53 protein-coding genes and 1 pseudogene (2 of these 54 cut by a window edge) are annotated in these 56,741 nt (G+C 68.7%); 24 read left to right on the top strand and 30 right to left on the bottom strand.

Annotated elements, in window-relative coordinates:
- On the bottom strand, positions 1-505 hold the beginning of the coding sequence (locus tag MKK84_RS23645; protein WP_243924278.1) for a PAS domain-containing sensor histidine kinase. It extends 1,583 nt beyond the left edge of the window; the window shows 505 of its 2,088 coding nt (coding positions 1-505); the start codon lies at positions 503-505; the stop codon falls past the left edge of the window.
- A 480-nt stretch (positions 506-985) separates the two neighbouring features.
- On the opposite strand from MKK84_RS23645, the gene MKK84_RS23640 reads away from it, so the two are divergent.
- Positions 986-1,399 carry a response regulator gene (locus tag MKK84_RS23640; RefSeq protein ID WP_243924271.1) on the top strand — a complete coding sequence of 138 codons (414 nt, stop codon included), beginning with the start codon at positions 986-988 and terminating at the stop codon, positions 1,397-1,399.
- Between the two features lie 138 nt (positions 1,400-1,537).
- On the opposite strand, the gene polA is transcribed toward MKK84_RS23640, so the two are convergent.
- The 6 genes from polA to MKK84_RS23610 form a co-directional block, all read right to left on the bottom strand.
- Positions 1,538-4,696 (bottom strand): DNA polymerase I, encoded by a 3,159-nt coding sequence (gene polA, locus MKK84_RS23635; protein ID WP_243924269.1) that lies wholly within the window; start codon positions 4,694-4,696, stop codon positions 1,538-1,540.
- A 22-nt stretch (positions 4,697-4,718) separates the two neighbouring features.
- A complete protein-coding gene (locus tag MKK84_RS23630; RefSeq protein WP_243924263.1) occupies positions 4,719-5,078 on the bottom strand; it encodes a DUF86 domain-containing protein in 360 nt (119 codons plus the stop codon).
- Complete coding sequence (locus MKK84_RS23625; RefSeq protein WP_243924261.1) at positions 5,059-5,355, bottom strand: nucleotidyltransferase family protein; 297 nt, start codon at positions 5,353-5,355, stop codon at positions 5,059-5,061. The genes MKK84_RS23630 and MKK84_RS23625 overlap by 20 nt, the downstream gene beginning before the upstream one ends.
- A 54-nt stretch (positions 5,356-5,409) precedes the next feature.
- Complete coding sequence (locus MKK84_RS23620) at positions 5,410-6,882, bottom strand: UdgX family uracil-DNA binding protein (protein WP_243924335.1); 1,473 nt, start codon at positions 6,880-6,882, stop codon at positions 5,410-5,412.
- A gap of 155 nt (positions 6,883-7,037) precedes the next feature.
- Positions 7,038-8,249, bottom strand: a complete 1,212-nt coding sequence (locus MKK84_RS23615; protein WP_243924254.1) for a putative DNA modification/repair radical SAM protein — start codon at positions 8,247-8,249, stop codon at positions 7,038-7,040.
- Between the two features lie 76 nt (positions 8,250-8,325).
- A complete protein-coding gene (locus tag MKK84_RS23610) occupies positions 8,326-8,856 on the bottom strand; it encodes a regulatory protein RecX (protein ID WP_243924333.1) in 531 nt (176 codons plus the stop codon).
- Between the two features lie 224 nt (positions 8,857-9,080).
- Here MKK84_RS23610 and MKK84_RS23605 point away from each other — a divergent pair, with 224 nt between their 5' ends.
- The 3 genes from MKK84_RS23605 to grpE all read left to right on the top strand — a co-directional run bounded on the left by MKK84_RS23605 (position 9,081) and on the right by grpE (position 14,104).
- Positions 9,081-10,502, top strand: coding sequence for a TAXI family TRAP transporter solute-binding subunit (locus MKK84_RS23605; RefSeq protein ID WP_243924252.1), 1,422 nt, complete (start codon positions 9,081-9,083; stop codon positions 10,500-10,502).
- An 81-nt stretch (positions 10,503-10,583) separates the two neighbouring features.
- A complete protein-coding gene (locus MKK84_RS23600) occupies positions 10,584-13,391 on the top strand; it encodes a [protein-PII] uridylyltransferase (protein ID WP_267356114.1) in 2,808 nt (935 codons plus the stop codon).
- A 101-nt stretch (positions 13,392-13,492) separates the two neighbouring features.
- A complete protein-coding gene (grpE, locus tag MKK84_RS23595) occupies positions 13,493-14,104 on the top strand; it encodes a nucleotide exchange factor GrpE (protein ID WP_243924244.1) in 612 nt (203 codons plus the stop codon).
- A gap of 18 nt (positions 14,105-14,122) precedes the next feature.
- On the opposite strand, the gene MKK84_RS23590 is transcribed toward grpE, so the two are convergent.
- The 4 genes from MKK84_RS23590 to MKK84_RS23580 all read right to left on the bottom strand — a co-directional run bounded on the left by MKK84_RS23590 (position 14,123) and on the right by MKK84_RS23580 (position 15,946).
- Positions 14,123-14,488 carry a hypothetical protein gene (locus tag MKK84_RS23590; RefSeq protein WP_243924242.1) on the bottom strand — a complete coding sequence of 122 codons (366 nt, stop codon included), beginning with the start codon at positions 14,486-14,488 and terminating at the stop codon, positions 14,123-14,125.
- 180 nt (positions 14,489-14,668) lie between these two features.
- Complete coding sequence (locus MKK84_RS23585) at positions 14,669-15,406, bottom strand: outer membrane protein (RefSeq protein WP_243924238.1); 738 nt, start codon at positions 15,404-15,406, stop codon at positions 14,669-14,671.
- 79 nt (positions 15,407-15,485) lie between these two features.
- Positions 15,486-15,620, bottom strand: a complete 135-nt coding sequence (locus tag MKK84_RS35550; RefSeq protein ID WP_267356120.1) for a hypothetical protein — start codon at positions 15,618-15,620, stop codon at positions 15,486-15,488.
- Positions 15,617-15,946: a hypothetical protein gene (locus MKK84_RS23580; RefSeq protein WP_243924237.1), complete on the bottom strand. Its 330-nt coding sequence runs from the start codon at positions 15,944-15,946 to the stop codon at positions 15,617-15,619. Before MKK84_RS23580 ends, MKK84_RS35550 begins: the two co-directional genes overlap by 4 nt.
- A 151-nt stretch (positions 15,947-16,097) precedes the next feature.
- Here MKK84_RS23580 and MKK84_RS23575 point away from each other — a divergent pair, with 151 nt between their 5' ends.
- Both MKK84_RS23575 and MKK84_RS23570 read left to right on the top strand, forming a co-directional pair.
- Complete coding sequence (locus MKK84_RS23575) at positions 16,098-16,943, top strand: DUF6502 family protein (protein WP_243924236.1); 846 nt, start codon at positions 16,098-16,100, stop codon at positions 16,941-16,943.
- 11 nt (positions 16,944-16,954) lie between these two features.
- Positions 16,955-18,286, top strand: a complete 1,332-nt coding sequence (locus tag MKK84_RS23570) for a DUF5666 domain-containing protein (RefSeq protein WP_243924234.1) — start codon at positions 16,955-16,957, stop codon at positions 18,284-18,286.
- A gap of 107 nt (positions 18,287-18,393) precedes the next feature.
- On the opposite strand, the gene ada is transcribed toward MKK84_RS23570, so the two are convergent.
- Complete coding sequence (gene ada / locus MKK84_RS23565) at positions 18,394-19,455, bottom strand: bifunctional DNA-binding transcriptional regulator/O6-methylguanine-DNA methyltransferase Ada (RefSeq protein WP_243924328.1); 1,062 nt, start codon at positions 19,453-19,455, stop codon at positions 18,394-18,396.
- Between the two features lie 199 nt (positions 19,456-19,654).
- Here ada and MKK84_RS23560 point away from each other — a divergent pair, with 199 nt between their 5' ends.
- Both MKK84_RS23560 and MKK84_RS23555 read left to right on the top strand, forming a co-directional pair.
- Positions 19,655-20,641 (top strand): alginate O-acetyltransferase AlgX-related protein, encoded by a 987-nt coding sequence (locus MKK84_RS23560; protein ID WP_243924226.1) that lies wholly within the window; start codon positions 19,655-19,657, stop codon positions 20,639-20,641.
- Positions 20,642-20,815: 174 nt separating this feature from the next.
- Positions 20,816-21,433: a class I SAM-dependent methyltransferase gene (locus MKK84_RS23555; RefSeq protein ID WP_243924224.1), complete on the top strand. Its 618-nt coding sequence runs from the start codon at positions 20,816-20,818 to the stop codon at positions 21,431-21,433.
- Here the strand turns inward: MKK84_RS23555 and MKK84_RS23550 are convergent.
- The 3 genes from MKK84_RS23550 to MKK84_RS23540 all read right to left on the bottom strand — a co-directional run bounded on the left by MKK84_RS23550 (position 21,430) and on the right by MKK84_RS23540 (position 25,378).
- The gene (locus MKK84_RS23550; RefSeq protein ID WP_243924223.1) at positions 21,430-22,980 is read right to left on the bottom strand and encodes a hypothetical protein; all 1,551 of its coding nucleotides are present in this window, start codon (positions 22,978-22,980) and stop codon (positions 21,430-21,432) included. The two genes, MKK84_RS23555 and MKK84_RS23550, sit on opposite strands and share 4 nt — an antisense overlap.
- Before the next feature lie 179 nt (positions 22,981-23,159).
- On the bottom strand, positions 23,160-24,413 hold the full coding sequence (locus MKK84_RS23545; protein WP_243924220.1) for a glycosyltransferase family 2 protein: 1,254 nt from the start codon (positions 24,411-24,413) through the stop codon (positions 23,160-23,162).
- 218 nt (positions 24,414-24,631) lie between these two features.
- Positions 24,632-25,378 carry a YebC/PmpR family DNA-binding transcriptional regulator gene (locus MKK84_RS23540; RefSeq protein WP_243924218.1) on the bottom strand — a complete coding sequence of 249 codons (747 nt, stop codon included), beginning with the start codon at positions 25,376-25,378 and terminating at the stop codon, positions 24,632-24,634.
- A 210-nt stretch (positions 25,379-25,588) separates the two neighbouring features.
- On the opposite strand from MKK84_RS23540, the gene MKK84_RS23535 reads away from it, so the two are divergent.
- Positions 25,589-25,783, top strand: a complete 195-nt coding sequence (locus tag MKK84_RS23535) for a hypothetical protein (RefSeq protein ID WP_243924217.1) — start codon at positions 25,589-25,591, stop codon at positions 25,781-25,783.
- A gap of 103 nt (positions 25,784-25,886) precedes the next feature.
- Here the strand turns inward: MKK84_RS23535 and MKK84_RS23530 are convergent.
- The 5 genes and pseudogenes from MKK84_RS23530 to MKK84_RS23510 all read right to left on the bottom strand — a co-directional run.
- Positions 25,887-26,156, bottom strand: a pseudogene (locus tag MKK84_RS23530) (methyl-accepting chemotaxis protein); the annotation flags it as partial.
- Entirely contained in the window at positions 26,117-26,866 is a 750-nt protein-coding gene (locus tag MKK84_RS23525; protein WP_243924215.1) for an HAD-IA family hydrolase, read from the bottom strand. The gene MKK84_RS23525 and the pseudogene MKK84_RS23530, both read right to left, overlap by 40 nt.
- Positions 26,860-27,546, bottom strand: coding sequence for a ribulose-phosphate 3-epimerase (gene rpe / locus MKK84_RS23520; RefSeq protein ID WP_243924213.1), 687 nt, complete (start codon positions 27,544-27,546; stop codon positions 26,860-26,862). The genes MKK84_RS23525 and rpe overlap by 7 nt, the downstream gene beginning before the upstream one ends.
- Positions 27,547-27,566: 20 nt before the next feature.
- Positions 27,567-28,427 carry a phosphoribulokinase gene (locus MKK84_RS23515; protein WP_243924208.1) on the bottom strand — a complete coding sequence of 287 codons (861 nt, stop codon included), beginning with the start codon at positions 28,425-28,427 and terminating at the stop codon, positions 27,567-27,569.
- Between the two features lie 22 nt (positions 28,428-28,449).
- Positions 28,450-29,505, bottom strand: a complete 1,056-nt coding sequence (locus tag MKK84_RS23510; protein ID WP_243924207.1) for a class 1 fructose-bisphosphatase — start codon at positions 29,503-29,505, stop codon at positions 28,450-28,452.
- 182 nt (positions 29,506-29,687) lie between these two features.
- Between MKK84_RS23510 and MKK84_RS23505 the strand changes: the two genes are divergently transcribed.
- Both MKK84_RS23505 and MKK84_RS23500 read left to right on the top strand, forming a co-directional pair.
- Entirely contained in the window at positions 29,688-30,635 is a 948-nt protein-coding gene (locus MKK84_RS23505) for a LysR family transcriptional regulator (RefSeq protein ID WP_243924206.1), read from the top strand.
- A complete protein-coding gene (locus MKK84_RS23500) occupies positions 30,632-31,873 on the top strand; it encodes an NAD(P)/FAD-dependent oxidoreductase (protein ID WP_243924205.1) in 1,242 nt (413 codons plus the stop codon). The genes MKK84_RS23505 and MKK84_RS23500 overlap by 4 nt, the downstream gene beginning before the upstream one ends.
- Before the next feature lie 7 nt (positions 31,874-31,880).
- On the opposite strand, the gene MKK84_RS23495 is transcribed toward MKK84_RS23500, so the two are convergent.
- The 3 genes from MKK84_RS23495 to MKK84_RS23485 form a co-directional block, all read right to left on the bottom strand.
- Positions 31,881-33,122 (bottom strand): MFS transporter, encoded by a 1,242-nt coding sequence (locus MKK84_RS23495; protein ID WP_243924204.1) that lies wholly within the window; start codon positions 33,120-33,122, stop codon positions 31,881-31,883.
- An 83-nt stretch (positions 33,123-33,205) separates the two neighbouring features.
- Positions 33,206-34,117 carry an amino acid ABC transporter substrate-binding protein gene (locus MKK84_RS23490; protein WP_243924203.1) on the bottom strand — a complete coding sequence of 304 codons (912 nt, stop codon included), beginning with the start codon at positions 34,115-34,117 and terminating at the stop codon, positions 33,206-33,208.
- 283 nt (positions 34,118-34,400) lie between these two features.
- Positions 34,401-35,297, bottom strand: a complete 897-nt coding sequence (locus tag MKK84_RS23485; RefSeq protein WP_243924202.1) for a LysR family transcriptional regulator — start codon at positions 35,295-35,297, stop codon at positions 34,401-34,403.
- Between the two features lie 97 nt (positions 35,298-35,394).
- On the opposite strand from MKK84_RS23485, the gene MKK84_RS23480 reads away from it, so the two are divergent.
- Together MKK84_RS23480 and MKK84_RS23475 are read left to right on the top strand one after the other, a co-directional pair.
- The gene (locus tag MKK84_RS23480; protein ID WP_243924201.1) at positions 35,395-36,021 is read left to right on the top strand and encodes a glutathione S-transferase family protein; all 627 of its coding nucleotides are present in this window, start codon (positions 35,395-35,397) and stop codon (positions 36,019-36,021) included.
- Between the two features lie 8 nt (positions 36,022-36,029).
- A complete protein-coding gene (locus tag MKK84_RS23475) occupies positions 36,030-36,944 on the top strand; it encodes a pyridoxamine 5'-phosphate oxidase family protein (RefSeq protein WP_243924200.1) in 915 nt (304 codons plus the stop codon).
- A gap of 7 nt (positions 36,945-36,951) precedes the next feature.
- On the opposite strand, the gene MKK84_RS23470 is transcribed toward MKK84_RS23475, so the two are convergent.
- On the bottom strand, positions 36,952-37,605 hold the full coding sequence (locus MKK84_RS23470; protein WP_243924198.1) for a glutathione S-transferase family protein: 654 nt from the start codon (positions 37,603-37,605) through the stop codon (positions 36,952-36,954).
- 185 nt (positions 37,606-37,790) lie between these two features.
- On the opposite strand from MKK84_RS23470, the gene MKK84_RS23465 reads away from it, so the two are divergent.
- The 5 genes from MKK84_RS23465 to MKK84_RS23445 all read left to right on the top strand — a co-directional run bounded on the left by MKK84_RS23465 (position 37,791) and on the right by MKK84_RS23445 (position 43,404).
- Positions 37,791-38,171, top strand: a complete 381-nt coding sequence (locus tag MKK84_RS23465; protein ID WP_012320502.1) for a response regulator — start codon at positions 37,791-37,793, stop codon at positions 38,169-38,171.
- 68 nt (positions 38,172-38,239) lie between these two features.
- Positions 38,240-40,213, top strand: a complete 1,974-nt coding sequence (locus MKK84_RS23460) for an AI-2E family transporter (RefSeq protein ID WP_243924196.1) — start codon at positions 38,240-38,242, stop codon at positions 40,211-40,213.
- 122 nt (positions 40,214-40,335) lie between these two features.
- Positions 40,336-41,955 (top strand): hybrid sensor histidine kinase/response regulator, encoded by a 1,620-nt coding sequence (locus MKK84_RS23455; protein WP_243924195.1) that lies wholly within the window; start codon positions 40,336-40,338, stop codon positions 41,953-41,955.
- 18 nt (positions 41,956-41,973) lie between these two features.
- Complete coding sequence (locus MKK84_RS23450) at positions 41,974-42,285, top strand: plasmid stabilization protein (protein ID WP_243924194.1); 312 nt, start codon at positions 41,974-41,976, stop codon at positions 42,283-42,285.
- Between the two features lie 657 nt (positions 42,286-42,942).
- The gene (locus tag MKK84_RS23445) at positions 42,943-43,404 is read left to right on the top strand and encodes a hypothetical protein (RefSeq protein WP_243924193.1); all 462 of its coding nucleotides are present in this window, start codon (positions 42,943-42,945) and stop codon (positions 43,402-43,404) included.
- A 39-nt stretch (positions 43,405-43,443) separates the two neighbouring features.
- On the opposite strand, the gene MKK84_RS23440 is transcribed toward MKK84_RS23445, so the two are convergent.
- Together MKK84_RS23440 and MKK84_RS23435 are read right to left on the bottom strand one after the other, a co-directional pair.
- Positions 43,444-44,340: a ketopantoate reductase family protein gene (locus MKK84_RS23440; protein WP_243924327.1), complete on the bottom strand. Its 897-nt coding sequence runs from the start codon at positions 44,338-44,340 to the stop codon at positions 43,444-43,446.
- A gap of 11 nt (positions 44,341-44,351) precedes the next feature.
- On the bottom strand, positions 44,352-47,432 hold the full coding sequence (locus MKK84_RS23435; protein WP_243924192.1) for an FAD-binding and (Fe-S)-binding domain-containing protein: 3,081 nt from the start codon (positions 47,430-47,432) through the stop codon (positions 44,352-44,354).
- Between the two features lie 115 nt (positions 47,433-47,547).
- On the opposite strand from MKK84_RS23435, the gene MKK84_RS23430 reads away from it, so the two are divergent.
- From MKK84_RS23430 to rpmG, 6 genes are all read left to right on the top strand, one after another.
- Positions 47,548-47,886 carry a hypothetical protein gene (locus MKK84_RS23430; RefSeq protein ID WP_243924191.1) on the top strand — a complete coding sequence of 113 codons (339 nt, stop codon included), beginning with the start codon at positions 47,548-47,550 and terminating at the stop codon, positions 47,884-47,886.
- Positions 47,887-48,017: 131 nt separating this feature from the next.
- A complete protein-coding gene (gene rnr, locus MKK84_RS23425; protein ID WP_243924190.1) occupies positions 48,018-50,339 on the top strand; it encodes a ribonuclease R in 2,322 nt (773 codons plus the stop codon).
- A 23-nt stretch (positions 50,340-50,362) separates the two neighbouring features.
- The gene (locus MKK84_RS23420) at positions 50,363-50,827 is read left to right on the top strand and encodes a DUF983 domain-containing protein (RefSeq protein ID WP_243924188.1); all 465 of its coding nucleotides are present in this window, start codon (positions 50,363-50,365) and stop codon (positions 50,825-50,827) included.
- On the top strand, positions 50,784-51,527 hold the full coding sequence (locus MKK84_RS23415) for an NUDIX hydrolase (protein ID WP_243924187.1): 744 nt from the start codon (positions 50,784-50,786) through the stop codon (positions 51,525-51,527). Before MKK84_RS23420 ends, MKK84_RS23415 begins: the two co-directional genes overlap by 44 nt.
- Entirely contained in the window at positions 51,524-52,708 is a 1,185-nt protein-coding gene (locus MKK84_RS23410; protein ID WP_243924186.1) for an MFS transporter, read from the top strand. Before MKK84_RS23415 ends, MKK84_RS23410 begins: the two co-directional genes overlap by 4 nt.
- A 106-nt stretch (positions 52,709-52,814) precedes the next feature.
- Entirely contained in the window at positions 52,815-52,982 is a 168-nt protein-coding gene (rpmG, locus tag MKK84_RS23405) for a 50S ribosomal protein L33 (RefSeq protein WP_160532473.1), read from the top strand.
- A gap of 98 nt (positions 52,983-53,080) precedes the next feature.
- Here rpmG and MKK84_RS23400 read toward each other — a convergent pair whose 3' ends face one another.
- The 4 genes from MKK84_RS23400 to fdhF form a co-directional block, all read right to left on the bottom strand.
- Positions 53,081-53,998, bottom strand: a complete 918-nt coding sequence (locus tag MKK84_RS23400) for a LysR family transcriptional regulator (protein WP_243924184.1) — start codon at positions 53,996-53,998, stop codon at positions 53,081-53,083.
- 79 nt (positions 53,999-54,077) lie between these two features.
- Positions 54,078-55,739 (bottom strand): OFA family MFS transporter, encoded by a 1,662-nt coding sequence (locus MKK84_RS23395; protein ID WP_243924182.1) that lies wholly within the window; start codon positions 55,737-55,739, stop codon positions 54,078-54,080.
- A gap of 342 nt (positions 55,740-56,081) precedes the next feature.
- Positions 56,082-56,375, bottom strand: a complete 294-nt coding sequence (locus MKK84_RS23390) for a formate dehydrogenase subunit delta (protein WP_243924180.1) — start codon at positions 56,373-56,375, stop codon at positions 56,082-56,084.
- A gap of 4 nt (positions 56,376-56,379) precedes the next feature.
- Positions 56,380-56,741, bottom strand: the final stretch of a protein-coding gene (gene fdhF, locus MKK84_RS23385) for a formate dehydrogenase subunit alpha (RefSeq protein ID WP_243924178.1). Its footprint extends 2,500 nt past the window's final position; only the last 362 of its 2,862 coding nucleotides appear in the window; its start codon lies beyond the right edge, outside the window — the gene reads right to left on this strand; the stop codon is at positions 56,380-56,382.

The following is a 56,741-nucleotide window of genomic DNA, read 5'->3' as shown; positions in this document are numbered from 1 at the left end:
GCTGCGCGCGGCTCTCGGTGAGGGCGGTATCGGCCAGCACCCGCCCGGTGGTCTCACTGGTGAGGATGAACAGCCCGACCACGTCGCCCGCGGCATCGAGGACGCGGGAGTACGAAAAACTCCACCACGTCTCCCGGGCGCCGCGGTCGGTGTCGAGCTGCCAGGGCAGATCGACGAAGCGCTCCGGCCGGCCCGCCAGGGCGGCCTCGATGATCGGCTTGGCCTGATCCCAGGCATCGGCCCAGACAGCATCGAACCGCGCCCCCATGGCCCAGGGCAGGCGGGGCCCGAGCAGCGGAAAGTAGGTGTCGTTGAAGAAGAAGTGGAGATCGGGCCCCCAGGCCAGGATCATCGATTCCGGCGAGTTGAGCACGAGGGAGAGCGCCGCGCGGAACTCCGGCTGCCAGGAATCCGGCGGGCCGAGGGGGTGGCCGGACCAGTCGCGCGCGCGGATCATGCGCGCGGCTTCGCCGCCGCCGGCGAGGAAGGCGAGAGGGTCGGTCACTGGATCAGAACGATATACGTCATGAGCGTACGGCGTATGACTGCCTTTGGCGGCATCTCCAAGATGCCGCGCGCGGTTCAATGACGTCGTTACAAAGCACCGACTTTGCGAGCGGAGCGAGGCAGCCCAGGGCGGTGGGGCAGTCGTGAGCGTGGCGCCAAGTGAAGGGCTTCGCTCCGCTCGCAAGGACGGTTGGGCCCAACTTCGATCCGGCCAGCTTCCCTAGGCCTGAACCCAATGAGTTAAAGCGTGCGATGACTGCTCGCGACCCAATCCAGCCGCCTGGACCGCCGTTGGCGCTTCTCCAAAGCGGCCGTTCGTCAAACATCCGGCAACTTCTGCTCGGGGTGGTTTGCAGCCGCTTCGACCCGCTTAGGGATTGATCCTATGCTTGATCCGTCCAGGCGTGTCGGTGGCGGTATACCCACCCGCATGCCCATGCTGATCTGAACCTTCGCACGCCCCCTCGGCTTAATGGGCATGTCCCAGCCGCCAAACTCACCGTATGCCCTCGTCGCGGACGACGATTTTCTCGTCCGGATGGATGCAGAAATGATTTTGGAGGAGGCAGGCTTCCACGCCCTGTCGGCAGCAAACGGCGTCGAGGCGATCAAGCTGCTTGAGGATCACGCCGGTTCGATAGTTCTATTGTTCACCGACGTTGAAATGCCCGGCGGTCCCGATGGCTTCGAGGTGGCGCGGACGACCGCGCGTCGATGGCCTGACATCTCGATTGTAGTGGCATCAGGCGGGGTGAAGCCCGGTGCGGGTGATCTCCCGGAAGGTGCCGTTTTCCTCGACAAGCCCTTCAGTGCTCAGATGGTCCACGACCACATCGACAAAATTCTACCGGACGGTCAGAAGCCCGAGCCATTGAAAGCACGTAAGCGATAGAACCAACGGGTGTCCGCTAAGGATCGTGAGCGGGCGGGACGGCGACGTCCGCTCTGATGCCTCTGCCGCTCGGAAGCAGACCAGCAGATATCCACCCATCTCGGACATTGCACAGGCCAAGCTGAGCAACTTCAAACCCTAATGCGCCTCCTGCCAGTTCCCCGCCGCCTTGGCCTCCACCACCAGCGGCACCCGTAGGGTCAGCGCCGGCGCCGGCGCCTCCTCCATCACGCCGCGGATGATCGGGATCGCCGCCTCCACCTCGTCCTCGGAGACCTCGAACACCAGCTCGTCGTGCACCTGCAGCAGCATCTGCGCCGTGAGCCGCTTGGCCGCCAGCGCCGCCTCCATCCGGGTCATGGCCCGGCGAATGATGTCGGCGGCCGAGCCCTGGATCGGCGCGTTGATCGCCTGCCGCTCGACGCTGGCGCGCTCGGACGGGTTGTTGGAGCGGATCTGCGGATAGTGGCAGACCCGGCCGAACAGGGTGGTGACGTAGCCCTTGTCCCGGCAGCTCCGCTTGGTGCTGTCGATGTAGTCGCGAATGCCCGGGAACTGCTCGAAATACTGCTTGATGAACGCCGAGGCCTCCTCGCGGCCGATGCCGAGCCGGTCGGCCAGCCCGAAGGCCGAGATGCCGTAGATGATGCCGAAATTGATCGTCTTGGCCCGGCGCCGGAGATCGGGCGTCATCTCCGTGAGCGGCACGCCGAACATCGCCGAGGCCGTGGCCGCATGGATGTCGATCCCGTCCTCGAACGCTTTGCGCAACTCCGGGATGTCGGCCATGTGGGCGAGCAGCCGCAACTCGATCTGCGAGTAATCCGCAGAGATCAGCTTGTTGCCGGGCGCGGCCACGAAGGCGCGCCGGATGCGCCGGCCCTCCTCGGTGCGGATCGGGATGTTCTGCAGGTTCGGCTCGGACGAGGACAGCCGCCCGGTCGTGGTGGCGGCCAGCGAGAACGAGGTGTGGACCCGCGCGGTCTCCCGGTCGGCATGGGTCTGGAGCGAATCCGTGTAGGTGGATTTCAGCTTCGCGAGCTGGCGCCACTCCAGGATCTTTTTCGGGAGTTCATGGCCCGCCTGGGCCAGCTCCTCCAGCAGCGTCGCGGGCGTCGCCCACTGGCCGGAGGGTGTCTTTTTGGCCCCCGGCAGGCCCATTTTGCCGAATAGAATGTCGCCGATCTGCTTCGGGGATCCGACCGAGAACTTTTCGCCGGCATCCTCCTGGATCTCCTCCTCCAGGCGGACGAGGATCTGCGAGAAATCGCCCGAGAGCCGGCTCAGCATCTCGCGGTCGACCCGGATGCCGCGCTGCTCCATCCGGGCGATCACCGGCAGCAGGGGCCGCTCCAGGGTCTCGTAGACCGTGACCCGGTGCTCGGCCACGAGGCGCGGCTTCATCATCCGCCACAGGCGCAGGGTGACGTCCGCGTCCTCGGCCGCGTAGGCGGTGGCCTTGTCGATGGCGACGCGGTCGAAACTGACCTTGTTGCGGCCGGCGCCGGCGACATCGGAGAACGTGATCGGCTGGTGGCCGAGGTGGCGGCGGGCCAATTCGTCCATGCCGTGGCCGCCCTTGCCGGCATCGAGCACGTAGGAGATCAGCATCGTGTCGTCGAACGGCGCGATCTCGATGCCGTAGCGGGCCAGCACGACCCAATCGTATTTCAGGTTCTGGCCGACCTTCAGGACGCCCGCATCCTCCAGGAGCGGCTTCAGCCGACTGATCGCCTCCTTCAGCGGGATCTGCCCGGGCACCGGCTCGGCCACGTCGGAGGCGGCGGCACCCTCGCCGAACAGGTCGGTGGAATCGGCCTGGACCTTGGCGGCCTGGATGTGGGCCAGAGGGATGTAGCAGGCCCGGCCGTTGGCCACCGCCAGCGACACGCCGACCAGCCCGGCCTTGTGGGCATCGAGCGCGTCGGTCTCGGTGTCGACCGCGATCACCCCGGCCTCCCGGGCCTCCGCGATCCAGGCGTCGAGCTGCTCCAGGGAGGCGACCGTCTCGTAGGCGGCGGTATCGAACGGCGCCACGGATTCCGCGGCGCGGGCCGCCACCACGTTGCCCGGTGTCGCCTCGACGGGGGCCCGGGGCTTGGCGGGTGCGTCAGGTAAGTCGAGATCAGCGAACGGATCGATCTCGGCGCGCTCGGGCGGGGCGGCGCCCGGCGCGCGCTCGGCGCCGGCCGCCGCGGTCTCGGGATCCGGCGGCACGGAATCGCCGAAGAACGGCACCGCATCGCTGCCGCCGGCCGCATTGCCGTATCCGTGCGGCCGGGCTCCGGGCAGGAGCCGCGGATCGGGCTTCACCGCCTCCGGGTCGACATGCAGCATCTGGGCGATGCGGCGGGTCAGCGTGTTGAACTCCATCGCCTTCAGGAAGCCGACGAGTTTTTGGGGATCGGGCTTGGGCACGCCCAGATCGTCCAGCGCGACCGGAACCGGCACATCCTCCATCAGCGCCACGAGTTTTCGCGACAGCTTGGCCTGATCGATGCTGGCCAGCAGGGTCTCCCGGCGCTTGGGCTGCTTGATCTCGCCGGCCCGCTCCAGCAGCGTTTCGAGGCTGCCGAACTCCTTGATCAGCGCCGCCGCGGTCTTGAGGCCGATGCCGGGCACACCCGGCACGTTGTCGGACGTGTCGCCGATCAACGCCAGGGCGTCGCCGATCTGGTTCGGCTGCAAGCCCTCCCACTTGGCGATGATCGCCTCGACGTCGAGGTTGCGCTCTGGCCGGTAACCCGCCTTGCCCTTGGCGCCGGATTCAAAATCGTAGAACCGCACCTGCGGCCCCACGAGCTGCATCAGGTCCTTGTCGGAGGAGACGATGATGACGCCCGCGCCCCGCGCCTCGGCTTGGCGGGTGTAGGTGGCGATCAGGTCGTCGGCCTCGTAGCGCTCCAGCTCCACCGCGTGCAGGCCGAAGGCGCGCACGGCATCGCGCATCAGCGGCATCTGGCGCTTGAGGTCGTCGGGCGCGTCGGGGCGGTGGCCCTTGTAATCCGGGAACATCTCCTTGCGGAACGAGCCCTCGGACTTGTCGAAGACGATGCCGAGATGGGTCGGCATCGTGCCGGCCGCGCCCTCCTGCAGGAACTGCGCGATCTTGGTGCAGAACAGCCGCACGGCGCCGGTGGGCATCCCGTCCGAGGGGCGGGAATTGTACTTCTGATCCTGGTTGATCGACTGGAAATAGGCCCGGAAGATGAACGACGAGCCATCGACCAGGATCACCTGATCGCCGGGGCCGACGGGTTTGGTCTCGGGGCTCGCGTCGGGCTTCGCGTCGGTCATGGGCTCAGGCGGCTCGGGGCGATCAGGATTCGGGCACGCGGTCCAGCTCGGCGCGGCAGGCCGCGACGAGGTCGGTCAAGCGCTCGTGAACGGTCCGCCAGACGTTGTCCAGCATGACCCGGTGATAGCCGTGACGGTAGACGTTGCCCGCGTCTGCGATGTCGCGCCACGGCACGTTCGGGTGACGGTCCCGCATCTCGCCGGTGAGGCGTCGGCTGGCCTCGGAGATGATCTCCCGGCAGCGAACCACGGCGTAATTCGTGCGCCGATCCGCGACGAACGCTTCGTAGCTCAGGCCCGCGACAAAACTTTCCGCGGCCTGGGCATTGGTGATGATATCCTCACAGGCGTCGCGTGCCCGCTCAGAAGGCTGGAACGGCATCGTTCTCGGCCCTTTCCCGGACGCGCTCCTTCAGGCTTCGGCGATCCGCCACATCCACCGGAACCGGGAACAGCTCGCCGATGAACCGGCACAGGCCCACATAACTGAAGACGTCACGCACGCGCTCCGGCTCGATCTCGATCATCACGTCGAGGTCGCTATCGGCCCGCGCCTCGCCCCGGGCAACGGAGCCGAACAGAGCGGCGTGGACCACCCCCCGGCGGCGCAGCTCCGCCTCGTGGGTGCGCAGGATGTCGAGGGCGGCGTGCTTGTCCATGGCGGCGGGACCGGCGGGAATCGGTATTGGCCAGCATACCAGAAGCGCGGGCGATCAGGCGGCCAGCTCCCGCCCAAGCGCCTCGACCCGGCGCAGATCGTCCACGAAGGCCGCGTAGGCCTCCTCCTTCGCCTCGTCGGGCAGGCGCAGCAGGTACGACGGGTGGACCGTGATGAAGCCCTGGAAGCGGTTGTCGAACCGCTCGAACCGGAACGGGCCGCGTGCCCGGGTGATCGGGACCGCCTTGCCGGTCAGTGCCAGCACCGCCGTGGCGCCGAGTGCCACCACCAGCTTCGGGCCGACGAAATCCAGTTCCCGGTCGAGCCACCAACGATAGTGGCTAACCTCACCAGCCGTCGGCTTCTGGTGAATGCGGCGCTTGCCGCGCTCCTCGAACTTGAAGTGCTTGACCGCATTCGTGAGATAGCTCGCCCCGCGGTCGATCCCGGCCTCCGCCATGGCGCGGGACAGCAGCTGCCCCGCCGGCCCGATGAACGGGCGGCCCTGCCGGTCTTCCTGGTCGCCTGGCTGCTCGCCCACGAAGGCGATCGTCGCGCCGACCGCGCCCTCGCCGAGCACAGCCTGGGTCGCACCCGGAACCAGGGGCTCGGTCCGCCGAATGATGACGTTCAGCTCGTCCAGGGTCTTGGGATCCTGATCGGCCATGGCGGCGACGGCCCGGGTCGGTTCGCGGCGTGTGGGCAAGGTCGGCTCCCTCTCGATCATGGCTTCGGTACGCCCGGCCGCCGCCCGAACCAAAGCGGGGATCGCGGCGGTCTCGGGCATGTTGTGCCAGTACTTCTTGGGCATCTCGGCCCGCATCGCCTTCAGGTTGGTCCGGGCCGGGTTGAAGGTGCTCTCGTAATAGGTCTGCCAGCCGGCCTCGAACCCGTCGCCGTCGGGGAGCGTGGCCCGGTCGCCGGGCGGGCCGTAGGTCAGCGTGTCGGTATCCCAGTGGGCCGAGCCCTCGGGCGTCAGGATCGACCAGCGCATGCCCCGGAACCGCGCCACGAAGAACGGCGCGGCTGCTTCCAAAATGTGGTGATCGGGCTCGAACCACGCCACGAAACGCTCGCCCACCGCGTCCTCGGTGCGGCGGAAGCGCAGGAAGGCGTGCATCTTGTGCAGGTCGCGCCCGATCGCCTTCGCCATGCGGTGCAGGCGATAGACCAACGGATCGCTGCCGACTTCCATCAGATGCCGCTCACCGTGGCAGACCCGCCAGATCAGCGCGTAGAGCAGGCCGTAACGCTCGGGATCGCGGTGGGGGATCACCTGCGGGATCAGGCCGGCGACAGGTTTGGGTAGGGCGAGCGGGGCAGCGGAAGCGGCGTCGGCCTCGGCCCCGAACAGGCCGGGTGAATCCGTCACCGACCACGACACCGCTTCGGGCGGGACGCCCGCGGCAACGAGGCTTCGAACGGCGGTGCGGAAGCCGACGAGATCTGCACCTGGGCGTAACGTAATGGCACGCGGCCGGTGCGCATCCCCTCCCCCCTCTGCGGGGGAGGGTGGGCCGGCCGTCAGGTCGGGTCGGGAGAGGGGAGCCCGGGCTCCGAAAGGTTCGAGGCCGGCATGCAGGTCACTGTCCGATCCTGCACCGTCGCTCCCCTCTCCCCCCCTGCTGCGCAGGGTACCCTCCCCCGCAGAGGGGGGAGGGAGAGGCGCGCTTCCGGTCCGCATCAAAACAAGCTCAACTGCGTCGCCGGCTCAACCAGCCGCGTGCGCAAATCGGCCCGATCCGTCAGCCCCACCGGCCGATGATCGGCGGTGATGAGGAACGGCCGCGCCCGCTTCAGCCCCGAGGTCAGCCGCGCCACGTCATCCAGCCGCAGGGTCGCGTGACGACGGGCCGTGATGATCTTGTCGACCGCCCGCGCGCCGAGCCCCGGCACACGCAGCAGCCACTCCCGGTCCGCTTTGTTCACGTCCACCGGGAATTTTTCGCGGTGCTTCAACGCCCAGGCGAGTTTTGGGTCGATGTCGAGGGCGAGCATGCCACCCTCCGAGGCGTCGGCGACCTCGTCGGGGGTGAAGTGATAATAGCGTAGCAGCCAATCGGCCTGATACAGCCGGTGCTCCCGTTGCAGCGGCGGCGGCTTCGGCGGCAGGATCGCCGACCCGTCCGGGATCGGACTGAAGGCCGAGTAATAGACGCGCTTCAGACCCACGCTGCCGTAGAGCAGCGCGCTCTTGCGGATCAACGCCTCGTCGGTGGTGGCGTCCGCCCCGACGATCACCTGGGTCGAATGGCCGGCCGGCGAGAACCGGCGCTTTTCGGCCTTGGCCTCAACGATCCGCTCGCCGATCTGCGTCATCGCCTTCTGGATGGTAGCGCCGTCTTTCTCGGGCGCCAGCCGCTCCAGGCTCGCCTCGGTGGGCAATTCGACGTTGATCGACAGCCGGTCGGCATAGAGGCCGGCCTCCTCGATCAGCCAGGGGCTCGCCTCGGGGATCGACTTGAGGTGGATGTAGCCGGCAAAGCCGTGGTCGCGCCGGAGCGATTTCGCCACCCGGGTCAGCAACTCCATCGTGTGGTCGGGCGACTTGATGATGCCCGAGGACAGGAACAGGCCCTCGATATAGTTGCGCCGGTAGAAGTTCAGGGTGAGGTTCACGACCTCCTCGACGGTGAACTTCGCCCGCCGCACGTTCGAGGAGCGCCGGTTGATGCAATAGGCGCAATCGAACAGGCACCAGTTGGTCAGCAGGATCTTGAGCAGCGAGACGCAGCGCCCATCCGGCGTATAGGCGTGGCAGATGCCGGCCCCGGTGGTGGAGCCGAGCCCATCCTTGCCGGCCGCGCGCTTGGGCGCCGCGGAGGACGCGCAGGACGCATCGTACTTCGCGGCATCGGCCAGGATGCGCAGTTTCTTGGCGAGGGTTTCGTCCATCGAACAGACAATGAACGAGGCGCGAGAAGGTGCAAGGTCGGCCGGTAGCCTACCCCGGGCCGCATTGCCGCACCCTTCACCCGGGCTCCTCGTCCAACTCCGTATCGACCACCCGGCGGGCGAGGCCATACGAAAATCCGGCCCGCGCCAGCGCGGCAAGATCGCGGTCGCGATAGGCGGCCCGCTGGTCCGGCCGGCGATACGGCCCGAGGCGCCGCCGCTTGGCGTAAGCCTGTGCGGCCTGATCCTCGATCGCGGCGGCGTCCTCCTCCGGCACCGCCTCCCGCTCGGCCTGCATGGCGGCCTCGACCACATCCCGGGGGACGCCCTTGGCGGCGAGCTTCGCCGAGACGCCGCGGCTCGACGTGCCCCGGCGACGCAGCGTGGCGAGGCGCATGTCGGCGAAACGCACGTCGTCTACGAGGCCGGCTGAGACCGCCCGCGCCACCGTGGCGGCGATCATCTCGGCGAAGCCGGCGGGGTCCTCGCCGCGCAGCCGCGCCCGCTTCTCCACCCGCCGCGCCAGGGTCCGGCGCAGCATCTCGGTCGAGGCGCTGTAGCGCTCGAGGTAATGCAGCGCCGACCGTTCGAGCCACGGCGCGCTGATCGGTTTCGGCGGGGCCGCGTCGGCCTTGCGGTGTCCCGGTGCGGATCCTGCAACGAATGGGGGTTTCACCGGTTCTTCACGTTCTCGACAGGTTTGCGTTCCATGACTTGGGTATGGAACGCGTGCAACGCGACAGGCTCGGACATGGACCGAACCACCGTCCTTCGCCCGACCGCATCCGCAAACCGTGGCGGAGCCGCCTCCGTGCCGCGGCGACGTCTCTGATGCGCCGCGAGTGGCTCCTGGTCCTGGTGGCCCTGGGCCTGGCCGCGGTCGCCGCCGCGATCGTCTATCTGTCGCGCCCGAACACCCTGACGGTGGCGGTGGGCCCCCAGGACGGGCCCGAGGCCGCCCTGATCGAAGCCTATGCCAGCGCCCTGGATCGGGGCCGCGAGGATGTGCGCCTCAAGGTCGTGCGCTACGCCGACGTCCGCGACAGCGCCCTGGCGCTCCAGCGCAACAAGGCCGACCTCGCCGTAGTCCGGCCGGATGTGTTGCTGCCCGAGAACGGCCTGACGCTGGCGATCCTGCACGACGAGGCCCTGGTCATCGCGGCGCCCGAGGCCGCCGATCTCGACGACATCCCGGCGCTGGCGCGCAAGCGCCTCGGCATCGTTGTGCGCCACAGCGCCGACCTGCCCTTCCTGACGAACCTGCTCTCCTTCTACGATCTCGTTCCGGAAAACCGCGCCGAGGAGGCATCCGAGGGTGCCCCACCGGCCGACGAGGCGGAGGTGGGCCACGTCGTGGTCGTGCCCCTGAAGATCGGCGAGGTCACGGCCGCGCTGACCGACAAGCGGGTCGACGCGGTGGCGGTGATTGCCAGCCCAGCGTCCAAGACCGCGGCGGCCATGGTGCACGCCGTCGAACTGGGCTCGCCGGAGCGCAAGATCGGCTTCGTCTCGATTCCCGATGGCGACGCGATCCTGCAGCGCTTCCCCGAATTGCAAGCGGTGAGCATTCCGGCCGGGACCTTCGGCGGCCGTCCGAAGCGTCCCGACGAGGAGATCAAGACCGTCGGCGCCTCCTACCGCCTGATGGCGCGCGGCACGGTGAGCCGCGTCGCGGTGGCCTCGGCCACGCAGCACCTGTTCGAGTGGCGCTCGCGCCTCGCCTCCGCGGCCCCGGCCGCCAAGCTGATGAAGGCGCCCGACTTCGACACCACGGTTGCGGCGACGTCGGCACGGCTGCCGAACCACCCAGGTGCGGTCGATTATTTCGAGCGCGAGCAGCAGACATTCCTCGATCGCTACGAGGATTACATCTACCTGTTCGCTTTCTTCGGCGGCACGATCGGCTCCGGCTTCGCGTGGATCGGGCAGCGGCTGGCCCGCAAGCGCCGAGAGCGGGTCGATTTCGTCCTCGACCGCCTGCTCGCCATCATGCGCGAGGTCCGGGTCGCGACGAGCAGCGCAGCGCTCGACGCCCTGGCGATCGAAACCGACGGGCTCGTCTCCGACGTGGTTTGCTACGCTCGGGAGCGCAGCATCGACGCCCGCACCGTGAGCGCCCTGATTCTGGCGGTGGACGGGGTCCACGCGGCGATCGCCGATGCCCGGCGGCAGACCGCCGCCACCGAGGCTAGGCCCTCGACCCGCAACCGGACGGCGCGGCTGTTGGCCCTCGACTTGCCAGCGGCAGAATAGGGGACTGTGGCTTGGCGTGATGAACCGTGAAAATTCGGGATCGGACACGCGTCGCCGCATGGCTGGCGGCGTAGGCATATCATGCTAACGGGAGCCATGTTCGATCCCGTCGCCGCCCTCGCCACGGTCCTGGAGAATCTCGACCGCGAGGCTCGCGAGCCCACCAAGCTCCGCGCCGCGCTCGTCCCGCACCTGCGGCGGGTGATCGAGGAAGGCCACCGCGCCGCCGAAGTCCAGCTTTTGAAGGACTGCAACGGCCTGCGCTGCGCGCAAACGCTGTCCAAGCTCACCGACGCGGTGGTCCGGGCGATCCACGACGCCGTGGTCTGGCGGCTTTACCCCAACGACAACCCTTCGACCGGCGAACAGCTCGCGGTGGTCGCCACCGGCGGTTACGGCCGGGGCACGATGGCGCCGGGCTCGGACATCGATCTGCTGTTCCTGCTGCCCTACAAGCAGACCGCGTGGTCCGAGAGCGTCGTCGAGGCGATGCTCTACGTCCTGTGGGACCTGAAGCTGAAGGTCGGTCACGCCACCCGGTCGGTGGAGGAATGCCTGCGCGAGGCGCGGGCCGACATGACGATCCGCACCTCGCTGCTGGAGGCGCGCTACCTGTTCGGCTCGCGGACCCTGTTCGAGGAGCTGGTGACGCGCTTCGACATGGAACTCGTGGTCGGCTCGGCGGCCGAGTTCGTGGACGCCAAGCTGCGCGAGCGCGACCTGCGCGTCTCGAAGGCCGGCTCGTCGCGCTACCTCGTCGAGCCCAACGTCAAGGACGGCAAGGGCGGCCTGCGCGACCTCAACACGCTGTTCTGGATCGCCAAATACACGTACCGGGTGCGCGATCAGGCCGAACTCGTCAGCGCCGGTCTGTTCACACCGGAGGAATACGCGCTGTTCGAGCGTTGCGAGGAGTTCCTGTGGCGGGTCCGTTGCCACATGCACTTCGTGACGAAGCGCGCGGAGGAGCGCCTGTCCTTCGGCCTGCAGCCCCGAATCGCCGAGCGCTTCGGCTACGAGGCCCGGGGCGGCCTCTCGGGCGTCGAGCGGTTCATGAAGGCCTATTTCCGCTTCGCCAAGGATGTCGGCGACCTCACCGCCATCGTCTGCGCGGAACTGGAAGCGCGTCACGCCAAGCGCACGCCGGTGCTCGACCGCTGGATTGGCCGGTTCCGCGACCGCTTCCGGGCCACCGCCATGGAGGCGGAGGATTTCTGGATCGACCACGGCCGGGTCAACCTACGGGCCGAGGACGCGTTCGAGCGCGATCCCGTCAACCTGATCCGCCTGTTCTGGCTGGCCGACCGGCACAACCTCGCGATCCATCCGGATGCCAAGCGGCTGGCCAGCCGCTCGCTGCGCCTGATCAACCCGTCGCTGCGCAGCGACACCGAGGCCAACCGCCTGTTCCTTGAGATCCTCACCTCGCACAACGCCCCCGAGGAGGCTTTGCGCGAGATGAACGAGGCGGGGGTACTTGGCCGGTTCATCCCGGATTTCGGCCGCATCGTCGCGATGATGCAGTTCAACATGTATCACCACTTCACGGTGGACGAGCACCTGCTGCGCACGGTCGGCGTGCTCGCGGACGTCGAATCGGGCCGCTCGCAGGAGACCTACCCGCTGGTCTCGCGCCTCGTTCACACGATCCACAACCGCACGGCGCTCTACGTGGCGATCCTGCTGCACGACATCGCCAAGGGCCGGCCGGAGGATCACTCGATCGCGGGCGCCGCGATCGCGGAAAAACTCTGCCCGCGCTTCGGCCTGAACCAGGCCGAGACCGAGACCGTCTGCTGGCTCGTCGAGCAGCACCTGCTGATGTCGATGACCGCGCAGAGCCGCGACCTTTCGGACCCCAAGACGATCGAGCGCTTCGCCGCCAACGTGCAGACCCTGGAGCGGCTGAAGCTCCTGACCATCCTGACGGTGGCCGACATCACCGCGGTGGGCCCCGGCGTCTGGACCGCCTGGAAGGGCACCCTGATCCGCACGCTCTACGACGAGACCGAGGTCTACCTCTCGGGCGGCCATTCCGAGATCGCCCGCACCGACCGGGTGCGCCTGGTCCAGATGGGGCTGCGTGAGCGGCTGCCGGGCTGGGCCTCGGAGGAGTTCGACGCCTACGCGGCCCGGCACGGTCAGGCCTACTGGCTGAAGGTCGACGGCACGCGCCAGCTCAAGAACGCGCAGTTCCTGCGCGAGGCGCTGGGCGACAGCCGCACCAGCACCACCGACGTTGCCCTCGACCCCGTCCGGGGGGTCACCGAGATCACGATCTACTCGCCCGACCACCCGCGCCTGCTCGCCATCATCACCGGTGCTTGCGCGGCGGCCGGCAGCAACATCGTCGACGCCCAGATCTTCACCACGACGGACGGGTTCGCCCTCGACACGATCGTGATCTCGCGCGCCTTCGAGCGGGACGAGGACGAGACCCGACGGACGAAGCGCATCACGGCGGCGATCGAGCGGGCGCTCAAGGGCGAGATCCGCATCGCCGACCTCGTGGCCGACAAGCACCCGCCGACGACGACGCGCGCCAAGACCTTCCCGGTGCCGCCGGACGTAATCATCGACAACGCCCTGTCGAGCCGGGAGACCGTCGTGGAGGTCACCGGCCTCGACCGGCCAGGCCTCCTCTATGAATTGACCACCGCGTTGGGCCGGCTGTCGCTCAACATCACCTCGGCGCACGTCGCGACCTTCGGCGAGCGGGCGGTCGACGTCTTCTACGTCACCGACCTCACCGGCACGCGGGTGACGCAGCCCGACCGGCAGGCCGCGATTCGCGGGGCCGTGATGGATGTGTTCGCGGGCGACGTCGCCGCCCTCAAGGCCGAGGGCCTGGAAGCGTTGGTGGCCGCGCCGCCGCCGCGCGAAGCCTGAGCGATGGGTTGATTTCGTTGGCTCCGGGCCAGATATCAGCGCCGGTCCCGCGTGCCCGAACCCACTTCCCGGACGACTGAAACACGATGACGAGCAACGACATGCCCCAGGATGACCAGCGCCAGACCACGGTCGAGGCCGGTGCCGGTGCGGCCCAGAATCCCGGCTCCGCGGGTCAGGGCGCCGAGGCGTCCGTCGATCCCATCGCGGAGACCCTGGCCCTGCTCACCGCCGAGCGGGACGAGTTGAAGGACCGGACGCTGCGCACGCTCGCCGAGATGGAGAACCTGCGTCGCCGCACCGAGCGCGAGGTCGCCGATGCCCGCACCTACGCGGTCACGAACTTCGCCCGCGACGTGCTCAACGTCGCCGACAACATCCGCCGGGCCCTCGAGAGCGTGCCGGCCGACGCGAAGGCCAGCGCCGACGGCGCCCTGAAGGGTCTGATCGACGGGATCGAGCTGACCGAGCGCGACCTCGCCAAGACCCTGGAGCGCCACGGCGTGAAGGTCGTCGAGCCGCAGGGCCAGAAATTCGATCCGAACCGGCATCAGGCCATGTTCGAAGTGCCGAACCCGGAGGTGCCCGCCGGCACGGTCGTGCAGGTGGTCCAGTCGGGCTACGTCATCGGCGACCGGGTGCTGCGCCCGGCCCTGGTGGGAGTCGCCAAGGGCGGCCCCAAGGCGGCTGCCAACCCGGCCGACGCCGCCTGACCGGGCTGGCGGCGCGCCCTACTGGCAGGGTAGCGCCGCCGCGAAGTCGGCAATGAACCGCGCGGTCTCGCGGGTATGGCCCGATGCGCGCGGATCGCGGGCGACCATACCCGCCTCCCGTTCCAGACGGCGGTTGCAGGCGCAGGCCGTCAGTGTGCTCGACAGCGGGTCCGCCGAGCAGACGTCGTGGCGCGCGCAGGCGCGGTCGAGCGCGTCGATCGGCGCGTAGCCGGGCCCACGGTTCCCCGGCCCGCAGAAATTGCCGTAGATCAGGAAGGCGCCCCGCCCGGTCGGCCCGGGCGGGATGACGTCCTGCGCCGATGCCCCGATGCCGGAGAGGGTGAGAAGCGTCGTCGCGGCGACGCACAGGCGTGAAGTTCTCACGGACGTTCCTGACGGACAGGCCCCACGATACCGCGCGGCGCCACCCGTGCGGCATTCGGCACCAGCGCTGCCGGTCCAGCCGTGGTTACGCACGACCGAACCATGACGTCGCGACGCCGAACGCCATACATAGCGACTCAATCCGGCCGGCCCGTCAAGCTCCGTTTCGACCAATACTGATTAGAAGCGGTAGTTTACCCCCGCCCTGACCAAGGCGAACCCTGAATCCTGTTTGCCGGCACCATAATACGCCGGAACGCTGGCGCTGTAGTAAGTCGTTCCGGTGAAGCCGCGGCCGAGATGCAGGTACAGCGCTTCCATCTTGACCGACAGCTTCTCGGTGAAGGCGTACTCGATGCCGCCACCCCAAGCGTAGCCGGTCCGCTCGGTCGCGGGCAGCGTGTAGGGATAGGAGGCCGCGGAGGATGAGCGAGAGCCTCCGCCATATGCGAAGCCGCCGGTCCCGTAGATCAGGACGCGGTCGAAGGCGTAGCCGAGGCGGCCGCGGACCGTTCCGACATAGTCGAGGCTCGGCCGGACGCTGTAATACGGCGTCGTCCCGAGATAGGCCGCGTCCGCCTTGGCGAAGGCCGTACCCTGAATGTCGGCCTCGACGCCGAGCACGAAGCCCGAGCCTGGGGTGAACTGATAGTTGTAGCCGATCTGCCCGCCGCCGGCGAAGCCGCCGAACCGGTTGCCGCCGGTCACGGTGCCGTAGGTCGGATCGGTGAAGCCACCATTGCCCGTGTGCACGGCGTAGCCGGCGTTCACGCCGGCATAGAAGCCTGTCCAAGTGAAGGCCGGCGGCAGGGGAAGCGGCGGCGGTGGGGCGCGACGGGGTAGATCGGCCGCTTGTGCGCCGAGCGCGATGCAGCCCGCCGCTGCGCCGAGCAGGACAGCGCGAAACGATAGCGTCATGGTGGGTCTCGTGTGTGGGGCGTTACCGCCGGATCGGCGCCGGAGCGCGGGCCGCAAGCCAGGATCCGGAGCAGTGGGGTCAGAGGGCCAGGAGCAGCAGACCGACCACCGTCACCGACAGGATCAGGCAGAGCGCGAGATCGAGGACGGGCGCTCCACCGCAGGTAGGTCCAGGCCGCGCGTCGCCGCCACCTGCCTCGGTGAGGGCGATCACGTCCCGACCTCGCGGCGCTCGGTCGTGTGCATGGCCGACCTGGCGGTTTTCGAGGCACCGGCGGGCGTGACGGCCCGTTTGGGTGCCGCCGCCCCGTCTGAGGGGATGACGGGAGCGGCGGCCTGCGACACCTTCGTGTCGCCGATGCGGTGGACCGTGTCCGCAACAGCGATGCCGAAGGCGGGCAGTGCGAGGGCGGCGAGGACGCAGACGATGCGCCCCAGCCGCGGCATGGGATGGTTCTTCCGGGTCCGGCCGTTGGCGATCTCCTCGATCCTGAGGGGCGGCAGCGCGTCCGCGACGAGAATGCGCGTGTCAGCCTTCATGACAGGAACCCCGCAACGTCCGTGGGAAATTTGACCACGTAATCGAGATACGTGTGCAAATATCCCACGTCAACGATAAATCTCTTTCTGCGCGTGTGGCCCCGCACGTTGTGGGATTGTCTCCCACGCACCGTGCGGTAACGATGCCAGCATGTCCGAGACCGCCGACACACCGCGAGAGGGCGCGGCCCTGCACGCGCCGCTGGCCCGATTGCTGCGGCCGCTCGTGCGCCTGCTGGTCGCCCGCGGCATCACCTTTCCGGCTCTCACGGACCTTCTGCGCGAGCTCTACGTAAATGTGGCCGAGTACGACTTCGCCCTCTCGGGCAAGGAGCAGACCGACAGCCGCGTCTCACTGCTCACCGGCATCCATCGCAAGGAAGTGCGACGCCTGCGCGGGGCCGGCGCCCCCGTGAGTGCAGTGCCGGCCGTGGTCTCGCGCACCAGCCGGATCATCGCCCGCTGGATCGCCGACCCGGCCTTCACCGATCCGCAAGGTCACCCCTTGCCGCTGCCGCGGACCGCCGAGGACAACGCACCCTCCTTCGAAACGCTGGTCGCCGGGGTGACGCGCGATCTGCGCCCGCGGGCGATCCTGGACGAGTGGCTCGACCGCGGCCTCGCCTTCACGGATCCGCAGGACCGGATCGTGCTGGCGGAGGCCGCCTACGTGCCCCGCGGGGACGGCGCCGAGGGACCGCAGCTCTACTATTTCGGCCGTAACCTGCACGACCATATCGCGGCGTCCGTGGCCAACATCGTCGGCGACAAGCCGCGCTTCTTGGAGCGGGCCGTCCACTATGATGGGCTCTCGAAGGAGCTTGCAGCCAAGCTCGAGGCGCGGGCCCGCGAGATCGCCATGGAGGCGTTGCAGCAGGCGAACCGCGAGGCGCACGCCGCCTGCCAGACCGACCCGGGCGGCGATCACCGCTGGAATTTCGGTCTCTACGTCTACGCCGAGGCCGTGCCGCCCGCGCGTCCCACGGACGAGCGCTGAGGATCCGGCCGGTGCGCCCCCTGCCCAACCGCCGGTTCATCCTGCGCCTTCTCGCGGGTGCCGCGACGCTGCTGCCGGCCAAGGTCCGGCCGCAGGAGGCCCCGCGCGACCAGGGCATCGGCGGAACCGGCATGATGCGGACCGACGAGCCGCGCGATAACCCGCTGGGCGAGGGTGATCGCGGCATCGGCGGAACCGGGGTGATTGGCACGATTCGCCGCTTCGGCTCGATCATCGTCAACGACCTGCGCATCGCCTACCCGCCGGAGGTGGAGGTGCGCATCGACGGCGCGGCCGCAAAGGCAGCAGACCTGAAGATCGGGCATGTCGTCCACGTGGTGGCGCGGCCGGAGGGCGGCGGCCTCGCAACGCGCCGCATCGACGTGAGCAGCGAGGTGGTGGGCCCTGTCGAGGCGGTCGCACCGGGGCGGATGATCGTGCTGGGGCAGCGGATCTCGACCGCAGGCCTTGCCGGCGACTGGAAGCCGGGCGCACGCGTCGCGGTGAGCGGCCTGCGGCGGCCGGACGGGGTGATCGTGGCGAGCCTCATCGAGCCGCGGGAGGCCGGACCGGACCGGGTCGCCGGCCCGGTGCGGCGCGGCGAAAATGGCGCCCTCCTGATCGGAGCCCTGCGCCTCACGGGGGCCGACGCCCTGCCCCCGGGCAAACGCGCCCTGGTGACGGGTTCGGCCGCCGATGGCGTCCTGCGCGCGACCAATGCCGCCCAGATCGGCCTGCCATTCCCGCCGGGGCTGAAGCAGGTCTCGATCGAGGCTTATATCGGCCGCTCCGGCGCGGGCCTCGCCATTGGCTCGGGCTACAGGGTCGCGGGCCGGCCGGGGGCGAAGGTGCCACGGCAGGGGAGCGTCCGCGCCGTACTGACCGCCGGCATCGCCCGCGACGGCGTTCTGACCGTCGAGCAACTGCGGATCGAGAACCGCATCGCCCCCGAGGCCCCGCAACGCGAAGCACCCGGCTTCGAGCGCGAGCGCGACCGCCTGGACTTGCGCAACCTACCCGAGGACTTGCCGGGCCGCTTCGGCGCGGAGCCCGGTGGACGGGCGGGCGGCCTCGGCAAGTCCGGCGAACCGCGAGGGTTCGGCATCGATACCCGGCCCGGGGGCGGACCGATCCCCGGGGGTGAGCGGCCGAGCGGCTTCGGCGCGGCCCGGGGTGGGCCGGGCGGTCCGCCACCGGCGGGCCCGGGCGCCTTCCCGGTCGGCCCCGGTGGATTCGGCGGGCCGGGCGGCGCACCTGGCGGACCGAGTGGCGGCCCCGGCGGGTTCGGCGGGGCTGGCGGTGGGTTCGGAGGTCCAGGAGGGCCGCCGGGTGGCCGGCGCTAGGGCGCTTCCGCCACGTGGCGGGAGCAGCTGTTCAGATCTGCCACCCGCGCAATCTGGTTCGAAGCGACGATCCGCGAATTCCTGAGTTCTCAGGCCGGGGACCGTCCTCAGCCCTCAGCCTCGCGCTGGAGGAGATCGCGCTTGCGCGCCACACCCCAGCGATAGCCGGACAGCGCACCGTCCGAGCGCACCACCCGATGACAGGGGATCGCGACCGCGATGGCATTCGCGCCGCAGGCCTGCGCCACGGCCCGCGTCGCGGCGGGGAGCCCGATGGCGCGGGCGATCTCGGCGTAGCTCGCGGTCGACCCCACGGGGATGCGCCGCAGCACTTCCCAGACCCGCTGCTGGAAGGCGGTGCCGCGGATGTCGAGGGGCAGATTAAGGCCGCGCCCCGGCGCCTCGACCAAGCCGATGACCCGCGCCATCCAGTCCTCGAAGACCGGATCGCCCCCGATGATCTCCGCGCCCGAAAACCGGTCCTGAAGATCCTGCAGGAGCGGCTCCGGCGCGTCGCCCAGCAGGATCGCGCAGATGCCCCGATCGGTCGCCGCCACCAGGATCGCGCCCAGGCTGCAGGCGCCGATACCGAACCGGATGCGCAGACCTGCCCCGCCTTTCCGATAGACGGCGGGGGCCATACCCAGGCGCGGGGCGCCCTCGGCGTAGAAGCGGCTCGCCGCGCCGTAGCCGGCCTCGTAGAGCGCCTCGGTGACCGAACCCGCCCCGGGCAGCCGGGCGGCGAGGCCGGCAGCCCGGTGCGCGGCGGCGTAGGCCCGGGGCGTCACGCCGGTGGCGGCCTTGAACACCCGGTGGAAGTGATTGGCGCTCATCCCCGCGGCCCCGGCGAGTGCAGCGAGGGTCGGCGCGGTCTCCGCCGTCTCGATCAGCCGGCAGGCGCGGGTGATCGCCTCGGCCTGGCGCTCGGCAAGGCCCGGCGCATCGGGCCGGCAGCGCAGGCAGGGCCGGAAGCCGGCGGCCTCCGCCTCGGCGCAGGTCCGATGGAAGCTGACATTCTCCGGCCGGGCGGCCCGCGCCGCACAGCTCGGCCGGCAGTACACGCCGGTCGTGCGGACCGCGTACACGAAGGTGCCGTCTGCCCGGGCGTCGCGGGCGGCGAGCGCCGCCCACCGGTCTGCATCCGGATCGGGGCTCGGAACGAGGCTCATGGCGACGGCGCTCTGCGGCTTGGCGGACGCGGTGAGGAGGGGCATGACGGACACAACCGGGCGATCGAGGAACGATGCGTCATCCTGTCCGTCCGCCGCCGGCCCGGCATCCCGCGCCTTGCCGCCGAATTCGCGGCGCCATCGTCCCAGATCCAGGGCGATGCTGTAAAGGCGGACGACCTGCCGCACGAGGGTGACCGTGGCGCCAAACAACACCGACCATATCCACGTCGGACAGGACGGATGGCTGTTCCTGAAGACCGGGACGAACGACGTCCTCGGCCAGTACGAGCGGCCGGAGGAGACGACCGAGCTCGTCTGGCAATGGCGCAGCCTCATCGCGACGCGGGAGCGGCGCCTGCGCGCCCTGGGGATCCTCTACCGGCACGTCGTCGCCCCGGAGAAGCTGATGGTCTACGATCACCGACTCGACGGGATCACGATCCGGCCGAGCGCTTCGCCAGCCTACCGGCTGCTCCGCAACGAACCGCCGCCGCGTCGCCTCAGCAGCCCGTTCGGCCTCTACGCCGCCTGGCGCAGGCGTCGTCGCTGGCGGGAGACCTGCATCGACCTCGTGACGCCGCTGCGCGCGGGACGCGACGCGACCGACCTCTACTGCCGGACCGATACGCACTGGTCCTTCGAGGGCTGTTATTACGCCTACGCTGAGATCTGCCGGGCGCTCGGTGCCGAGCCCCGGGCGGATCTCCGGGACCGGCCCTCCTTCGAGACCGACCACGACGGCGATCTGGGCAGCGCGTTCGATCCGCCGCGACGGGCGCGGTCACGGACCGTGATGATCCAGCAGGATGCGGTGCGGACCTATGCCAGCCCGATCGTCGAGATGCGGGAGAAGGCGGGCCTCCTGCATACGCTGCATGTCGGCGCGCATGTGGTCTACGGCAACGCCAAGGCGACGGATCCGCGCCGCGTGGTGCTGTTCGGCGATTCCTTCTCGCACGTCATGCCGTACATGCTGACGATCTTGCTGGCCGAGACCTTCCGGGAGTTGCACTTCGTGTGGAGCACGTCGCTCGACTGGGGGTACATCGAGCAGGTGCGGCCCGACATCGTGCTCACCGAAGTGGCCGAGCGCTTCATGGTCCAGCTGCCCGACGACACGTTCTCGGTGGAGGCCTATGCCGAGGAGCGGTTCGGCGCGGAGCTGGCGGCGGCCCGTGCGTGAGCCCACGTGGATACGCGCCTCATCGCAACGTCGGTGCAAAAGCGAGACGACCGGATCGGGGCCGACAAGCCAGACGCCCCGAGGGACGAGATATGTCCCTGGTCCATCACCTTTCAGACCATATTCGGAGTCTAGCGTTTCGCCTGACAGCAGTGATGTCGAGGGAGCCGGCCTTTGAAGGCGTTGATCGGAAAACTACACGGCGATCTGATCTTCGACAGGCGAACGCGCGTTCTCGCTGAATCCCTGACCGGTCTGCTGCCCCGCGACGCGACCGTTCTCGATGTCGGCTGTGGTGATGGAACCATCGCCGGCCTCTGTCGCACGATCCGGCCCGATATCCACGTCGAAGGCATCGACGTCTTCGTGCGGCCCAGCACGGTCATCCCGGTGAGCGCCTTCGACGGAAAGACCCTGCCGTTCCCGGATCAATCCTGGGATGTGGTCACCTTCATCGACGTTCTGCACCACACGGAAGACCCGGGGCAACTTCTCCGGGAAGCCGCACGGGTCGCGCGCCGATACGTCATCCTCAAGGACCACCTGTCCGAGAACAGCTTGGACCGCCTGTCGCTCTCTCTGATGGATTGGATCGGCAACGCGCCCCACGGTGTCGCGCTGACGTACAACTATCAATCATCGCAACAATGGAAGAATCTGTTCGCGCGCGCGAATCTGAAGCCCGACGCTGAGACCAGCGATATTCCCTTGTATGTCTTTCCTCTGAATTTATTCTTTGGACGGAAACTTCACGTCGTCACGCGGCTTCGCCCTGACCACCCGGGCTCTTAGCCAGGGCTCGAAGCAATCGACGCGGCAGAAGCCGGACCTGAACTGGCCATTGCATCCGCTGACGGCACACGCCTGTTCTGCCGAAACCAATCCGCGATCAGCAGCGCCAGGAGCGGGATCAACCAGATGACGCGGGCTTGGTAGCGGGCGAAGACACCGGATACCGCCCCGCAGATCATCGCGTTCACGATCACACCCATCACGATGAGCACCACCGCACCGGCGAACGGCGGGACCGGCTCCGATCCGCCCGGCCGCGCGCGCGCGAAGAGATCAAAGCATCGTGTCTTGACCACCGACCACACGATGAAGATCCATGCGGCCATCACGACAACAATGTGAACGATCGCGACAAACAGAGGATTTGCCCGGACGTCACAGCTCTTCGGTACGGCCGCGCAGGATTGCAGATCAGGCACGATGCGCTGGATCGCCGTTCGATCCCACCACGCGAGTTTGAGGAACCGTGCGGGCGAGCTCATTGGCTCGGCAACATAGAAGGTCATCAATTGCTGCAGCCCGTTCTGCAGTATGCGTGTGATGACGGCTGCGGGATCATGCACGACAACCGCCGATACGAAGGCGGGCTCCTCATCGCGCAATCTGGTCCTGATCTCGTAGGTCGAGGTCGAGAATATTCCTTTCGAAGGGTCATTTGACCAAAGGATCTCGTCCTCACTGGCCGCCGGCCTATTCATAAACCGGCATAGTGTCGGGCTGGCCCCACCCGGACAGGCGGACGCCAGATAGTCTCGGCCCGGCCCGTCGGCGAGGAGGCGCGCCATGAGGAAGGGCGGCGTCCGCTGCGCGACCCCGGCATCCGCGCGGTAGATCGCGCCGAACGCCCCATTCATCGAAACGGCCACCAGGATGGACATGGCGAGCCAGCCCGCGCGGCCCGCGACGAGCCGCAGCGGTGTCTTGAACACGGTCAGGATTGCGAGGGCGGCGACCGACAGACTCAGCGCAAGTGCGATATTGGCGGCATGAAACGTCAGGCTCGCTACGAGCAGCACCCGCAGCATCAAGCGCTTCCATGCGGTAAGCCGCGCCGGACAGAAAGCGAGGATCGGCAGGGCAATAATCAGCAGCCCGGCGTAGAGATCCGGCATCGCGAAAGCCGCGAAGAACGGAAGGCTTGTGCCGAGCCCGAGCGTCAAGATCACGCCCTGGTAGAAAACAGGCGAGGCCGCCGGCAACATTCCGCGGATCAAGATGCAGATCGACCAAGCCGCCAGGAAGGCTTGGCCTGCAGCAAGCAGCCACAAGGTTCCGAACCTGACGGCCAGAACCAGAACGAGGCCGTAGAACGGGGATCGACCGCCCGCGATCGTCGCGGGCGTCATGTCTCGCATGGCGTGCGAATCTGGCATGACCGAGGTCGGATCCGTCAGGCGGTTCTTGTCGAGATCCGGCTGCGCGATGCCCAGACGCCAGGCCAGATACTCGCCTTGCGAGTAATACTGCACCGTGTCGTTGAAAACCGATGGCCTTCCGTTGGCCGCCGCGACGGCGAACAGCACGGCACTGGCGAGAAGGACATGCATCCACCAAGCTCGGCGCGTGCGTCCGGCCACAACGCCGCGTCCAGCCCGACGCTGCCGCGTGGCGGCATCCGAAGATACGGCCGTCATCATGGTCATGACCTTTGACAGGAAGCGCCGCGACAGTCAGCGCGAGCCGTCGCCCCTGTTCTGTGGAGGGCGGCCGCGGCAGCGCAACCGGTTCAAGCCACCGATTGCCGGCGTTCTGTCGCCGTCATCTCCGGCTTCGGAGCCTCGGAGTGCAGAAAATCAGCCTCGTTGCCGCCGATCACGGCGAGGAGGAAGCCGCCGAGTGCATTCTGAGCGCCGACCACCAGAAGCGTCGTCCCCGCCACCGCGGGCAGCACGCTGCCGATCGGGCCGTAGCTATTCCGGGACCAATACCAGATCACCAGCGCGAGGATGGCTACGCCAGCCATGAATGCGATGAGGCCGGCCCCAAGCATCGTTTCCAGCGAAACCCAGCTTGTCCAACGCGCATGACGGCGGCTCTGTCTGCGGTATCCCTCGCGCGCACCGTAGAGATGCGTCGCCGCCGCGAACAGGCTCAGGTTGTGGGCCAGTCCAAGCATCGCGCCAGCCAGGATCACCCAGTAATTGCCAAGGAAGAACGTGCGTTCTTGACCCAGAACCAAGGCGGCCGCGGCCAGCAGCAGGATCGCGAGCCCCCCGCTGGCGAGGAGAGCCGCGGGGGCAGCGAAGATCCCGGTCGGGCTCAACATCAGCAGGTATCGCAGGTGGCGCCATCCGTCTCGCCACGGACGCAGATGCGAACCACGGCCGCGACAATCGCGCGACAGGGTCGCCGGACGCTGTGTGATGCGCTCGCCGTTCAGCGCCGCTTTGATCACCATCTCGCTGGCGAACTCCATGCCGCTCCCGCGCAGCTTCAGCCGGCGATGGCAGCCCTTCGTCAGAGCGCGCAAACCGCAATGGGCGTCCTCGATGCCCGCCCGGAACAGCAGGTTCAGGATGCCGGTCAGCACGGGATTGCCGATGTAGCGGTTCTTCCACGGCATGGCACCGGCGGCGATGCCGCCCTGAAAGCGCGAGCCCATGCAGAGATCGGCGCCAGAGCGTAGGGCCATCACCATGGCGACTGCATCGCGGAAGTCATAGGAGCCGTCGGCGTCGCCCATGACGAGGTAGCGGCCCTGGGCCGCCTGAAAGCCGCCGTTCAGCGCAGCTCCGTATCCGCGCCGGGAAACTGCAACCACGCGGGCACCGGCCGCGACCGCAATCGCGCGGCTCTCGTCGATGCTGCCGTTATCCGCGACGACGATCTCGCCGTTCAGCGCGTGCGTTTCGCTGAGCTGATCCAGGGCCGCGCGCGCCGTCGCCAGGGCGGCAGGCAGGGCCTGCTCCTCATTAAGACACGGAATGACGATGGAAACGTCGATCGGGCTCGCGCCTGAAGTCCAATCGTTCCGACCCATAGAAACCGTCCGAGTTGCTCATCGGGCACGCTACGGAACGAGAGCCTGCGGTTCGGTTAACCAAATCGGTATTGGTCGACGTTGGACTTGATCTCAGCGCGGTGTGACCCGTTCAACCGCGCAGGGGCATTGGAGGCCGGCCATCCCGGCACAGCCCCCCGCGGAAGCGGACGGTTCCAACCTACCTCGTCGTTGAACCAGACCCCGTTGCGCCGCGCTCAGTCCTGCAGCTTGGCCATCAGCGCATCCGACAGGGCGAAGTTCACGTAGACGTTCTGGACATCGTCCTGATCCTCGATCACCTCGACCAGGCGGATCAGCTTCTCGCCGGTCTCGTCGTCAACGTCGATCGTGTTCTGCGCCTTCCAGATCAGACCGGTGCGGTTCGGCTCGCCGAAGCGGGTTTCGAGGGCCTTGGCGACATCACCGTAGGAATCCTGGGCGCAGATCACCTCGTGCCCGTCCGGGCCGGAGCTCACGTCGTCGGCGCCAGCCTCGATGGCGGCTTCCAGCATCGTGTCGGCATCGGCCACGGACGCTGGATAGGCGATCACGCCGACGCGGTCGAACATGAACGCGACGGCGCCGGTCTCGGCGAGGCTGCCGCCCGACTTGGTGAAGGCGGAGCGCACGTCCGAGGCGGTGCGGTTGCGGTTGTCGGTCTGTGCCTCGACGATCAGGGCAGCGCCGCCGGGGCCGTAGCCCTCGTAGCGGATGTCCTCGTAGTTCTCGCCATCGGCGCCGGCGGCCTTCTTGATCGCGCGCTCGATATTGTCCTTGGGCATGTTCTCGGCACGGGCCGCCAGGATCGCCGCCCGCAGGCGCGGGTTCATCGCCGGATCGGGCGTGCCGAGCTTGGCCGCCACGGTGATCTCGCGGGCGAGCTTGCCGAACACCTTCGAGCGGACCGCGTCCACCCGGCCCTTGCGGTGCATGATGTTCTTGAACTGGGAATGGCCTGCCATGGCGTGTCGGACTTTGTTCTTTGGCGCGGGCGGGCTTGAGGACCCCGCCGACGCGGCTGTGAGGTCGCCCGCGTTATAGGCCGCCGGGTTTCGCCGAAGCAACGCGGTCGCCCGTGTGCATACACCCCCTCCCGGTTCCTACAGATCGGGTCGACGGAAAAATCCCCTCGACCAGGCGTTAACGCAGGAATCCTCTAAACCGAGAACGTCATGTCGAGCCGGAACAACGGACGCGGCACAGCCAGCACGATCATCGATCCGCGCTGGCTCAAGCTGGGGATTTCAACGGCTTTGGGTGTCGTTGCCGGCACCATGCTGTTCGCCACCGAGGCGCACGGACGCAGCGACCGGCGCACCGAGCGGCTTCCTGGCCGGCGCGGATCAAGCGATCGCGTCGGCCGGTAGGGCGGCGCGCCCATGGAGCGCTCTCCGACGACGTGGACACCGGTTCGTCGCGAGAGAGCGCGTCACACGAGTTGAGGGCCACGCACGCTTTTAAAGCGATCGTCTAGGCCGCTCGCACGGTCGCCAGGAAGCGCTGAACCTCCTCCGTGAGATGCTCGGCCTGGCTCGACAACGCGGTCGTCGAGGTAAGTACGTCTCGGGCGGCGCCGCCGGTCTTCTCAGCGGCTCCCGCATCACCCGAGATGGTGCCCGTAACCGCGCTCGTACCGGACGAGGCCTGCTCGACGTTGCGGACGATGTCCTGCGTCGCCGCACCTTGCAGCGACGGGTCGTCTAACGCGAGCCCGTGTGCCACTGCCGCAGGGAGGCCAGCGTGACCACGCCACCCGGCCATTCCAGCCCGGCGATGTGCCGGTGCGGGCTCCCGGGTTCTCCAAGATCCGAGACCGCCGAGAAGGCGCCGTCGAGCTTGTGGCTGCCGGTATAACGGCTGCGGGTCGCCAAGACCGGGAGGCCGGCGGCGCGCGCCGAGCTGATCCCGGCGGCGGAATCCTCAACCGCGACAGCCTCAGAGGCGGCGACATCCAGACCGGCGAGCGCCAGGAGAAACACGTCCGGGGCGGGCTTCTTGCGATCCGCCTCGTCGCCCGCCGCGATCACGTCGAAGGGCGCATCGCCCGGCGGAAAGTTGATGGCCAGCAATCGGTCGACGTTCGGCCGGCTGGTGGTGGTGGCGACGGCGAGCCGGATGCCGGCCGCCCGGGCCTCCGCGATGAGCCGGGCGATACCGGGCCGCAGCGGCAGCCGGCTCTCGACCACGAGTGCGCCGTAGGCCGCGGTCTTGCGGGCATGAATCTCGGGCGCCAGCGCATGGAACGCGTCGGCTCCAGCCGGCTGCTGCGTGTCGATGTAATGGGCGAGTCGTTCCTTGCCGCCCATCACGGTGAGCAGATCGGCGTAGAGCGCCGCGTCCCAGTGCCAGGGAAGGCCGAGTTCGGCGAAGGCGTTGTTGAACGCCTGCCGATGCAGATCCTCAGTTTCGGCGAGGGTGCCGTCGACGTCGAAGATCAGCGCCCTCAGCACGACAAGTCGCGGCCAGAGGCGCCCTCCGCGCCGTCCCGGATCGCCGCGATGCGCTCCGCATAGGCGCTCGGTCCGCCGCTGAAGACGGCGTTGCCGGCCACGAAGGTGTCGGCGCCGGCGCGGCTCGCAGCCCGGACGGTCTCGGGGTCGATGCCGCCATCGACCTGGATCCGGATGTCGCGGCCCGCCACCATCGCCCGCACCCGCGCCACGGATTCCATGGCGCTCTTGATGAAGCTCTGGCCGCCGAAGCCGGGATTGACAGTCATCACCAGCACGAGGTCCACGAGGTCGAGCACCGGCTCGACCAAAGCGGCCGGGGTGCCGGGGTTGATCGCCACGCCGGCGCGCTTGCCGAGGTCGCGGATCGTCTGGAGCGAGCGGTGGATGTGCGGCCCGGCCTCGGCATGGACCGTGATGCCGTCGGCACCGGCGTCCGCGAAGGCCGCGAGGTACGGATCCGCCGGGGCGATCATCAGATGCACGTCGAAGAATTTTTGCGTGTGCGGGCGCAGGGCCTTCACCACCGGCGGGCCGAAGGTGATGTTGGGCACGAAATGGCCGTCCATCACGTCGAGATGGATCCAATCGGCCCCGGCCGCATCTATGGCGCGGGTTTCCTCCGCGAGCTTCGAGAAATCGGCCGAGAGGATCGAGGGGGCAATGATGGGAGGAAGCATGGGCAACTCTCGGAATCGGCTCAGGCCAGTCTTCGGCGGCGTTCGACGAGCTGCATGATCATCGGCGTCAGGATCAGCTGCATTGCGAGATCCAGCTTGCCGCCCGGGATCACGATGGAATTGGCCCGGCTCATGAAGCTGTCGTGGATCATGGAGACCAGATAGGAAAAATCGATCCCCTTCGGATCCTTGAACCGGATCACCACCATCGACTCGTCGGCGGTGGGGATCCAGCGGGCGATGAACGGGTTCGAGGTGTCGACCGTCGGCACCCGCTGGAAGTTGATGTCGGTGAACGAGAATTGCGGGCAGATGGTCTGCACGTAATCGGGCATCCGCCGCAGGATCACGTCGGTGACGGCGTCCGTGGAATAGCCGCGGAACGACCGGTCCCGGTGCAGCTTCTGTATCCACTCCAGGTTGATCACCGGCACGACACCGATCTTCAGGTCGGCATAGCGGGCGATGTCGACATCCGGGTCGGCCACGCAGCCGTGAAGACCCTCGTAGAACAGCAGATCGGAATCCGGCGGGAACGCCTCCCACTCCGAGAAACTGCCCTCGGCGATGCCGTAGACCTGCGCGTCGTGCTGGTCATGGGCGTAGTGACGGGTCCGGCCGGTGCCGTTTTCGGCGTAGCTGCGGAATACCGCCTCCAGCTCCCCCAGGAGGTTCGCCCGTGGCGCGAAGTGCGACAGGGTCGGCTCGCGCGCCATCATGGCCCGCATCGTGTCCCGGTCGAAGGCATGGAAGCCGTCACCCTCGATGAACACCGCCCGCACGTCTTCGCGGCGGAAGATCTGCTCGAAGGTGTTGCGCACCGAGGTGGTGCCGGCCCCAGAGGAGCCGGTCACCGAGATGATGGGATGACGCGCCGACATCGTTTACGACTTCACGGTGCGGTTATGACCGCATCAGGCCGCGCTGGCCGAAGAGCGGCGAGCGGCCGGCATCGGGCTTGCCGCCCCCGTAATAGGTTGCGACGCAATCCACCTCCTCGGTGGAGCCGCAGACCAGCGGGGCGCGCTCGTGGATGCCGGTTGCCACGAGGTCGAGGATGCGCGTCTGTCCGTCCGTGGCCGCGCCGCCGGCCTGCTCCACCAGCATCGCCACGGGGGCGACTTCGTAGAGCAGCCGCAGGCGGCCGCGGGCGTAGTTCTTCCGGGCATCGCCCGGGTAGAGGAACACGCCGCCCCGGGTCAGCACGCGCTGGATATCGGCCACCAGGGAGGCAAGCCAGCGCATGTTGTAGTCCTTGTCGCGTGGGCCCTCGGTGCCACGCTGGCAATCCTCGATATAGGCCTTCACGGGGGCGTCCCAGTGCCGGGCGTTCGAGGCGTTGATGGCGAATTCCTTGGCGGAGGTGGGCACCGCCATGGCCGGGCTCGTCAGCTTGAACGTCCCGTCCTTGCGGTCGAGCACGTAGGATTGGGTGCCCTGGCCGAGCGTCAGGATCAGTGCCGTAGCGGGGCCGTAGGTCACGAAGCCGGCCGCAATCTGCGCCGTGCCGGGGGTCGTGAACGAGGCGAGCGGATTGGCCGGGTCCTTGATCGACGGCCGGATGCCGAAGATCATCCCCACCGCCATGTTGACGCCGATGTTGGAAGACCCGTCGAGGGGATCGATCGCGACGGCGAGCGGCGCGTCCGGGTTCAGCCGCATCACCTCCTCGGCCTCCTCGGAGGCGACCTCGGCCACGGGGGCGCCCCGCAAGGCGGCCGTCACGCTCTCGTGAGCGATCACGTCGAGCGCCTTCTGCACGTCGCCGTCGCTGTTGTGGTCGCCGGCCGCCGCGAGGTCGCCGCCGAGCGCACCACGCCCGATCCGCTCGCTGATCTCCACCGCCGAACGCGCCACCGCGGCGATCACCACGGCAGCATCCTTCAGCGCCGGGTCTGCCGCCACGGCCTGCGCCAGGCAGGCCTCGAGGGGCGTCCCGATCGCCGTTGAATTTGCCATCGGCCTATCCTTCCTGCTCGGATCCCGCCCACCGGGATCGCGCGTTCCGCGCGGGCTCTGTAGCGGCCGCTCCGCCGGCAAGATAGCGGTCCCGGCCCTCGGATCGACAGGAACCGGTAGCCCGGCGTTCAAGATTTCTGTGCGATCTTGTATGAAAGCACAAAAAATACGAGACCTCGGCGATGCGCAACCTCTCCCTCAAGCAGCTTCAGGCAGTGGCGGCGGTGGCCCGGCTCGGCACCATGACACGGGCGGCCCAGGAACTGAACGTGACCTCGGCCGCGCTCTACGCGCGCATCCGCCAACTGGAGGAAGAAGCCGGTTTGCTGCTGTTCGACCGGACACCCGGCGGTCTCAAGCCGACCGATGCCGGCCGCGAGATGCTCTGGGCGATCGACAGCATCAACACCGTTTTGGAAACCTGCACCGACCGGTTGCGGACCCTGCGCGGCGCCGAGGGCGGACGCGTCGCGCTCGGCGTCGTGTCGACTGCGAAGTACTTCGCGCCCCAGGTGATCGCCGGCTTCGTCAAGAAGCATCCGGGCGTCGAGATCAGCCTGTCGGTGCGCAACCGCGGCCAGACCGTGGAGGCGCTCCGTGGCTACGAGATCGACTTCGCCCTGATGGGTCGCCCGCCCCGGGATTTCCCGATCGAAGCCGCCACCTTCGGACCGCACCCGATCGTGCTGATCGCGGCCCCCGACCATCCCCTGGCCGGCAAGGTCGGCCTGACCCGCGAGGATCTCACCGACCAGCCGTTCTTCCTGCGGGAGGAAGGCTCGGGCACGCGGATGGTGTTCGAGGAGTTCATGGCCGGCGTGCTGGTCAAGCGGGCACCGCTGGAGATCGACACGGGCTCGAACGAGACCATCAAGCAGGCGGTGATGGCCGGGCTCGGCATCGCGCTGCTCTCGGTGCACTCGGTCGCGGCGGAGTTGGACAGCGGGCGCCTCGTGCTCCTCGACGTGAAGGGCCTGCCGATCCGGCGCGACTGGTACGCGGTTCGCCGCGCCGACAAGGTACTGGGTCCGGCGGCCTCCGCGGTCTGGTCCTACCTGATGACGGAGGGCGCGCGCAGCCTTCCGGGGGTCGCGCAGAGCGGCCTCGCCCTCGCTGGAGCCCGGGCGTGATCGCGGCCGGGATCGTCGTCGCGGGCGCGGGCCAGGCAGGCTTCCAGCTCGCCGCCTCTCTGCGCGAGGGCGGCTTCCGGGAGCCGATCACCCTGGTGGGCGACGAGACCGCCCTCCCCTACCAGCGCCCGCCCCTGTCGAAGGCCTACCTCGCCGGCAAGACCGACCGGGAGGGCCTGTTCCTGCGCCAGCCCGGCTTCTTCGCCGAGCACGCGATCACGCACCGGCCGGGGATCCGCGCCACCGCGATCGATCGGGCGGCCCGGCGGCTCCACCTGTCGGACGGCGAACCTCTCGCCTACGATCACCTCGTCCTCGCCACGGGCGCCCGCAACCGCCCCCTGCCGGTCCCCGGGGCCAGTCTGGGCGGCGTACACCAGCTGCGCGGGCTCGCGGATGCCGATGCGCTTCGGTCAGAAATCGAGGCGGCACGGGCGATCGTGGTGGTCGGCGCGGGCTTCATCGGGCTGGAATTCGCCGCGGTCGCGGCCGCACGGGGCCTGTCCGTGACGGTGATCGAGGCAGCCGATCGGCCCATGGCCCGGGCGGTCTCCGCAGAAATGGGGGCGTTCTTCCGGACCGCCCATGAAGCGATGGGCGTGCGCTTCGCCTTCGGGGCCGGCGTAACGGCGATCACCAGCCGGGACGGTCGCGCGGCTGGCGTTACCCTCGCGGACGGGACGGAGCTCCCCGCCGACCTCGTCCTCGTCGGCATCGGCGTGCTTCCGAACGGCAGCCTCGCCGCGGAGGCGGAGCTGCCGGCCCAGGACGGCGTCCACGTCGATGCCTTCCTCGCCACCCCCGATCCGGCCATCTCGGCGATCGGCGATTGCGCGCGGTTCCCGAGCCCCTTCGCGTCCGGGCTCACGGCCGACGGCACCGTGCGGATCGAATCCGTGCAGAACGCCATCGACCAGGGCCGGTGCGTCGCGGCCCGGCTGCTGAGCAAGCCCGCCGCCTACGGTGCCTTGCCCTGGTTCTGGAGCGACCAGGGCCCGCACAAGCTGCAGATCGCCGGGCTGTCGGGTGCCAGCGATGCCAGCGTGGTCCGCGGCTCCGGGCCGGCCTTCTCGGTGTTCCGCTTCCGCGACGGGCGCCTGAGCGCAGTGGAATCCGTCGACCGGGCCGGCGACCACATGATTGCCCGGCGTCTCCTCACAGCCGGGACACCGCTGACGCCGGATCAGGCGGCCGATCCGGGTTTCGACCTCAAGGCGCTGGCGATGGGGCGGCCCTGAGGATCACTCACCCCGGGAATGCCACCGGCGCCGGCTTCTGCCGCAGGGCATAGGCGGTGCCGATCCCCAGCGCCAGGATGGTGATGGCGCAGCCCATGAGCGCCCCGAACTGACCGAGCCGGACCAGCGCCTGCCCGATCACTGCGACGCCGAGCGCCTGCCCGCAGAAGAACGAGAAGGCGTGGAGTGCCACCGCGGAGGCCCGCGCCTTGGGCGCGACCTCCGTCACCTGGGTCTGGTAGGTGTTGTGCAGCATGTAGAAGCCGAGCCCCATGGCGGTGAGCGCGGCGCAATCGACCTGCCACGTGCCGGCAAGTCCGACCACGGTGAGCGACGCGCCGCAGATCAGGCCGCCGCCGATCAGCATCCGCGGCAGGCCGAGCAGCCGCACCAGCAACCCGACCAGCGCCGAGTAGACCAGGCCGCCGATTGCAAAACCCGCCAGCACGAGGCCGGCCTCGCGCGGACCGCCCTCGCCACGGGCCTCGATCAGCGGCGCGAGGTGCGGAAAGACGCCGAAGATCGCGATCGCCTCAATGAACACCGCCGAGAACAGCACCCGCGCCCGGGGATTGCCCAGAATCGTCCGATAGCGTGTCACCGCCTCTCCGAAGGCCGGGCGGCGGGCGGGGGCCCGGCCAGCCCTGTCGAAACCCAGCACGGTCGCAGCGCACGCGAAGGCCGCCACCGCGGCGGTGACCGCGAAGACGCCGCGCCAGCCGATCGCCGCCTCGATCAGGCCCGCGAAGGTCGAGCCGGAGAGCTGGCCGAGGATCACCGCGACCAGGAAGCGCCCGATCGCCACTTGGCGGCCCTCCATCGGCACGCGGTCGCCGAGCAGCGCCAGGGAGAGCGGGATGCAGCCGCCGGCCGCCGCGCCCGCCAGCATCCGCAGGCCGAACAGGCTGCCGATATCGGGGGCGATGCTGCACAGGGTGAGGGCCACGGCGAGCACCGCGAGGCAGGTGCTCATCACCCGCTCCTTGCCCAACGCATCGCCGACCGGCCCCAGCACAGGCTGGATGAACGCGTAGGGCAGCGCGAAGGCGGTGGAGAGCAGCGCTACCGTGTGGGCGTCGCTGCCGAGATCCCGGGCGAGTACGCCGACCAGGGGTTCGACCGAGCGCAGCGCGAAGGTGCTGCCGAACCCCGCGCAGGCCAGCACGACGATCAGGCGCGGGATCGAGGTGTCCGGCGGCGCGGCGCGGGCCGCCGCGGAGGTGAGAGCCGGTTCTGTGCTGTCGGTCATGGGGGCGCTTCGCGACGCGGACCAAGATCGGTCAAGCCGCATCGCATCTCCCCGGCCTGAGCGGAACCCCGATATGCGACAGATCAGTGCGCGTAGAACGCAGGATCCGAATCGTCCGTCGGATGGTCGAACGCCCAGCGCAAAGCGGAGGACAACGGCACATTGTAGGTGAGGCCGCGCGGCGGCACCGGCTTCAGGAACCAGCGATCATAGATCGTCTGGATTTCGGGGCTGCGGTAGAGGTCGGCGGTGGCCCGGTCCACCACCACCTTGAAGGCCGGATCGTCCTTGCGCATCATGATCCCGTAGGGCTCCGGGTTGGACAGCGTCTCGTCGCTGACCACGTAGGCGGCGGGCTCCTTGGACTGGGCCGCCACGACGCTGAGCTGCACGTCGTCCATCACGAAGGCCGCCGCCCGGCCGGTCTCGACCATCAGGAACGCTTCCGGGACGTCCTTGGCGGCGATCACCGTGATGCCGAGCCTGCGCTCGTTGTTGGCTTTGATCAGCATCAGGATGTTGGTCGAGCCGGCGACCGACGAGACGGTCTTGCCGCGCAGATCGTCCAGGCTGGCGATGTGCTGATCCTTCTTCGAGACGAAACGGGTCGCCGTCAGGAAGTGGGTGTTGGTGAACGCCACCTGCTTCTTGCGCTCGGCGTTGTTGGTCGTCGTCCCGCATTCGAGATCGACCGTGCCGTTGGTGATCAGCGGGATGCGCGACGAAGAGTTGACGAACTCCATCCCGACCTCAAGACCCGGCCGCTTCAGCTCGCGCTTCACCGCGTCGGCGATCTTCATGCAGATGTCGATCGCGAAGCCGACCACCTTCTGGTTCTGGTCGATGTAGCTGAACGGGGGCGCAGTATCGCGCACGCCGAGGACCAGCCGGTTGCTGTCCTGGATCTTCTTGAGCGTGCCAGTGAGGGTATCTGCCCGGGCCGGCTGGGCTATGGACAGCGCGACGAGGGCCGCGAGGAGAGAGAGCAGACGCATGGGCTGGCTTGATCCGATCGTCGCGCGTCGGGGCAGTCGGCCGGTCGGGACCGGCGGAGCCCGAATGCGCGTCCGATCAGGCTCCGAAAGGCCTATCAGCAAGAGTCCGGCCGCGAAGAGATCGGAAGCGTCGATGAAGACACATCTTGCCGTCGCCAAAGCCGATCGCCCGACCGTATTCGTGGGCGCAGCGATGCCACTCAGTCAAGCGCAGGGCTCACTGAACGGGCGCCGCCCCGGATTGCTTCACTGCGCTTGCAAGGACGCCAGCGCCCTCAGCGGGTTAGCCCGCGGCATCGGCGCGGAGCACGGGCAAAGCCCGGAGTGCTGCGGCGGCGAAGTCCAGGAAGGCGTTCACCCGGGCTGGCCGGAAATCCGCGCTCGGGGTCACGAGTTGCACCGGCACCGGCGGCGGCTCGTGGGCGGCGAGCAGGCGGACGAGGCGGCCGGCCGCAATGTCCTCGGCAGCTTGGTACGACAGGACCCGCGCGATACCCCGCCCTGCCCGGGCGGCGATCAACGCGGCCTCGACCTCATTGACGATGAGGCGCGGCGCGAGGCGCACGCGGCTCGCCCCGAAACGCCATTCCCGCAGCCCCGAGCGCACGACGCCCAGGATGGTATCGTGCTCGGCGAGATCCGCGGGCTTGCGCGGCGTCCCCCGGGTGGCGAGGTAATTCGGGCTCGCCACCACGATCTGGCCAACCTGCCCAACGCGGCGCGCCAGGAGGCGCGATTCCGCGAGCTGTCCGATCCGCAGGGCGATGTCGATCCCCTCCTCCACGAGATCGAGGTTGCGGTCGGCCAGCACAAGCTCGATCTGCGTCTCCGGATAGGCATCGAGGAAGCCCGACACGACCGGGGCGACATGCTTGCGTCCGAACAGAACCGGCGCCGTGATCCGCAGGAGGCCGCGCACCGCGTCGCCCGACGCCCCCGACACGGCCATCTCGTATCCCGCAAGAAGGCCCCGGGCCCGCTCGGCGAGATCCAGGCCAGCCGGAGTCGGGGCAAGGCGGCGTGTCGTACGCTCCACGAGGCGACTGCCCGCCCGGGCCTCAAGGCTGGCGAGTGCCCGGGTCGCCGCCGCGGCGGAGCGGTGCAGCCGCCGCGCTGCCGCGCTGAGGCTGCCGGCATCGACGATCGCGACGAAAAGGGCGAGTTCGTCCAAGCGATCCATCGATTGTTGTGACCTGTGAAATTCTGACTGCCACAGACTCGGTATTTTCGCCGACCTGCGCAATGGCGATATCGGTCCTGTCAGGGAGACGCACACGATGACCGAACCCGATCTCACCCTCTACGGCCTGCGCCTCTCAGGCCACTCGCACCGCGCCGAGCTGTTTCTATCCCTGCTCGAGCTGCCCTTTCGCTTCGTCGAGGCGGCGAGTGCCGCGCAACGGGAGGCGGCAGCCTTCCGGCGCCTCAACCCCCTCGGCCAGATCCCGGTTCTGACTGACGGCGACACGGTGATCGCCGACAGCAACGCGATCCTGGTCTATCTCGCTGTGCGCTACGCGCCGGACAGCGGCTGGATGCCGGGTGATCCGCTCGGCGCCGCGCAGGTCCAGCGCTGGCTGTCCATCGCGGCCGGCGAGGTGCGGTATGGGCCGGCGCTTGCCCGGCTGATGGTGGTGTTCGGCGCCCAGGCCGACCGCGCCACCGTCCATGCCGCGGCGGCCCGGATCCTTACCTTCATGGACGGCCATCTGGCCAATCGCCCCTACCTCGCGACCGACCGGGCGACGCTCGCCGACATCGCCTGCTATTCATACGTCGCCCACGCACCGGAGGGCGGTGTGTCGCTGGCGCCCTACCCGGCCGTGCGGGCGTGGCTCGCCCGCGTGGAGGCGCTGCCGGGTTTCGTCCCGATGCCGACCTCTTCCATCCCCGAACCCGTCTGAGGTGTGCCATGGCGAGCTTCCATGCCGACGAGCTTCTGGCTCAACAGCGGGCCGGCCACGTCCTCGGCGAGACCCCGGCGATCCGCCCCTTCATGCCCGAGCAGCACCGCATGTTCTTCGCGGGCCTGCCCTACCTTTTCGCCGGCACGGTGGACGCCGACGGCGCGCCGATCGCCACCGTTCTGACGGGGCAGCCAGGCTTCGTGCGATCGCCCGACGCGACGCACCTCACCATCGCGGCGGCCCTCGACCCGGCCGATCCGGCGGCCCGCGCGCTCGTGCCGGGCGCCGAGGCCGGCCTGCTCGGCCTCGATTTCGCGACGCGTCGGCGCAACCGGGCCAACGGCCGCATCGTGCGGCGCGACGGGGATGGGATGACGATTGCCGTCGCCCAGAGCTTCGGCAACTGCCCCCAATACATTCAGAGGCGCGTGGCCGAGCCGGTGCAGCGCTCGCCGGGACCGATCGAATCCCTGTCGGCCCTCGACGCGGGCGCCACGGCCCTGATCCGCGGCGCCGACACGCTGTTCGTCGCGACCCGATCCCGGGACGGCCTCGCGGACGGCGGCGCGGACATCTCGCACCGGGGCGGCCGGCCGGGCTTCGTCCGGGTCGACGGTGACGTGCTGACCGTGCCGGACTTCTCCGGGAACCGCTACTACAATACCCTGGGTAACCTCCTCGGGGAGAACCGGGCAGCGCTCCTGTTCCTCGACTTCGCGCGCGGCGACCTCCTGGTTCTGCAGGGGCGGACGGCGATCGACTGGAGTGGCCTGGGAGCGGCGGGCCTCATGGGCGCGCAACGGTCTTGGTCGTTCACTGTTGAGCGTGGCTGGCGACGCCAGGCCGCCATACCCCTGCGTTGGAGCCGGCCCGAGCCGGCGCCGCAGCTCGCACGCACCGGCATCTGGGAGACGGCGTGATAGCCCGTCAGACAGCCCCCGCCTTCGCGGCGGACTCGTGCTCCGCGGCAAGCTGCCCGTCCGCAGCTGCCACTGTCTGAAAGGCCGGCCGGGACCGGACCCGCTCGACATAGCTGGTCAGCACCGGATCGGGCGCGACGAGGCCGAAGCCCGTGGTCCAGCCGAGAGCACTGCCCCACAGGATGTCGGCAGCGCTGAACTGGTCGCCGAGAAGGTAGGGCCCTGGCGTCAGTGCCTCGGTCACGCGGGCGATCACACTGTCGTAGTCCGCGTAGGCCGACATGGCGCGCGAACCGGGCTCCCGCTTCAGGTGGCGATCGATCACCGCGGGCTCGAAGCACGAACCGTAGAACACCATCCAGCGCAGATAGGCCCCGCGCGCCGGGTCGGTCGTGGCTGGCGCGAGACCGGCCTCCGGGAACAGGTCGGCCAGATAGAGGTAGACCGCCGCCTGTTCGGTGACCAGCGCGTCGCCGTGCCGGATCGCCGGCACCTTCGCCATCGGGTTGATGGCGCGGTAGGCCTCCTGAAGATGCTCGCCGGCGCGCATGTTGAGCGTGTGGAGCCGGTAGGGCACGCTCAGCTCCTCAAGGAGCACGCGCACCCCGGACGACCGGGTATTGGGCGCGTGATAAAACGTGATGTCAGCCTTATCCGCCACGCTGCTGTTCCCTGAAGTTGCCGATTCGGGTCGCGGCACGCTCTTACCGGCTGACAGCCGGGTCAACCGCTGATCGAAGCCCCCTTCTCCGCGGACCGGAATCGCGGCAGGAACGTTGGGCGATTGTGCGATGCCGCGCGTTGGCCGGTCGGCCGGCACGACGCGAGCCGGGGATTCGAGTTCTGATGGCGAAGATTCTGCTGGTCGAGGACCACGAAGAGATTTGGGACTTCCTGTCCCGGCGGCTCAAGCGGCGCGGCTATGAGGTGATCCTGGCCCATGACGGCGAGGCCGGCGTTCGGCAAGCCCGCTCGGGCCAGCCCGATGTGATCCTCCTCGACATGAACCTCCCGGTCCTCGACGGCTGGTCGGTCGCCCGTACGCTGAAATCAGGCACCGACACGCGGGCGATCCCGATTATCGCCCTCACCGCCCACGCGATGTCGGGGGATCGCGACAAGGCGATCCAGGCGGGCTGCGACGACTACCACCCGAAGCCTGTCGATTTCTCGAAGCTGCTCAGCCAGATCAGCGCCGCCCTGGGCGAGACCGCACAGGCGAGCTGAGGCGGATCCGTTCGCGCTCGAAGCCGTTCCCACCCGACCCCCGCGTGTGAGAAGTTTGGAGCGTGTCCGTGAGCGAGGATCCTGTCACTGCCCAGCGCCTGCGGGAGGGCCTTCCGGTCTTCGTGACGCTGGCGTCGCTCCTGCTCGTCGTGGCGACGATGGCGGCACTGTATCTCGGGCGCGATATCCTCGTGCCGGTGACGCTGGCGATCCTCCTCAGCTTCGTCCTGGTGCCGGCGGTCCGCCTGCTCCGGCGTCTGCGCGTGCCCCGCGCGGCCGCGGTTCTGCTGGTGGTGGTGATCGTGTTCGGCGCGCTGTTCGGGATCGGCAGCCTGATCGCCAGCGAGGCGTCCCAGCTCGCCGCCGACCTGCCGCGCTACACCCAGACGATGCGCACGAAGATTAAGGACCTGCGCGGTGCGACCGCCGGAACCGGCAGCCTCTCGCGCATCGTCGACATGGTCCAGGATCTGAGCGCCACGTTGCAGCCGCCGCCTGCCGCCGAGATCAAGGGCGAACCCGGCTCGCGCACGCACCCGCTTACCGTGGAGATCACCCCCGCCCGCGCCAACGTGGTCGACACGCTCCAGACGTTCGCCGGCCCTCTCGTTCATCCGCTGGCGACAACGGGTCTGATCCTGATCTTCACGATCTTCATTCTGCTGCAGCGCGAGGATCTGCGGAACCGTGCGATCCGGCTCGCCGGCGGCTCGGAGGACCTGAGGCGGACCACGGCGGCGATCGACGATGCCACCGGCCGGCTCAGCCGCTTCTTCCTGGCGCAGCTTGCCCTCAACCTCGCGTTCGGCGTCGTGATCGGCGTCGGTCTCTGGGTGATCGGCGTGCCGAGCCCGACCCTGTTCGGCGTGCTCGCGGCGATCCTGCGGTTCGTCCCCTATATCGGCGCCGCGATCAGCGCGCTCTTGCCACTGATCCTTGCCGCCGCGGTCGATCCCGGCTGGTCGATGGTCATCGCCACCGCGGCGCTGTTCCTGGTGGTCGAGCCGATCTGCGGCCACGTGATCGAGCCGCTGCTCTATGGTCACTCCACCGGCCTCTCGCCGGTGGCCGTGATCCTGGCGGCGACGATCTGGACCTTCCTGTGGGGACCGATCGGCCTCGTGCTGGCGACCCCGCTCACCGTCTGTCTCGTGGTGCTGGGGCGGCACGTGGAGCGGCTCTGGTATCTCGACGTGCTGCTCGGCGACCAACCGGCCCTGTCGCCGCCCGAAATCTTCTACCAGCGCATGCTGGCTGGCGACCCGGCCGAGGCGATCGATCAGGGCTGGCAGTTCCTGAAGGAGCGAGCCCTCGTCACCTACTACGACGAGGTTGCACTCGCCGGCTTGCTGCTTGCCCAGGAGGACATGTCGCGCGGGACTCTCGACCGCGAACGCCAGAAGGAGGTCGGTGGGGCGATCCGCAGCGTGGTGGACCGCCTCGAGACCGCGCCGGTCGCGCGGCGGAACCGGCGTGCATCGGGACGCAGCCCCGACACCGAGACGGCAGCGGCGCTGGCTGCGATCGGACCCGACCGGCAGGTGGCGGGCATCGTTCTCACCCGCGAGGATCTGGCGCCCCATTGGCGCGGCGAGACGCCCGTCCTGTGCGTCTCGAGCCGCGGCCCGTTCGACGAGGCTGCGACCCTGATGCTGAGCCAGATCCTCGGCCGGCACGGGCTGGCTTCGCAGATCATGTCGATGGCGGCGATCCGCGCCGGCGAGCGGCCCGAGAATCCGGAGGGGCTCGCGCTGATCTGCTTCTCCTATCTGGAGCCGGTGAGCCTCTCGCAGATCCGCTTCACCGTCCGCCAGGCGCGCGCCGCGGTGCCGGGCGTGCGCATCCTCGTGGGCTTCTGGCGCGAGCGCGACCCGGCGACGCTGGAACGCCTGCGCCGGGCGACCTCGGCAGATTTCCTCGTGACCTCGCTCAACGAGGCGCTGTCGGCGGTGCTGGGCACCTGCCGCGAACCAACGCGGCGGGTCGCCCCCGTTTCGCAGGTCCCGCTGCCCGATCCGGTCCCCACGACGGCAACCGCCTGAGCGTTCAACACGGAGAACCCGTTCGGTCGACTCCGCGTTCCTGACCACTAGAGTCCGCACCGGCAGGTCGTGAAAGGCCGCACGGCCCCACTTCCACGGCTTCAAGGTGAAGACCGCCTCGCATGTCCGAGACCCCAGAAACCCCACCCTCAGGCCCCGGTCCCCAAGTTCGGGACAGCGCGCCGGGCGACGTCACGGATCGCAAGAGCGACATCTTCTTCGCGGCCGTCGAGACGACGCGGATGCCGATGATCGTCACCGATCCGCGCCAGCCCGATAACCCGATCATCTTCGCCAACCGCGCCTTCCTGGCGATGACCGGCTACACGCCCGAGGAACTGATCGGCCGCAATTGCCGCTTCCTGCAAGGCCCGGACACCGACCGAGAGTCGGTTGCACAGGTCAAGGCGGCCATCGCCGAGAAGCGGGAATTCGCCACCGAGATCCTGAACTACCGCAAGAACGGCTCGACCTTCTGGAACGCGCTGTTCGTCTCACCGGTCTACAATGCCGATGGCGAACTCGTGTACTATTTCGGCTCGCAGCTCGACGTCTCGCGCCGCCGCGACGCCGAGGAGGCGCTCGGCCAAGCGCAGAAGATGGAGGCGCTCGGCCAGCTCACCGGCGGTATCGCACACGATTTCAACAACCTGCTGCAGGTGATCGTCGGCTATGTCGACATCCTGGCGGCCGGGCTTGAGAAGCCGGATGCCGACCGTGCCCGGCTGGGTCGCGCCACCGACAACATCCGGCAAGCGGCCGAGCGCGCGACCACGCTGACGCAGCAATTGCTGGCCTTCGCCCGGAAGCAGCGGCTGGACGGACGCGCGGTCAATCTCAACACCCTCGTCGAGGGGATGGGCGAGATGGTCGCGCGCTCGGTGGGCGAGGCCGTCAAGGTCGAGCTCGATCTGGCTCCGGATCTCTGGAACTGTCGCGTCGACCCGACCCAGGCTGAGGTCGCGATCCTGAACGTGCTGATCAACGCCCGCGACGCGATGCCGGACGGCGGCACGGTCCGGATCTCCACGGAGAACAGCGAAGTCGCGGCCCGCGGCCGGGAGATCGGGCCGCTGCGCGCTGGCCGCTACGTCAGCATCGCGGTCCGCGATACCGGCACCGGCATTCCACCGGCTGTGCTGGCCCGGGTGATGGACCCGTTCTTCTCCACCAAGGAGGAGGGCAAGGGCACGGGCCTCGGCCTCTCCATGGTGTACGGCTTCGCTAAGCAATCGGGCGGTGCGGCGCAGATCGAATCCACCGTGGGCGAGGGCACGACGGTCCGTCTCTCGTTCCCCGCGACCGATGGCGCCGTCAACACGCCGCCAAAAGTCTCTCTGCGGTCCGTGGACCGGCAGGGAACCGAGACGATCCTGATCGTGGATGACCGTGAAGACGTCGCCGAACTCGCCCGCACCATCCTGCGGGATTTCGGCTACGTGACGCTGGTGGCCGGCAATGCCCGCGAGGCGCTGGAGATCCTCGATTCCAGCGAGCGCATCGACCTGCTGTTCACCGACCTGATCATGCCGGGGGGCATGAACGGCGTGCTGCTCGCCCGCGAGGCGCGGCGACGCCAGCCTAAGCTCAAGGTCCTGCTCGCGACCGGCTACGCGGAGGCCAGCCTGGAGCGAACCGACATCGGTGGTTCCGAGTTTGACCTACTCAACAAGCCTTACCGGCGCACGGAGCTGGTCCGCCGCGTGCGGGCTATCCTCGACGGTCCGACCGGAGTGGGCTGAGCGCACGGGAGTCGCGCCATGGCACAGGGCGACAAGTCGAAGTACACGGACAAGCAGAAGCGCAAGGCCGAGCACATCGCCGAATCCTACGAGGCCCGCGGCGTTCCGGAGAACGAGGCGGAAGCTCGCGCCTGGGCCACCGTCAACAAAGATGACGGCGGCGGGAAGAAACCCGGCGGCTCCGGGCGCGGCAAGGACACCGGTCACCCGGCGGCTCACAAGGGCGGCGAAGCCGGCGGAAAGGCATCTGGCGGGCGAACGGCCGCCGAGCGCTCCGCCTCGGCCAAGAAGGCGGCCGCCACCCGGAAGGCCAACGCCGCGGGCGCATGATCCAGGGTTCAGATCAAAAGCTTTTCCACGACAGATTGTGGCCGAACCGGAAACCGCCCGTCCGACCATCCGCCGGACCGAAGTGGTTGAGACGGTCTCGACCTGAAGGAACCGTCGGAAGATGTCAGGTCCGGACGGCGGTATAAACGGCTCAGCTCGCGCGCACCGCACCGTTTCAGGAAATTCGCCCTAAAGTTGCGCCTTGGAAGGAGCCGGATAATCCTGCCCGATATCAAGCTTTTGGCGTACGCGAAACGGCTAACCAATCGGGATAGACTACATTTGACGGCAGCGTCTCGGATATTTTGTCCAATCCAGGACTCGAATGGAGGGATCTTTGACGTGCCCCGATCCATCTGAGAATTAGGGCTCCACTTGTAGAAGCTCCCTGTTTGCTCGATTTCGGCATGATGCTGGCCCAAACAGCAGCGGATCTTGCCCGACGCCGATCAGTACGACACATGCCCCAGCCCTCGACTGATAAATAAGTGTCAAAGCAGCTTTTTGTGTCAAAACTCCGCAAAAAGCTGCGCCGAAATTTGTATTCATTCAATGTCGCATCGCATGTTAGGGGGCTAGCAGCGGAACAGCGCTTATGTTGTGCTCCGGCGACGGGTAGCGCCCACGCTGGGCGAATTTGACCAAAGGGACTTCGCGATGACCGGCGCCAAGACTGACTTCCTGTGCAGCGAGGGCGTCCAAGAGCTCTTAAAGCTCACGAACCGGCAGTTCGTCGGCTGGGATGCCGCCCTCCGGAGTGAATCGGGTCAGACTACGGATGCCGGGGACGCCATGGATCTCTGGCACATCCTGTCATACCTGGCGCTGCAGCCCGGACTCAGGGTCGAGAAGAAGCTTGCCTTCGGCAGCATCAAGATCGCGTCGCTGAGACCCGAAACCATTCGGAAGTACGTCGCGAAGGCGCAGCGTCTCGGCGTCATCGCGACCATCGACTCGATGGGCTCGCGGCACATCCAACTCACCCCCGCCGGCGTCGCCGTCGTTGCGGACACGATGGACCAGTGGATCGTCGATTTTGGAGAGATCCAGCGGCGATACTTCACGGCGGAGCCCGCGATCCGGTCCGGCAGGATGCTGGCCGAAGAGGGCGTCTTCTGATCGCGCGTCGGGCAACACCGCGCGTGGCGTGCTTCGTGATCAGCCGCTGCCACGTGCCTCGGCGAGCTTGACGAGCATATGCAGCATCCGATTGGCCGGCGTCGGGATACCCAGCGCGGCTCCCATGCGCATCACATAGCCGTTCAGGTGATCGATCTCGCTGGGGCGCCCCCGGGCGAGGTCCTGCGCAGTGGAGGAGCGCTGATCGGGCATGGTGGCGCTGAGGCTCAGCACTTGGTCGAGGATATCGGCCGGCATGGACACCCCGGCCGCTTCGGCCACGGCGACGCATTCCTGCACCACGTCGGTCATACTCGCGACCACGCCGACGCCCCGCACCAGTCGACCGTAGGGGAGCTGCATCAGCGCCGAGAGGGCGTTGTAGGCACAATTGAGGATCAGCTTGCCCCAAAGGGCGTCGATGGCTCGGTCCGACACGCTGGTCGGGATGCCGGCTGCCGTGAAGGCGGCAGCAATGCGCCCGCTCGCCGCCGAGGCGCCAATGATCAGGTCGCCCCGCCCGTTGTGTCGGACGCGCGCCGGCCCGGCCATTTCGGTGGCGACGTAGACCGCCACCGGCACGACGGGATGCCTGAGGATGGCGGCCAAGCGCTCGGCATTGTCGACGCCGTTCTGGAGGCTCAAGACCGCCGCCGCTGGATCGAGGTGCGGGGCGATCAGCGCACCGGCCGATTCGGTATCACCGGATTTCACGCAGACCAGGACGAGGTCCGCCCCGGCGACCCCGTTCCCCTCCGTGGTCGCCTGCACGGGGACGGCGTCGGTTCCAGCCCCGGTGTCGAGGATCAACCCGGACGCCCGGACCGCCTCGACCAGGGCGGGACGTCCGATCAGCGTGACCGCATGGCCCGCCTTCGCCAGGAGGAACCCGTAGTAGCAGCCGACCGCGCCGGCCCCCAACACGGCGACGGTCAGGCCCGTGCCGCTCACGTCGCCGCAGCCGCCGCGCGCTCCGGATGGAACGGCGCAGCGCCGACCTCCGAACGGACATGCTCGAGGAGCGCCTGGACCGGGTGGCGCAGCCGCACGCCGTCGACCAGCTTGGCCTGGGACCGGCAGGAATAGCCGTCGGCCAGCAGCGTGCAGCCGGGGGCCTCGGCGACCTGGCGGGCCCAGCTCAAGTCGTAGATCGCCTCCGAGGTGGCGCGATGGCGGGCCTCGTGCCCGTAGGTTCCGGCCATGCCGCAGCATCCGGCCGCCGGCACGTCGAGACGCAGCCCGAGATGCGCGAACACGGCCTGCCAGTCGCGCACCGCCCCCGGCGCGTTGGTGCGCTCGGTGCAGTGGGGCAGGAGCCGCATGGTTCGAGCGCCCTGACGCGGCGTGATCCGGTCGAGCTGGGTCGCCAGCCATTCCTGCAGGAGATGAACCTTCGGCAGGTCATCGCCCAGCACCTGCACGTATTCGGACCGGTAGGTCAGCGTCATCGACGGATCGATGCCGACCAGGGGCACGCCCTGCTGGGCGAAGACGCGCAGCATCGCGGCGTTGGAACGCGCAACGGCGGCGAACCGAGCCAGAAAGCCGTGAACGTGCAGCGGCTTGCCGTTCGGTCGGTAGGGCACCAGCCAGGGGCGGAAGCCCAGGGCGATCAGCAGCGCGCAGGCGTCGGCCACGACGTCCGCGTCGAAATGGCTGGTGAAGGCGTCCTGCACCACCAGCACCGCCGTCGCGCGCTCGTGCGGGCTCAGCCGCGCCAATGCTTCGGGGCTCGCGACCGCGACACCGAGACCGGCCAGCCCTGTTCGGAGATCGACCGTTGACAGGTTGGGGATCGCGACTAACCCGGCCTTGGCCAGGATCAGGCGTGCGATCGGGTTGCCCAGGAGGGCGTTGCTCAGGCGTGGCGCCTTAGCGGCCAGCGGCAGCAGGGATTCCAGCGCCGCCACGAGGTGGTCCTTCAGGGGCCGGGCGTAGCGTGTGTGATAGAGCGCCAGGAACTTCGCCCGGAAGGTCGGCACGTCGACCTTGATCGGACAGGACCCCGTGCAGGATTTGCAGGCGAGGCAGCCATCCATCGCCTCCTTGACCGCGTGCGAGAAATCTTGCTGGGCGGAATACGGCTTCAGGGCATCCAACAGGGTGGCGACTACGTCGCGGAACCAGCCGGAACGCTGCCGCGCCAGCTCGGCGCTCGGATCAAGGCCGTCCGCCGCCGCCCGGCGCAACCACTCGCGCATCAGAGAAGCGCGACCCTTGGGCGAATGCCGGCGCTCCCGGGTCGCCTTCCAAGATGGGCACATCGCTTCGTCGGCATCGAAGGAGAAGCAGGCACCGTTGCCGTTGCAGTGGAGCGCCTCGTCGAAATCCTGCCGGACCGGCGCCGGGATGGTGCGGTCCTGCTCGCCCCGGCGCGGCACGCCGTCAATCCGCGTGAGGCTCTGTCCCCGCGCCGAGGCGATCTTGCCCGGGTTCATCCGGTCATCCGGATCGAAGGCCCGCTTGATCGCCTCCAGCGCCGGCATCAGCGGCCCGAACGTCTCCGGCACGAACTCCGAGCGAAATCCCTTGCCGTGCTCGCCCCAGAGCAGGCCGCCATACTTGGCGGTGAGCGCGACGACGCCCTCGGTGACCTCGCGGATCAGGCGGTTCTGGTCCGGATCCTTCAGGTCGATCGCCGGCCGGACGTGCAGCACGCCGGCATCGACGTGGCCGAACATGCCGTAGCGCAGCCCCTTGCCGTCGAGGAGTGCGCGGAACTCCACGATGTAGTCGGCGAGCCGCTCCGGCGGGACGGCGGTGTCCTCCACGAAGGGGATCGGCCGGGCATCGCCCTTGGCGGCGCCCAGCAGGCCCACGGCCTTCTTGCGCATGGTCCAGAGCCGCTCGATCGCCGCGCCCCGGGCGATGGTGAAGCCAAGACGCTTGGTGTCGGTGCCGCGTTCGGCCTCAAGCATGTCGGTGAGCCGCGTGAGGGCGGCCTCCACGCCGGCCTCGTCGTCGCCGACGAACTCCACGAGGTTGATGCCGTCCACCGGCCGCCCGGCCGGATCCTCGGGGAAAAAAGCCCGCACCTCGGCCCAGATCGGGTCCTTGCGGGCGAGCGCCAGCACGGTGGAATCGATGGTCTCCACCGAAGCCGCGCCAAAGGGCAGCAGCGCCTGTGCGTCGCGCAAGGCCGCGTCGAAATCGACGTAGGACAGCGCCACGAGGACGGAGGATTTCGGGATCGGCAGGACGTTGAGCCGCGCCTCGGCGATCAGCGCCAATGTGCCCTCCGAACCGCAGAGCACGCTCTTGAGGTCGAACCGGCCCGCGGCATCGCGCAGATGCGCGAGGTCGTAGCCGGTCAGGCAGCGGTTGAGCTTGGGGAAGCGCTCCTCGATCAAGGTCGCGCACGCGGTGACGACGGCGTCCACGGTACGGTGGATCTCACCGACCCGGTCGTTGCGCCCCTTGGCAGCCTCGAAGCCCTCCGCATCCAGGGGCTCGGCGGTCCAGACCGTGCCGTCGGTGAGCACGCAGGTCAGCGCCAGGACGTGGTCCCGGGTCTTGCCGTAGAGGCACGAGCCCTGCCCGCAGGCATCCGTCGAGATCATCCCGCCGAGGGTGGCGCGGTTCGAGGTGGAGAGTTCGGGCGCGAAGAACAGGCCGTGCTTGGCGAGTTCCCGGTTGAGCTGGTCCTTCACGACCCCGGGCTCGACCCGCACGGTGCGGTTGGCGACGTCGATCTCCAGGATGCGGTTCATGTGCCGCGAGGTGTCGACCACGAGGCCGTGGCCAAGCGACTGGCCATTGGTGCCGGTCGCCCCGCCGCGGGGCCGGATCACGATCTCGGAGAAGCGCGGGTCGTCGAGGAGCTTGGCGATGCGCACCAGGTCATCGCGGGAACGCGGGAAGGCGACGGCCCCCGGCTCCACTTGGTAGATCGAGTTGTCGGTGGCGAAGACGGTGCGGTCGGCGTCCGACAGGGATAGGTCGCCCGCGAAGCCGCGCAACCGCAGCTCCGCACAGGCCGCGGCGTAGAGCGGCACGGCCTCGGTTGGGCGAGTCAGGACCGGGATCATACCCGCCTTCTACACCGCGCGGATCGCCAGGAAAGATCGGCGGTTCTGTCACACCGGCCCGTTTCCGGCTGGCATCCGGCTTGCCACGCCCTCAGACCCTTCGGAACGGATGCCCATGAACGCGAGCGTGGAACGGGTCAGGGATGCCCTGGCCGAGCTGATCAAGGCCGCCCTGATCTCGGACGATGCGACGAGCCTCGCCTGCCGGGATTCAGGCCGCGCCAAGCTCGCGGCGCTTGCGGGCGACCCGCCCGACCCGGCGAGCCTGCGCATGGATGGCGCTTGGACGCTGGCGATCCAAGCGGCCGAGACGCCAGAACTGGCCCCGTTGGAGGGACAGGTGAATCTGACCCTGCCGCGCGCCTGCCCGTTCAGCCTGGCTGAGATCGTGTCTTCGGGTTTCGACGTGGATCGAGCGGTCGATCATATCCGCAAGATCGCCTCGACCGGTTGACACAGCCTGTTGAGGAAGAACGGCCCGGCGTTGCCGTGGGCGGTCCGGGAACCCATCTTAGGAGGAATGGACCGAAGTGGGTCCTGAGTCCACATGGGCTTCGTCTTCCGAGAACCAGCCGGCACCACCTTTTGGCACGTCGCACCACCGCCCCGGGGGCCGAGCCCGTCGCTCCGCCGCCCATCCCCACCCGTGAGCAGATCCTCGCCTTCGTGGCCGAGTCGAAGGAACCTGTCGGCAAGCGCGAGATCGCCCAGGCCTTCGGCATCAAGGGGTCCGCCAAGATCGAACTGAAGCGCATCCTGAAAGAGATCGAAGAGGATGGCGCCCTCGACCGCGGGCGCGGCGGCCTCGCTCCGGCCGGCCACCTGCCGCCGGTGGTGCTGGCCGATATCCGCTCACGGGACCGCCACGGCGATTTTCTGGCCGTCCCCGTGGAGTGGACGGGAACCGGCAAGCCGCCCGCCATCGTGCTCGCGCAACCCCGCGGCCCGCGCAAGGGTAATCGGCCCGCATCTGGCATCGGCGACCGCGCGTTGATCCGGGTCGAGCGCGACCCCGAGGGTGGCTATACGGGCCGGGTCATCAAGGTCATCGGAAAGAACAAGGCCGAGATCATCGGCGTCTACCGGGCCGGCGCACAGGGTGGCCGGATCGTCCCCGTGGAGAAGCGCTCGCAGGGCCGCGAGATCCTGATCCCGCCCGGCGAAGAGGGCCAGGCCCGTGACGGCGACCTCGTCAGCGTCTCGCTGGAGCGGGAGACCCGCTTCGGCCTTCCGAAGGGACGCGTGCGTGAGCGGCTGGGCTCGCTCGGCTCCGAGAAGGCGGTGAGCCTGATCGCGCTCCACCTGCACAACATCCCGCACGTCTTCGCGGATTCGACACTGGCCGAGGCGGACGCCGCCGAACCCGCGACGTTGAATGGCCGAGAGGACTGGCGCGACCGGCCGCTCCTGACCATCGACCCGCCGGACGCCAAGGACCACGACGACGCCGTCATGGCCGAGGCCGATCCCGACCCGGCCAATCCGGGCGGCTTCATCCTGACCGTCGCCATCGCGGATGTGGCGGCCTATGTGCGGGCGGGCTCCAGCCTCGACCGCGAGGCGCTGGAGCGCGGCAATTCGGTCTACTTCCCCGACCGGGTCGTGCCGATGCTGCCGGAGCGGATTTCGAACGACCTCTGCTCGCTGCGCGAGGGCGAGGACCGGCCAGCACTCGCCGTGCGCATGGTCATCTCCGCCGATGGCGAGAAGCGCCGCCACGGCTTCCACCGGGTGATGATGCGCTCGCGCGCCAAGCTTGCCTACGCCCAAGCGCAGGCAGCCATCGACGGGCAGCCGGACGCGACGACCGGCCCTCTGCTGGAGACCGCGCTCCGCCCGCTTTGGGCGGCTTACGTGGCCCTGCTTGCGGCCCGCGACCGCCGGGGCCCACTCGCCCTCGATCTGCCCGAGCGCAAAGTCCTGCTGTCCCCCGACGGCGCGGTCGATCGGGTGATCGTGCCGGAACGGCTCGACGCGCATCGGCTGATCGAAGAATTCATGATCCAGGCGAACGTCGCCGCGGCCGAGACCCTGGAGCAGGCGAAACAGCCGCTAATCTACCGCGTCCACGATGAGCCGGCCCTCGAGAAGATGCGGGCGCTCGGTGAGGTCCTGGCCTCGGTGGGCATCAAGCTGCCCAAGGAAGGGGCGCTGCGGCCCGCTTTGTTCAACCGGATCCTCGCGACCGTCGCCGAGACCGAGCACAGCGTCTTCCTCAACGAGGTGATCCTGCGCAGCCAGGCCCAGGCCGTCTACGCCGCCGAAAATCTCGGTCATTTCGGCCTGAATCTGCGGCGCTACGCGCATTTCACCTCGCCGATCCGGCGCTACGCCGACCTGATCGTCCACCGGGCGCTGATCACTGCCTGCCGGCTCGGAACCGATGGGCTCGGGAGCGCGGTCTCCCTCGGCGAGTTGGCGCAGATCGGCGAGCTGATCTCGGCGGCCGAGCGCCGCGCCATGGCGGCCGAGCGGGAAACCATCGACCGGCTGATCGCCCACCACCTCGCCGACCAGATCGGGGCCAGCTTCGAGGGCCAGATCGCCGGCGTGACCCGGGCCGGGCTGTTCATCAAGCTCGACGGGACCGGGGCGGACGGCTTCGTGCCGGTCTCGCAGCTCGGCGCCGACTATTTCCGCCACGAGGAGGGCCGTCACGCCCTGGTGGGCGAGCGGACCGGGGAGACGTTCCGCCTGGGCGACCGGGTCGAGGTGCGGCTCGTGGAGGCCGCGCCGGTCGCCGGGGCGCTGCGCTTCGAGCTGCTCAGCGAGGGCCGGTCCCGTTCCGGTGCCCGCAAGCCCGGACCAGGCAAGGCGCCCGGTGGCCGGCCGTTCAAGGCAGCCCCGTCCGGCCGTCCCGCCGGCATCCGCAACACTGGGACGCGCCATCGCGGGTCGCGCCGCTGACCGGGCCGTTGTAGACCCTGGACATGGCCGCCGACGCGATTCCCCTGCGCACCCGTCTCGTACCCGCGATGGCCCGAGGCTTCATCGGCCGCTGCCCGCATTGCGGCCAGGGGCGGATCTTCGGCCGTTTTCTTAAGGTGCGGCCCGAATGCGATAGCTGCGGTCTGGAGTTGCACCACCACCGGGCGGACGATCTGCCACCCTACGTGGTGATCTTCATCGTCGCCCACATCGTCGGATACCTGATCCTGGAGACGGAGAGCGCCTACGAGGTTCCCCTCTGGGTTGAGATGGGAGTCTGGCCGGCCTTCACGCTCCTGTTCGCGCTCATATTGCTCCAGCCCGTCAAGGGTGCCGTCGTCGGGCTGCAATACGCCCTTGGCATGCACGGCTTCGCCACGCTACCGCGGAGCCGCCCCACACACGGGTCGGAGGAGACACGCCTTGCCGCTGCCGCAGCAGGAGCCCCAGATCGCCACCGCCTCTGAGCGGAAGCCTGCCGCAGCGCGCCTGCGCCCGCGGGACGCCGCCACCATGATCGTGATCGACCGGCGGGGACGGGGCGGCCTGAAGGTCCTGATGGGCCGGCGCAACCCCAACCTCGCCTTCATGCCGGGCAAGTTCGTTTTCCCGGGCGGCCGGATCGAGCTCGGCGACCGTCACATGCCGGTGGCCGGCGCCCTGCCCGATTATGCCGAAGCGGCGCTGACCCGGCAGGTCTCCCGGCCGCCGCATCATCTCGGCCGGGCGCTCGCGCTCGCCGCCATCCGCGAGACCTACGAGGAAACCGGCCTGCTGCTCGGCACGACCGAGCACGGCGCGCCGGAGGAGACACCCGCGGGGTGGGAGGGGTTTGCCCGGCACGGCGTCCTGCCGGATCTCGAGGCGCTGCACCTCGTGGCCCGGGCGATCACCCCGCCGAAGCGCGTGCGCCGGTTCGACACGCGCTTCTTCGCGGTCGATCATCGGATGGTGGCGGCCGAGGAGCCGGGCCGGGTTCAGGCCGATGCCGAGTTCACCGAACTCGCCTGGGTCCGCCTCGATGCGGCCCGTAAGCTCGACCTGCCGTACATCACCCGCGCCATCTTGGACGACCTCGAAGCTCAGATCGCCGCCGATTTCGCCCCGTACCGGATGATCCCGTTCCATTACGAGCGCTACGGCCGGCGCGAACGGGTAGCCTTGTGAACCAAAAGGACGTGGAGAACGCGGGACGGCGCGGAATCAGCTCGGAGGATGTGGCGGCCATCGCGGCGGCAGTCACCTGCGTCACCGTCGTGGGCATCGGTCTGAGCCTGTCGATCCCGCTCCTGTCGATCGAGTTGGAGCGACGCGGCGCGTCGAGCACGCTGATCGGGATCAACACCGCGGTGGCGGGCATCGCCAGCATCTGCACGGTGCCGTTCGTGCCGCGGCTGGCCGCCCGGATCGGGGTCGCCCCGCTGCTCGGCCTGGCGCTGATCGTCGGGGCGGCCAGCCTCACCCTATTCCCGATCCTGCCGGGTATCGCGCTCTGGTTTCCCCTGCGCTTCGTCTTCTCGATGACGCTCGGTGCCCTGTTCGTGCTCTCCGAGTACTGGATCAACGCCGCCGCCCCGCCGGAGCGACGGGGCCTCGTGATGGGCATCTACGCCACCGTCCTGGCAGCGGGCTTTGCGGTCGGCCCGCTCCTGCTGGCGCTCGTCGGCACCGAGGGGCTGGCCCCCTACGCGACCGGCGCCGCCCTCATGCTGGCCGGCGGCCTACCCATCCTGCTCGCCCGCGGGCTGTCGCCGACGATCGAGCCGGGTTCGGGCCGGAGCATCTTCAGCTACCTGCGCCTTGCTCCCGGCGCGCTCGCGGCCGCCCTCGCGTACGGAGCGGTGGAGACCGGCATCTTCGCGATCCTGCCCCTCTACGGCCTGCGCCTCGGCTACGACGCACAGGGCGCAGCCGGGCTCGTCAGCCTGATCGCACTCGGCAATGTGCTGTTCCAGATTCCGTTCGGTTGGCTCGCCGACCGGTTCAACCGCGGCGCGGTGTTGCTCGGCGCAGGTCTCGCGGGCGCCACCGGCTCGGCGCTCATCCCGTTGACGGCCGGGACCCCCCTAGCGTTCGGCCTGCTGCTCTTGGTCTGGGGCGGCATCGCCGGCACGCTCTACACGGTCGGGCTCGCCATGCTGGGCGACCGCACGCCGGCAAACGATCTCGCCGGCGCCAACGCGGCCTTCGTGGTGCTGTACAATGTCGGCCTGATGCTGGGGCCACCAGTGATCGGCGGTGGGCTCGACCTCATACCGCCGCACGGCTTCGCGCTGGCGCTGCTCGCCCTGTTCCTGGCCTTCGCGGGATCCCTCGCGGTGACAGAGCGCAGGCCCGTCCACTCTTGACCTGAACGGCTCGATCGGGCATTCACCCGCCCGTATTCGGCCGGGTTCTCCCGGCCATTTGCGTTTCGCTCACGCGGAATGCCGCACCCTTCAGGAGCGCCGAGCCATGGCCAAGGCTGTCACCGTCAAGATCAAGCTCATGTCCACCGCCGACACGGGCTACTTCTACGTCACCAAGAAGAACTCCCGGACGCAGACTGAGAAGCTGTCGATGCGCAAGTACGACCCGGTCGCGCGCAAGCACGTCGAGTTCAAGGAAACCAAGATCAAGTAAGCCGACGGGCACCAGCCCGGTCGCTACGAAGCCGCTCCGGAGACGGGGCGGCTTTTTTCGTCGGTGCTGTCTAACGATGCCCGTGACGCGCCCAGCGATCAGGCGGATGACGCGTCCGATACCCCCGGATCAAGCGTACGAGCGAGCGACCGGGCGATGGCCACGAGGGCGGTGACCATCGGGGTGGACGGCTCGCGGCGTGGGGCGACGAGGCCGATCGTATGCACCAGATCCGGTGCGGTGATCGGGATGGCCCGTACGCCCTCGATGGGTCCTAGGGCATCCACCAGGATCTCCGGCATGATCGAGGCCCAGCGCAGGGTACGCACATGGGTCAGCAAGACGATCATCGAGTTCGATTCCAGGGTCGCGGCGGGATCGGCCCCCGATTCCCGGATCTGCTGATCGATGATCCGCCGGTTCTGCATGTTGGGGGTGAGCAGGCAGAGCGGCAGGCTGCCGGTCTCGGCCCAGGTGACGCTCTCCCGCTGGTCGAAGGGACCGCCGATCGCCGTGACGAGACGGTAGCGCTCCCGGTAGAGCGGGACGGAGATCACGCGCCCGAGGGGCTCGTTGTCGAGATAGGTCAGGCCGGCATCCGCCTCCAGATTCTCGATCAGCGAGAAGATGTCGGTCGAGGTCGCCGACTCGACCGTGAGCCGCACGTCCGGGTGCCGCTCCCGGTAGGGCGTGGTGAGATGCGCGATCATCGGCAGGGCCGTGGGGATCGACGCGATGCGCAGATGCCCGGTCAGGCCCCGGCGCAGACCGGTGACCTCCTCGTGCATCGCGCGGGCATCGGCCACGATCCGCCGCGCCCATTCCAGCACCCGCTCCCCTTCTGGGGTGAAGCCCTGGAAGCGCGAGCCGCGCAGCACGAGCTGCACGCCGAAGCGGTTCTCCAGCTGTTTCACGCCGGCCGAGAGAGTCTGCTGAGTCACCCCGCAGGCCTCGGCGGCGTGTCCGAAATGCTGCTCGCGGGCGAGCGCGAGCAGGAAGTCCAGCTTGTCGATCACCACACAGGGATCCCGGCACCGCAAGTCACCGGGAGCCTAGCGACCCAGGACGACACCCACAACCGCGCGCGGCGGTCGCTCACCGGAACAGAATGAAGGCCTTCGACAGGGTGATGCCGATGCCCCAGACGATCGGGATGCCGACAACCGCCCAGGCCACGGCCGCACCGGGGCTGAAACCGCCGCGGCCGATGCCGAAGGAGCCCGACGGTCCGGAGGCCGTGGCACCGGCTTTGACGTCGAGGGAGGCGCGCTCCGACTCGGACATGAACCAGCGTTGGGCCAGCGGCCGGACGAGCAGGTTGCACAGGAACCCGACCGCCAGGAAGCTTGCCAGCACGTACATGGTCCGGCCATAGAGATCGGCTCCCTGGACGCCGGCCGCCACCTGAGCTTCGCGGATCTTCGTGATGACGAACGGCCCGACGATGCCCGCCATCGACCACGCGGTGAGCAGGCGGCCATGGATGGCCCCCACGAACTGCGTGCCGAACACGTCGGCGAGGTAAGCCGGCACGGTCGCGAAGCCGCCGCCATACATGGACAGGATCACGCAGAAGATGGCGACGAACAACGCCTGCGACCCGATGCCGGCCGCCCAGGGGGCCGCCGCGTAGAGGACGCCGCCCAGCGCGAAGAAGATCGCGTAGGTGACCTTCCGGCCGATGCGGTCCGACATCGACGCCCAGAAGAACCGGCCCAGGATATTGAACAGCGAGAGCAGGCCGACGAAGCCCGCCGCGATCGCAGCGACCTGCGCCTTCTGGCCTCCGTCGAGTGCGGAGAAGCTCGTGCCCGGCTGGCCGATCAGCGCGCCGCCGAAAATCTCCTGCAGCATCGGCGAGGCCAGCGCCAACACGCCGATACCAGCCGACACGTTGAGGAACAGGACGAGCCAGATCATCCAGAACTGGAGGGTCTTGTGCGCCTCCCGGAGATGCACGTGCCCGGAGGCGATCATCGCGTTCTTGGCAGCCGGCGCCGTCCAGCCGTCCGGGCGCCAGCCGGCCGGCGGCACGCGGTAGCCGAAGGCGCCGCCCAGCATGAACAGGATGTAGCCGATCCCCATCACAGCCAGCGTCTGCCAGACGCCGGCCGCATCCGCGGTTCGGAAGCTCTTGATCAGGGTATCGGCCAGGGGCGAACCGATCATCGCACCGCCGCCGAAGCCCATGATCGCCATGCCGGTGGCCATGCCGCGCCGGTCTGGGAACCACTTGATGAGCGTCGAGACCGGCGAGATGTAGCCGAGGCCGAGCCCGATGCCGCCGATCAGGCCTAGGCCGAGCCAGATCAGCCAGAGCTGGTGGATGTAGACGCCGAGCGCGCCGATCAGGAAGCCGCCGCCCCAGCACAAAGCCGCCGCGATGCCGGCCTTGCGCGGGCCCGCCCGCTCCAGCCAGCCGCCGAACAGGGCCGCCGAAAGGCCGAGCATCACGATGCCGATCGAGAAGACCGTCACGAGGTCGCTGACGCGCCAATCACAGGTGGTCGTGAACAGGGCCGTCATCACGCCCATGTCGGGGCAGGCTGCGGGGCCCGGCTGACCGACCGAAACGGCCCGCGTCAGCGGCAGCCAGAACACCGACAGGCCGTAGGCCATGCCGATGCAGAGATGGATTGCCAAAGCCGCCGGCGGCACCAGCCACCGGTTGAACCCTGCCTTGGCCACGATCCGCTCGCGGGACAACAGACCCGGCGTACCGCCGGGCACGACCGCGCCCGCCACTCCAGCACCCATGACCGACTCCTCGACGGCGGTCATCCCGGTGGACCGCTTGGTGCCGCAGAATGCGCGATCTGTGTACAGGGCGCTAGCGTAGTGCACGCTGAGTGGACAGATTTAATCCGTATCTGCGCAATCTGTAGGCGAAACATCTTAGGTGAAGGTTCTCGAGATCGCAGTCCCAGCACGCTGCCTTAGCGTTGGAGGCAACCCGCAATCCGGCTCTCTGACCCCTGTGAGGATATGAGCCCGATGCATCCGGCGGGCACCGGGACACCAAAACGCATCAGGGCCCGGAAAATCCGGGCCCTGACGATGCTGCAATGGAGAGAAGCGTATCGAGCTCGTTCGAACGGTTCAGCCGGCGTCGCTGGCACCCTCACCGAGCTTCTGCGGATCGCGAGTCGCCGCGCGGATCGGGCTCTCAGCCTGAGGCTCGCCGCCGCGCAGGGCCCGCTGCACCAAGATGTCGGCCCGGTCGCCCATCTCGGGCAGGGCCGCTTCGAGCTTCGAGACCATCTTGGGCGTCCAGAACGCCACGATGTGCTTGTGGATGCCGGCCACCGCCTCCTCCTCCGGGTACGACCGGAAGAAGGTGGCAATCTGGTTGGCCATACGAAGGAGCTTGTCTTCCTGGCGTAGCGCGCTCATCGCCTCACTCCGCCGCGTCGAGCGTCTGGGCAATGCGCGTCAACGAGAAATCCTCCTCGTAGAACTTCGCCTGCCAGTCGGACGGCCGGTTGGTCCGCCGGATCTGCACCGCGGTCACCTTGTATTCGGGGCAGTTGGTCGCCCAATCCGAGAAATCGGTGGTGATGACGTTGGCGCCGGTCTTGGCGTGGTGGAAGGTGGTGTAGACCACACCGGGCTGCATCCGCTCCGAGACCTTGGCCTTGAGCGCGATGTCGCCCGAGCGGCTCTCCAGTGAGACCAGATCGCCGTCGACGATACCACGCAGCTCCGCGTCGAACGGGTGGATCTCCAGCACGTCCTCCTCGTGCCAACGCGAGTTCTCGG

Origin of the sequence: Methylobacterium sp. E-065, from assembly GCF_022829605.1 — a bacterium.
Taxonomy (GTDB): Bacteria; Pseudomonadota; Alphaproteobacteria; order Rhizobiales; family Beijerinckiaceae; genus Methylobacterium.
The sequence above is the reverse complement of the archived record's forward strand: the minus strand, read 5'-3'. Positions and strand labels throughout refer to the sequence as shown.

Coding starts and splice junctions, on each gene's coding strand:
- MKK84_RS23640 (WP_243924271.1), top strand. CDS start 986: ATGTCCCAGCCGCCAAACTCACCGTATGCCCTCGTCGCGGACGACGAT.
- polA (WP_243924269.1), bottom strand. CDS start 4,696: ATGACCGACGCGAAGCCCGACGCGAGCCCCGAGACCAAACCCGTCGGC.
- MKK84_RS23630 (WP_243924263.1), bottom strand. CDS start 5,078: ATGCCGTTCCAGCCTTCTGAGCGGGCACGCGACGCCTGTGAGGATATC.
- MKK84_RS23625 (WP_243924261.1), bottom strand. CDS start 5,355: ATGGACAAGCACGCCGCCCTCGACATCCTGCGCACCCACGAGGCGGAG.
- MKK84_RS23615 (WP_243924254.1), bottom strand. CDS start 8,249: ATGGACGAAACCCTCGCCAAGAAACTGCGCATCCTGGCCGATGCCGCG.
- MKK84_RS23605 (WP_243924252.1), top strand. CDS start 9,081: ATGCGCCGCGAGTGGCTCCTGGTCCTGGTGGCCCTGGGCCTGGCCGCG.
- MKK84_RS23600 (WP_267356114.1), top strand. CDS start 10,584: ATGCTAACGGGAGCCATGTTCGATCCCGTCGCCGCCCTCGCCACGGTC.
- grpE (WP_243924244.1), top strand. CDS start 13,493: ATGCCCCAGGATGACCAGCGCCAGACCACGGTCGAGGCCGGTGCCGGT.
- MKK84_RS23585 (WP_243924238.1), bottom strand. CDS start 15,406: ATGACGCTATCGTTTCGCGCTGTCCTGCTCGGCGCAGCGGCGGGCTGC.
- MKK84_RS23580 (WP_243924237.1), bottom strand. CDS start 15,946: ATGAAGGCTGACACGCGCATTCTCGTCGCGGACGCGCTGCCGCCCCTC.
- MKK84_RS23575 (WP_243924236.1), top strand. CDS start 16,098: ATGTCCGAGACCGCCGACACACCGCGAGAGGGCGCGGCCCTGCACGCG.
- ada (WP_243924328.1), bottom strand. CDS start 19,455: ATGAGCCTCGTTCCGAGCCCCGATCCGGATGCAGACCGGTGGGCGGCG.
- MKK84_RS23550 (WP_243924223.1), bottom strand. CDS start 22,980: ATGCATGTCCTTCTCGCCAGTGCCGTGCTGTTCGCCGTCGCGGCGGCC.
- MKK84_RS23545 (WP_243924220.1), bottom strand. CDS start 24,413: ATGGGTCGGAACGATTGGACTTCAGGCGCGAGCCCGATCGACGTTTCC.
- MKK84_RS23540 (WP_243924218.1), bottom strand. CDS start 25,378: ATGGCAGGCCATTCCCAGTTCAAGAACATCATGCACCGCAAGGGCCGG.
- MKK84_RS23535 (WP_243924217.1), top strand. CDS start 25,589: ATGTCGAGCCGGAACAACGGACGCGGCACAGCCAGCACGATCATCGAT.
- rpe (WP_243924213.1), bottom strand. CDS start 27,546: ATGCTTCCTCCCATCATTGCCCCCTCGATCCTCTCGGCCGATTTCTCG.
- MKK84_RS23515 (WP_243924208.1), bottom strand. CDS start 28,427: ATGTCGGCGCGTCATCCCATCATCTCGGTGACCGGCTCCTCTGGGGCC.
- MKK84_RS23510 (WP_243924207.1), bottom strand. CDS start 29,505: ATGGCAAATTCAACGGCGATCGGGACGCCCCTCGAGGCCTGCCTGGCG.
- MKK84_RS23505 (WP_243924206.1), top strand. CDS start 29,688: ATGCGCAACCTCTCCCTCAAGCAGCTTCAGGCAGTGGCGGCGGTGGCC.
- MKK84_RS23495 (WP_243924204.1), bottom strand. CDS start 33,122: ATGACCGACAGCACAGAACCGGCTCTCACCTCCGCGGCGGCCCGCGCC.
- MKK84_RS23490 (WP_243924203.1), bottom strand. CDS start 34,117: ATGCGTCTGCTCTCTCTCCTCGCGGCCCTCGTCGCGCTGTCCATAGCC.
- MKK84_RS23485 (WP_243924202.1), bottom strand. CDS start 35,297: ATGGATCGCTTGGACGAACTCGCCCTTTTCGTCGCGATCGTCGATGCC.
- MKK84_RS23480 (WP_243924201.1), top strand. CDS start 35,395: ATGACCGAACCCGATCTCACCCTCTACGGCCTGCGCCTCTCAGGCCAC.
- MKK84_RS23475 (WP_243924200.1), top strand. CDS start 36,030: ATGGCGAGCTTCCATGCCGACGAGCTTCTGGCTCAACAGCGGGCCGGC.
- MKK84_RS23465 (WP_012320502.1), top strand. CDS start 37,791: ATGGCGAAGATTCTGCTGGTCGAGGACCACGAAGAGATTTGGGACTTC.
- MKK84_RS23455 (WP_243924195.1), top strand. CDS start 40,336: ATGTCCGAGACCCCAGAAACCCCACCCTCAGGCCCCGGTCCCCAAGTT.
- MKK84_RS23450 (WP_243924194.1), top strand. CDS start 41,974: ATGGCACAGGGCGACAAGTCGAAGTACACGGACAAGCAGAAGCGCAAG.
- MKK84_RS23445 (WP_243924193.1), top strand. CDS start 42,943: ATGACCGGCGCCAAGACTGACTTCCTGTGCAGCGAGGGCGTCCAAGAG.
- MKK84_RS23435 (WP_243924192.1), bottom strand. CDS start 47,432: ATGATCCCGGTCCTGACTCGCCCAACCGAGGCCGTGCCGCTCTACGCC.
- MKK84_RS23430 (WP_243924191.1), top strand. CDS start 47,548: ATGAACGCGAGCGTGGAACGGGTCAGGGATGCCCTGGCCGAGCTGATC.
- MKK84_RS23420 (WP_243924188.1), top strand. CDS start 50,363: ATGGCCGCCGACGCGATTCCCCTGCGCACCCGTCTCGTACCCGCGATG.
- rpmG (WP_160532473.1), top strand. CDS start 52,815: ATGGCCAAGGCTGTCACCGTCAAGATCAAGCTCATGTCCACCGCCGAC.
- MKK84_RS23395 (WP_243924182.1), bottom strand. CDS start 55,739: ATGGGTGCTGGAGTGGCGGGCGCGGTCGTGCCCGGCGGTACGCCGGGT.
- MKK84_RS23390 (WP_243924180.1), bottom strand. CDS start 56,375: ATGAGCGCGCTACGCCAGGAAGACAAGCTCCTTCGTATGGCCAACCAG.